Annotated in this window: 45 protein-coding genes and 1 pseudogene; 19 read left to right on the top strand and 27 right to left on the bottom strand. The window is 70.5% G+C overall.

Features of this window, described 5'->3' with window-relative positions; translation table 11 throughout:
• Nucleotides 1–183: 183 nt before the first annotated feature.
• Nucleotides 184–1,884: an acyl-CoA mutase large subunit family protein gene (locus ACWC2B_RS34210; RefSeq protein ID WP_450723575.1), complete on the top strand. Its 1,701-nt coding sequence runs from the start codon at nucleotides 184–186 to the stop codon at nucleotides 1,882–1,884.
• A 45-nt stretch (nucleotides 1,885–1,929) separates the two neighbouring features.
• Here ACWC2B_RS34210 and ACWC2B_RS34205 read toward each other — a convergent pair whose 3' ends face one another.
• Together ACWC2B_RS34205 and ACWC2B_RS34200 are read right to left on the bottom strand one after the other, a co-directional pair.
• Nucleotides 1,930–3,327, bottom strand: a complete 1,398-nt coding sequence (locus ACWC2B_RS34205) for a HAMP domain-containing sensor histidine kinase (RefSeq protein WP_450723573.1) — start codon at nucleotides 3,325–3,327, stop codon at nucleotides 1,930–1,932.
• Nucleotides 3,324–4,019, bottom strand: coding sequence for a response regulator transcription factor (locus ACWC2B_RS34200; RefSeq protein ID WP_450723571.1), 696 nt, complete (start codon nucleotides 4,017–4,019; stop codon nucleotides 3,324–3,326). Before ACWC2B_RS34200 ends, ACWC2B_RS34205 begins: the two co-directional genes overlap by 4 nt.
• A gap of 64 nt (nucleotides 4,020–4,083) precedes the next feature.
• Here ACWC2B_RS34200 and ACWC2B_RS34195 point away from each other — a divergent pair, with 64 nt between their 5' ends.
• Both ACWC2B_RS34195 and ACWC2B_RS34190 read left to right on the top strand, forming a co-directional pair.
• Nucleotides 4,084–5,229: a UDP-N-acetylglucosamine--N-acetylmuramyl-(pentapeptide) pyrophosphoryl-undecaprenol N-acetylglucosamine transferase gene (locus ACWC2B_RS34195; RefSeq protein ID WP_450723569.1), complete on the top strand. Its 1,146-nt coding sequence runs from the start codon at nucleotides 4,084–4,086 to the stop codon at nucleotides 5,227–5,229.
• Nucleotides 5,226–6,239, top strand: coding sequence for a GDP-mannose 4,6-dehydratase (locus ACWC2B_RS34190; protein WP_450723567.1), 1,014 nt, complete (start codon nucleotides 5,226–5,228; stop codon nucleotides 6,237–6,239). Before ACWC2B_RS34195 ends, ACWC2B_RS34190 begins: the two co-directional genes overlap by 4 nt.
• 40 nt (nucleotides 6,240–6,279) lie before the next feature.
• Here the strand turns inward: ACWC2B_RS34190 and ACWC2B_RS34185 are convergent, their stop codons facing one another.
• Entirely contained in the window at nucleotides 6,280–6,918 is a 639-nt protein-coding gene (locus ACWC2B_RS34185; protein WP_450723565.1) for a TetR/AcrR family transcriptional regulator, read from the bottom strand.
• 287 nt (nucleotides 6,919–7,205) lie between these two features.
• On the opposite strand from ACWC2B_RS34185, the gene ACWC2B_RS34180 reads away from it, so the two are divergent.
• The 4 genes from ACWC2B_RS34180 (at nucleotide 7,206) to ACWC2B_RS34165 (ending at nucleotide 11,426) form a co-directional block, all read left to right on the top strand.
• On the top strand, nucleotides 7,206–8,177 hold the full coding sequence (locus ACWC2B_RS34180) for a tetratricopeptide repeat protein (protein WP_450723563.1): 972 nt from the start codon (nucleotides 7,206–7,208) through the stop codon (nucleotides 8,175–8,177).
• Nucleotides 8,178–8,821: 644 nt separating this feature from the next.
• On the top strand, nucleotides 8,822–9,499 hold the full coding sequence (locus ACWC2B_RS34175; protein WP_450723561.1) for a DUF6230 family protein: 678 nt from the start codon (nucleotides 8,822–8,824) through the stop codon (nucleotides 9,497–9,499).
• Nucleotides 9,500–9,604: 105 nt separating this feature from the next.
• Nucleotides 9,605–10,132: a DUF6114 domain-containing protein gene (locus ACWC2B_RS34170; protein WP_450723559.1), complete on the top strand. Its 528-nt coding sequence runs from the start codon at nucleotides 9,605–9,607 to the stop codon at nucleotides 10,130–10,132.
• The gene (locus ACWC2B_RS34165; RefSeq protein WP_450723557.1) at nucleotides 10,122–11,426 is read left to right on the top strand and encodes a hypothetical protein; all 1,305 of its coding nucleotides are present in this window, start codon (nucleotides 10,122–10,124) and stop codon (nucleotides 11,424–11,426) included. Before ACWC2B_RS34170 ends, ACWC2B_RS34165 begins: the two co-directional genes overlap by 11 nt.
• A gap of 115 nt (nucleotides 11,427–11,541) precedes the next feature.
• Here the strand turns inward: ACWC2B_RS34165 and ACWC2B_RS34160 are convergent, their stop codons facing one another.
• The 7 genes from ACWC2B_RS34160 to pta form a co-directional block, all read right to left on the bottom strand.
• Complete coding sequence (locus ACWC2B_RS34160; RefSeq protein ID WP_450723555.1) at nucleotides 11,542–12,780, bottom strand: D-alanyl-D-alanine carboxypeptidase family protein; 1,239 nt, start codon at nucleotides 12,778–12,780, stop codon at nucleotides 11,542–11,544.
• Nucleotides 12,781–12,982: 202 nt separating this feature from the next.
• Nucleotides 12,983–13,336: a hypothetical protein gene (locus ACWC2B_RS34155; protein ID WP_450723553.1), complete on the bottom strand. Its 354-nt coding sequence runs from the start codon at nucleotides 13,334–13,336 to the stop codon at nucleotides 12,983–12,985.
• Nucleotides 13,337–13,350: 14 nt separating this feature from the next.
• Nucleotides 13,351–17,178, bottom strand: a complete 3,828-nt coding sequence (locus ACWC2B_RS34150) for a hypothetical protein (protein WP_450723551.1) — start codon at nucleotides 17,176–17,178, stop codon at nucleotides 13,351–13,353.
• Between the two features lie 56 nt (nucleotides 17,179–17,234).
• Nucleotides 17,235–18,149, bottom strand: coding sequence for an FG-GAP repeat domain-containing protein (locus ACWC2B_RS34145; RefSeq protein ID WP_450723549.1), 915 nt, complete (start codon nucleotides 18,147–18,149; stop codon nucleotides 17,235–17,237).
• Between the two features lie 332 nt (nucleotides 18,150–18,481).
• Nucleotides 18,482–19,912, bottom strand: coding sequence for a pyruvate kinase (pyk, locus tag ACWC2B_RS34140; RefSeq protein ID WP_450723547.1), 1,431 nt, complete (start codon nucleotides 19,910–19,912; stop codon nucleotides 18,482–18,484).
• A gap of 106 nt (nucleotides 19,913–20,018) precedes the next feature.
• The gene (locus tag ACWC2B_RS34135) at nucleotides 20,019–21,248 is read right to left on the bottom strand and encodes an acetate kinase (protein ID WP_450723545.1); all 1,230 of its coding nucleotides are present in this window, start codon (nucleotides 21,246–21,248) and stop codon (nucleotides 20,019–20,021) included.
• Nucleotides 21,245–23,332, bottom strand: coding sequence for a phosphate acetyltransferase (pta, locus tag ACWC2B_RS34130; protein ID WP_450723543.1), 2,088 nt, complete (start codon nucleotides 23,330–23,332; stop codon nucleotides 21,245–21,247). The genes ACWC2B_RS34135 and pta overlap by 4 nt, the downstream gene beginning before the upstream one ends.
• Before the next feature lie 256 nt (nucleotides 23,333–23,588).
• On the opposite strand from pta, the gene ACWC2B_RS34125 reads away from it, so the two are divergent.
• The gene (locus tag ACWC2B_RS34125; RefSeq protein WP_189963778.1) at nucleotides 23,589–24,614 is read left to right on the top strand and encodes an ATP-dependent 6-phosphofructokinase; all 1,026 of its coding nucleotides are present in this window, start codon (nucleotides 23,589–23,591) and stop codon (nucleotides 24,612–24,614) included.
• Nucleotides 24,615–24,677: 63 nt separating this feature from the next.
• Here ACWC2B_RS34125 and ACWC2B_RS34120 read toward each other — a convergent pair whose 3' ends face one another.
• From ACWC2B_RS34120 to ACWC2B_RS34095, 6 genes are all read right to left on the bottom strand, one after another.
• A complete protein-coding gene (locus tag ACWC2B_RS34120; protein WP_450723540.1) occupies nucleotides 24,678–25,346 on the bottom strand; it encodes a helix-turn-helix domain-containing protein in 669 nt (222 codons plus the stop codon).
• Between the two features lie 129 nt (nucleotides 25,347–25,475).
• Nucleotides 25,476–26,315 carry a carbohydrate ABC transporter permease gene (locus ACWC2B_RS34115; RefSeq protein WP_450723538.1) on the bottom strand — a complete coding sequence of 280 codons (840 nt, stop codon included), beginning with the start codon at nucleotides 26,313–26,315 and terminating at the stop codon, nucleotides 25,476–25,478.
• Nucleotides 26,312–27,199: a carbohydrate ABC transporter permease gene (locus ACWC2B_RS34110; RefSeq protein ID WP_450723536.1), complete on the bottom strand. Its 888-nt coding sequence runs from the start codon at nucleotides 27,197–27,199 to the stop codon at nucleotides 26,312–26,314. Before ACWC2B_RS34110 ends, ACWC2B_RS34115 begins: the two co-directional genes overlap by 4 nt.
• 5 nt (nucleotides 27,200–27,204) lie before the next feature.
• The gene (locus tag ACWC2B_RS34105) at nucleotides 27,205–28,590 is read right to left on the bottom strand and encodes an extracellular solute-binding protein (protein WP_450723534.1); all 1,386 of its coding nucleotides are present in this window, start codon (nucleotides 28,588–28,590) and stop codon (nucleotides 27,205–27,207) included.
• 118 nt (nucleotides 28,591–28,708) lie between these two features.
• Nucleotides 28,709–29,395: a response regulator gene (locus ACWC2B_RS34100; protein ID WP_450723532.1), complete on the bottom strand. Its 687-nt coding sequence runs from the start codon at nucleotides 29,393–29,395 to the stop codon at nucleotides 28,709–28,711.
• Nucleotides 29,392–30,990, bottom strand: coding sequence for a sensor histidine kinase (locus tag ACWC2B_RS34095; RefSeq protein ID WP_450723530.1), 1,599 nt, complete (start codon nucleotides 30,988–30,990; stop codon nucleotides 29,392–29,394). The genes ACWC2B_RS34100 and ACWC2B_RS34095 overlap by 4 nt, the downstream gene beginning before the upstream one ends.
• Before the next feature lie 153 nt (nucleotides 30,991–31,143).
• Here ACWC2B_RS34095 and ACWC2B_RS34090 point away from each other — a divergent pair, with 153 nt between their 5' ends.
• Nucleotides 31,144–32,496, top strand: a complete 1,353-nt coding sequence (locus ACWC2B_RS34090; protein WP_450723581.1) for a cation:dicarboxylate symporter family transporter — start codon at nucleotides 31,144–31,146, stop codon at nucleotides 32,494–32,496.
• A gap of 59 nt (nucleotides 32,497–32,555) precedes the next feature.
• On the opposite strand, the gene ACWC2B_RS34085 is transcribed toward ACWC2B_RS34090, so the two are convergent.
• Together ACWC2B_RS34085 and ACWC2B_RS34080 are read right to left on the bottom strand one after the other, a co-directional pair.
• Nucleotides 32,556–33,344 (bottom strand): GntR family transcriptional regulator, encoded by a 789-nt coding sequence (locus tag ACWC2B_RS34085; RefSeq protein WP_450723528.1) that lies wholly within the window; start codon nucleotides 33,342–33,344, stop codon nucleotides 32,556–32,558.
• Nucleotides 33,341–33,883 carry a UTRA domain-containing protein gene (locus ACWC2B_RS34080; protein WP_450723526.1) on the bottom strand — a complete coding sequence of 181 codons (543 nt, stop codon included), beginning with the start codon at nucleotides 33,881–33,883 and terminating at the stop codon, nucleotides 33,341–33,343. Before ACWC2B_RS34080 ends, ACWC2B_RS34085 begins: the two co-directional genes overlap by 4 nt.
• A gap of 297 nt (nucleotides 33,884–34,180) precedes the next feature.
• Here ACWC2B_RS34080 and ACWC2B_RS34075 point away from each other — a divergent pair, with 297 nt between their 5' ends.
• Together ACWC2B_RS34075 and ACWC2B_RS34070 are read left to right on the top strand one after the other, a co-directional pair.
• On the top strand, nucleotides 34,181–34,378 hold the full coding sequence (locus ACWC2B_RS34075; RefSeq protein ID WP_450723524.1) for a hypothetical protein: 198 nt from the start codon (nucleotides 34,181–34,183) through the stop codon (nucleotides 34,376–34,378).
• Between the two features lie 106 nt (nucleotides 34,379–34,484).
• Nucleotides 34,485–34,821: pseudogene (locus ACWC2B_RS34070) on the top strand (IS200/IS605 family accessory protein TnpB-related protein); the annotation flags it as partial.
• Nucleotides 34,822–34,830: 9 nt separating this feature from the next.
• Here ACWC2B_RS34070 and ACWC2B_RS34065 read toward each other — a convergent pair.
• Together ACWC2B_RS34065 and ACWC2B_RS34060 are read right to left on the bottom strand one after the other, a co-directional pair.
• Complete coding sequence (locus ACWC2B_RS34065; RefSeq protein WP_450723522.1) at nucleotides 34,831–35,283, bottom strand: phospholipase; 453 nt, start codon at nucleotides 35,281–35,283, stop codon at nucleotides 34,831–34,833.
• Between the two features lie 201 nt (nucleotides 35,284–35,484).
• A complete protein-coding gene (locus ACWC2B_RS34060; RefSeq protein WP_450723579.1) occupies nucleotides 35,485–36,048 on the bottom strand; it encodes a TetR/AcrR family transcriptional regulator in 564 nt (187 codons plus the stop codon).
• A 240-nt stretch (nucleotides 36,049–36,288) separates the two neighbouring features.
• Between ACWC2B_RS34060 and ACWC2B_RS34055 the strand changes: the two genes are divergently transcribed.
• Nucleotides 36,289–37,932 (top strand): MFS transporter, encoded by a 1,644-nt coding sequence (locus ACWC2B_RS34055; protein ID WP_450723577.1) that lies wholly within the window; start codon nucleotides 36,289–36,291, stop codon nucleotides 37,930–37,932.
• Between the two features lies 1 nt (nucleotide 37,933).
• On the opposite strand, the gene ACWC2B_RS34050 is transcribed toward ACWC2B_RS34055, so the two are convergent.
• A complete protein-coding gene (locus tag ACWC2B_RS34050; protein WP_450723520.1) occupies nucleotides 37,934–38,800 on the bottom strand; it encodes an aldo/keto reductase in 867 nt (288 codons plus the stop codon).
• 1 nt (nucleotide 38,801) lies between these two features.
• Nucleotides 38,802–39,707 (bottom strand): NAD-dependent epimerase/dehydratase family protein, encoded by a 906-nt coding sequence (locus ACWC2B_RS34045; protein ID WP_450723518.1) that lies wholly within the window; start codon nucleotides 39,705–39,707, stop codon nucleotides 38,802–38,804.
• Between the two features lie 78 nt (nucleotides 39,708–39,785).
• On the opposite strand from ACWC2B_RS34045, the gene ACWC2B_RS34040 reads away from it, so the two are divergent.
• Both ACWC2B_RS34040 and ACWC2B_RS34035 read left to right on the top strand, forming a co-directional pair.
• Nucleotides 39,786–40,316 carry an Lrp/AsnC family transcriptional regulator gene (locus ACWC2B_RS34040; protein ID WP_450723516.1) on the top strand — a complete coding sequence of 177 codons (531 nt, stop codon included), beginning with the start codon at nucleotides 39,786–39,788 and terminating at the stop codon, nucleotides 40,314–40,316.
• Between the two features lie 209 nt (nucleotides 40,317–40,525).
• On the top strand, nucleotides 40,526–42,757 hold the full coding sequence (locus ACWC2B_RS34035; protein ID WP_450723514.1) for a HelD family protein: 2,232 nt from the start codon (nucleotides 40,526–40,528) through the stop codon (nucleotides 42,755–42,757).
• A 175-nt stretch (nucleotides 42,758–42,932) separates the two neighbouring features.
• Here ACWC2B_RS34035 and ACWC2B_RS34030 read toward each other — a convergent pair whose 3' ends face one another.
• From ACWC2B_RS34030 to ACWC2B_RS34010, 5 genes are all read right to left on the bottom strand, one after another.
• The gene (locus ACWC2B_RS34030) at nucleotides 42,933–43,151 is read right to left on the bottom strand and encodes a hypothetical protein (RefSeq protein ID WP_450723512.1); all 219 of its coding nucleotides are present in this window, start codon (nucleotides 43,149–43,151) and stop codon (nucleotides 42,933–42,935) included.
• 81 nt (nucleotides 43,152–43,232) lie between these two features.
• On the bottom strand, nucleotides 43,233–44,099 hold the full coding sequence (locus ACWC2B_RS34025) for a helix-turn-helix domain-containing protein (RefSeq protein WP_450723510.1): 867 nt from the start codon (nucleotides 44,097–44,099) through the stop codon (nucleotides 43,233–43,235).
• 24 nt (nucleotides 44,100–44,123) lie between these two features.
• On the bottom strand, nucleotides 44,124–44,654 hold the full coding sequence (locus ACWC2B_RS34020; protein ID WP_450723508.1) for a DUF6879 family protein: 531 nt from the start codon (nucleotides 44,652–44,654) through the stop codon (nucleotides 44,124–44,126).
• A complete protein-coding gene (locus ACWC2B_RS34015; RefSeq protein WP_450723506.1) occupies nucleotides 44,617–44,868 on the bottom strand; it encodes a hypothetical protein in 252 nt (83 codons plus the stop codon). Before ACWC2B_RS34015 ends, ACWC2B_RS34020 begins: the two co-directional genes overlap by 38 nt.
• A gap of 130 nt (nucleotides 44,869–44,998) precedes the next feature.
• Nucleotides 44,999–46,078, bottom strand: a complete 1,080-nt coding sequence (locus tag ACWC2B_RS34010) for a LacI family DNA-binding transcriptional regulator (protein ID WP_450723504.1) — start codon at nucleotides 46,076–46,078, stop codon at nucleotides 44,999–45,001.
• A 221-nt stretch (nucleotides 46,079–46,299) separates the two neighbouring features.
• On the opposite strand from ACWC2B_RS34010, the gene ACWC2B_RS34005 reads away from it, so the two are divergent.
• From ACWC2B_RS34005 to ACWC2B_RS33985, 5 genes are all read left to right on the top strand, one after another.
• Nucleotides 46,300–47,595: an ABC transporter substrate-binding protein gene (locus ACWC2B_RS34005; protein ID WP_450723502.1), complete on the top strand. Its 1,296-nt coding sequence runs from the start codon at nucleotides 46,300–46,302 to the stop codon at nucleotides 47,593–47,595.
• A gap of 16 nt (nucleotides 47,596–47,611) precedes the next feature.
• Complete coding sequence (locus ACWC2B_RS34000) at nucleotides 47,612–48,571, top strand: carbohydrate ABC transporter permease (protein WP_450723500.1); 960 nt, start codon at nucleotides 47,612–47,614, stop codon at nucleotides 48,569–48,571.
• Nucleotides 48,571–49,437 (top strand): carbohydrate ABC transporter permease, encoded by an 867-nt coding sequence (locus ACWC2B_RS33995; protein ID WP_450723498.1) that lies wholly within the window; start codon nucleotides 48,571–48,573, stop codon nucleotides 49,435–49,437. Before ACWC2B_RS34000 ends, ACWC2B_RS33995 begins: the two co-directional genes overlap by 1 nt.
• A 58-nt stretch (nucleotides 49,438–49,495) precedes the next feature.
• Complete coding sequence (locus tag ACWC2B_RS33990; protein ID WP_450723496.1) at nucleotides 49,496–50,737, top strand: glycoside hydrolase 5 family protein; 1,242 nt, start codon at nucleotides 49,496–49,498, stop codon at nucleotides 50,735–50,737.
• A 95-nt stretch (nucleotides 50,738–50,832) separates the two neighbouring features.
• On the top strand, nucleotides 50,833–53,844 hold the full coding sequence (locus ACWC2B_RS33985) for a glycoside hydrolase family 38 N-terminal domain-containing protein (RefSeq protein ID WP_450723494.1): 3,012 nt from the start codon (nucleotides 50,833–50,835) through the stop codon (nucleotides 53,842–53,844).
• Nucleotides 53,845–54,014 lie beyond the last annotated feature (170 nt).

Below are 54,014 nucleotides of genomic sequence, written 5' to 3'. Positions count from 1 at the left end.
CCAGGGGGTACCCCCATCGAGGACCTTCCGGCGCCTTGCGATCGCACGCACCAGACGCCCCGGCCTGATCCGGACGGGGTTTAGACACAGGCTCTGAGGCTGAAAGCCCGGCCCACCGCCGCGTGAGCAATGCGCGGCGGTGGGCCATCGACATTTACTAGGACGTCCAAGTAAATTTGAGTCATGGACGCTGACGCGATCGAGGAAGGCCGCCGTCGCTGGCAGGCCCGTTACGACAAGGCCCGCAAGCGCGACGCGGACTTCACCACGCTTTCCGGGGATCCCGTCGACCCGGCGTACGGGCCCCGACCCGGCGATACGTACGACGGGTTCGAGCGGATCGGCTGGCCCGGGGAGTACCCCTTCACCCGTGGCCTGTACCCGACCGGCTACCGGGGGCGTACGTGGACGATCCGGCAGTTCGCCGGGTTCGGCAACGCCGAGCAGACCAATGAGCGCTACAAGATGATCCTGGCCGCCGGGGGCGGCGGCCTGAGCGTCGCCTTCGACATGCCCACCCTCATGGGCCGCGACTCCGACGACCCCCGCTCGCTCGGCGAGGTCGGCCACTGCGGCGTCGCCATCGACTCGGCCGCCGACATGGAGGTCCTGTTCAAGGACATTCCGCTCGGCGATGTCACCACGTCCATGACCATCAGCGGGCCCGCCGTGCCCGTCTTCTGCATGTACCTCGTCGCCGCCGAGCGACAGGGCGTCGACCCCGGCGTCCTCAACGGCACGCTCCAGACCGACATCTTCAAGGAGTACATCGCGCAGAAGGAGTGGCTCTTCCAGCCGGAACCCCATCTGCGCCTCATCGGCGACCTCATGGAGCACTGTGCGCAGGGCATCCCCGCGTACAAGCCCTTGTCGGTATCCGGCTACCACATCCGCGAGGCCGGCGCGACGGCCGCGCAGGAGCTGGCGTACACGCTTGCCGACGGATTCGGTTACGTGGAGCTGGGGCTGAGCCGGGGCCTGGACGTGGACGTCTTCGCCCCCGGGCTCTCCTTCTTCTTCGACGCGCACGTCGACTTCTTCGAGGAGATCGCCAAGTTCCGCGCGGCGCGCAGGATTTGGGCCCGCTGGATGAAGGAGGTGTACGGCGCCCAGTCGGACAAGGCGCAGTGGCTGCGGTTCCACACCCAGACCGCCGGGGTCTCGCTGACCGCGCAGCAGCCGTACAACAACGTCGTACGCACCGCCGTGGAGGCTCTCGCGGCCGTGCTCGGCGGCACCAACTCGCTGCACACCAACGCGCTGGACGAGACCCTCGCGCTGCCGAGCGAGCAGGCCGCCGAGATCGCGCTGCGCACCCAGCAGGTGCTGATGGAGGAGACCGGCGTCGCGAACGTCGCCGACCCGCTGGGTGGCTCCTGGTACATAGAGCAGCTCACCGACCGCATCGAGGCCGATGCCGAGAAGATCTTCGACCAGATCAAGGAGCGCGGCACGCGAGCGCACCCCGACGGGCAGCACCCGATCGGCCCGATCACCTCCGGCATCCTGCGCGGCATCGAGGACGGCTGGTTCACCGGTGAGATCGCCGAGTCCGCCTTCCGCTACCAGCAGTCCCTGGAGAAGGGTGACAAGCGGGTCGTGGGCGTCAACTGCCACCACGGGTCGGTCACCGGTGACCTGGAGATTCTGCGGGTCAGCCACGAGGTGGAGCGCGAACAGGTACGCGTCCTCGCGGACCGCAAGTCGCGCCGCGACGACGTGGCCGTGCGGGCGGCCCTGGACGCGATGCTTTCCGCCGCGCGCGACGGGTCGAACATGATCGTGCCGATGCTGGAGGCGGTGCGGGCGGAGGCGACGCTGGGGGAGATTTGCGGGGTGCTCCGCGAGGAGTGGGGCACATACACGGAGCCCCCGGGCTTCTGACCCCGGCCAACCCTGGGGGCGGGGTGGAGCCTCCGGGGTCTGGGGCTAGCGGGTCGCGGTGCCCCCGCTCGGCAGGGTCAGGCGGAACAGGGCGCCGCCGCCCGGGGCCTGATGCGCCGTCAGCTCCGCGCCGTGCGCCCGCGCGATCTGGCGGGCCATCGCCAGACCCAGGCCGGAGCCCGGCAGCGCGCGGGCCTGTTCGGCCCGGTAGAAGCGGTCGAAGACATGAGGGAGGTCGGCTTCCGCGATGCCGGGGCCGTGGTCCCGTACCGTCAACTCGCCTGCCAGCAACGCCACTTCGACCGGAACTCCCGGCGGGCTGAACTTCGCCGCGTTGTCCAGGAGGTTGGAGATCAGGCGTGACAGGCGCCCCGGCACGCCGGGCAGCGTCGCCGACGCGTCGGACAGGTCCAGTTCGAAGGGCGTCGCCGGCCAGTGCGCCCGGGCCGTGTCCACGGTGTGTGCGAGGAGCGGGGCGAGGTGGACCTCCTCCAGGAGCGGTGTCGGCTCCTCGTCCCTGGCCAGGTCGATCAGGTCGTTGACCAGCACGGACACCTCTCGGATCTGGCGGCCGAGGGCGGCCGACGCCCGGTCCCGCTGGGTCGGTGTCAGACGGTCCCCGCGTGCCAGCAACTCCGCGTTCGTGCGCAGCGCCGTCAGCGGGGTGCGCAGCTCGTGGGACGCGTCCGCGACCAGGCGGCGCTGGGCCGTCACCGACTGCTCCAGCTCGCCCAGCATCGTGTTGAAGGACGCCGCGAGCCGGGTCACCTCGTCCTCCTTGGCCGCCGGGCCGGGCGGCAGCTCGATGCGATGGCTCGGGTCGCGGGTGGCCGCGATGTGCTCGGCCGTCGCGGTGAGCCGGGCCACGGGGGCCAGGCCCGTGCGCGACACCCAGTAGCCCAGCGCCGCCGCGAGCAGCACGCCCGCCGCCCCCACCGCGCTCAGGAGTCCGGCCGCCTGGCCCACGCCCTTGAGCACCGCGTCCGAACGCAGTGCCACCTGCAGCGACTTGCCGCCGCCGAAGGTCGTGGTGAGCATCCGCGCGGGCTCGCCGTCGGCCAGCGTGATGTTGGTGAAGTACGCGTTGCGCTTTCCGGAGGCGACCTCGCGCACGGGCGGGCTCACCGGCAGGAGGTAGGGCTCGGAGGGGTCCTTCGCCGGGTCGGCCGGGACGACCTGCGCGCAGGCGGGTGCGGACAGGAAGCGGCACTGGCCGGCGAGCACGCCGGGGGCCGCGCCCCGGTTCTGCTGGATGGCCAGCGTCGCCGACTGGGTCAGGTTCAGGTTGAGCTGGTGGTAGAGCTCGTACCGGATCACGAAGAACGCGGCCGTGCACACGCCGAGCGCGACCAGTGCGACCGCGGCGGAGGCGGCCAACGCGAGCCGGGTGCGCAACGGGCGGTGGCGGCGCCAGCGGGCGCCCAGGCGGCGCCGGGAGCTCACGAGACGTCCAGGCGGTAGCCGACGCCGTGCACCGTGTGGACCAGGCGCGGCTCGCCCGCCGCCTCCAGCTTGCGGCGCAGATAACCCACGTACACCGCGAGGGAGTTGGAGTCCGGGCCGAAATCGCGGCCCCAGACCAGCTCGTGGATCAGCTCCCTCGGCAGCACCTGCCCGGGGTTGCGCATCAGGAGTTCCATCAGGGCGAACTCGGTACGGGTGAAGTCGATCGGGCGCTCGCCCCGGCGGGCGGTGTGCGCGACCGGGTCCACCACCAGATCCGCGTACCGCAGCTCCTGCGGTTCGGCGGAATCGGGCGCCGCCCGGCGCAGCAACGCCCTTACCCGGGCGATGAGTTCGTCCAGGGCGAAGGGCTTGACCAGATAGTCGTCGGCGCCCGCCTCCAGGCCGTCCACCCGCTCGCTCACCGAGTCGAGCGCGGTGAGGACCAGGACCGGGGTGCGGTCACCCATCGCCCGTAGCTGGCGGCACACCCCGAGGCCGTCGAGGACCGGCATCATCACGTCCAGGACGATCGCGTCCGGCCGCCAGGCGGCCACCTCGGACAGCGCCGCGAGCCCGTCCGGGGCGCCCTTCACCTCGTACCCCTCCACCGCGAGGCCGTCCTCGACGGCCGCCCGTACCTCCGGCTCGTCGTCGACGACGAGAATTCTGACCGCGCGCGTGGTGCTCATGGGCAAAGCCTGCCAAACAGTGCTCTTAGAACCCTCTTAGGGCAGCCCGTGAACCTCATGTCCCATGCGCACACCATTGTCAGTAGTGATCGGGGCGGGCGGTACCGGCGGGCACATCTACCCCGGGCTCGCGCTCGCCGAGGCACTGCGGCGGGCCGTCCCCGACGCGGTGATCTCCTTCGTCGGAACGACCCGGGGCCTGGAGGGCGAGCTCATACCCGGTGCCGGCCACCACCTGCACACCGTCGACATGATCCCCTTCGACCCCTCGCTCGGCGCCAAGCGGTATCTGCTGCCCGCCGCGCTGCTGAAGTCGGGCGCGCAGTGCCGGGCCATCCTCAAGGCGCAGCGCGCCCACGTCGCGGTCGGCATGGGCGGCTACCCGAGCGCGCCGGTCATCGTCGGCGCCAAGATGGCCGGGCTGCCCAGCCTCATCCACGAGTCCAACGCCGTACCGGGCCGGGCCAACCAGTTCGCGGCCCGGCTCACCTCCAACATCGCGGTCGCCTTCGACCGCAGCCGGGCCCATCTGTCGGGCGGCCAGGACGCCGTCACCACCGGCATGCCCATCGCGTCCTCGCTCGCCGAACTCGACCGGCCGACGATGCGCGCCGAGGCCCGCCGGGCGCTCGGCGTGCCGCACGGGGCGCGCCTCGTCCTCGTCAACGGCGGCAGCCTGGGCGCGGCCCGGCTCACCGCGGCGGCGATCGGCCTCGCCGAACGGTGGCGGGAGCGGGCCGACGTCCACCTCCTCATCAAGACGGGGCCTGCCCAACTGGCCGACACCCAGCGCCAGTTGGCTGCCCTTCCGGGTGCGCGGGCCGTGCCCTACCTCGACCGGATGGACCTGGCGTACGCCGCCGCCGACCTCGTCGTGTGCCGGGCCGGTTCGGCGACCGTCGCCGAACTCGCCGCGACCGGGGTGCCCGCCGTCCTCGTGCCCTATCCGCACGCGCCCGGCGACCACCAGACCCACAACGCGCGGGTCCTCTCCGACGCGGGCGCCGGCCTGCTCGTCCCGGACGCCGAGACCACCGCGTTCCGCCTGGCCGCCCTCATCGAACCGCTCCTGGCCGACCCGGCCCGGCTCGCCGCGATGAGCGGCGCCGCCGACCCCGGCAACCACGCCCGGGCCGCCGACCTGCTGGCCGCCAAGGTCCTCGAACTCGCCTCCTACCCCACCTCGTACACCAGGGAGTACGCAGCATGAGCACTGTCAACACGAGCACCGCCACCGCATGGCACAACCGCACCGTCCTCGTCACCGGCGCGGAGGGCTTCATCGGCTCGACGCTGGTCGACCTGCTCGTCGGACTCGGCGCGAACGTGCGCGCGTTCGTGCACTACAAGCCGTACGCCGAGAAGGGCTTCCTCGCCCACCTCATCGGCCACCCCCAGGTGGAGATGCTCTCCGGGGACGTCCGCGACGCGGGCCGGGTCTCCGACGCGGTGGCCGGCTGCGACACCGTCTTCCACCTCGCCGCCCTCATCGGCATCCCGTACAGCTACGACTCGCCGGGCGCCTACGTCCAGACGAACGTCGTCGGCACCGAGAACATCGCCGAGGCCTGCCGCCGCCATTCGGTCCGCCGCCTCGTCCACACCTCCACCAGCGAGGTGTACGGGACCGCCCTGACGGCGCCGATCAGCGAGGACCACCCGCTCCAGCCGCAGTCGCCGTACTCGGCCTCCAAGATCGGCGCCGACATGATGGCGCTCTCGCACTGGCACGCCTTCGAGCTCCCGGTGACCGTGGTGCGCCCGTTCAACACCTACGGCCCGCGCCAGTCCGCCCGCGCCGTCATCCCCACCATCCTGGCCCAACTCCACGCGGGCGTACGGGAGATCAAGCTCGGCTCGCTCACCCCGACCCGCGACTTCACGTACGTCACCGACACCGCGCGGGGCTTCCTCGCGGTCGCCGAGTGCGACCGGGCGCTGGGCGAGGTCGTGAACCTGGGCACGGGACGCGAGATAGCGATCGGCGACCTCGCCGAGGCGCTCATCGCCGCGTCGGGCCGCGATGCCTCGGTGGTGGTCGACCCGGCGCGCCTACGCCCCTCGGGCAGCGAGGTGGAACGACTGCTTTCCGACAACACACGGGCGCGCGAATGGGCGGGCTGGGAGCCGGAAGTGAGCCTGGAGGAAGGCCTGAAGAGGACGTCGAGCTGGGTCGAGGAGAACCTCGCCCTGTTCGCGCCGACCCGCTACCAGGTCTGAGCGCACCCCTGCTCGGGTCCGGGCGCGATCCGGTCCGGCTTCAGGCCGCCGTCGCGGCGAGACCCGAGCAGATCAGCAGGGTGAAGTCGCGGGCCCACTCCTCGTCCACGGGCTCGGCGCTGACCAGCGCCCGGTGCACCACCGCGCCCGCCACCACGTCGAAGATGAGGTCGGCGTGGCGGGCGGAGACGGTCGGGTCGGCCTCGTAGGGGAGTTCGCCGCGGGCCTGGGCGCGTTCGCGACCGACCAGAACCAGCCGCTTCTGGCGGTCCACGATGGCCGAGCGGATCCGCCCGCGCAGAGCGTCGTCCCGGGTGGATTCGGCCACCACCGCCATGAGCGCGGTCTTCGTCTCGGGGCGTTCAAGAAGCGCCGCGAACTGGAGGACGACGCCCTCCACATCGGCCACCAGGCTGCCCAGGTCCGGGAGTTCGAGCTCGTCGAAAAGGACCGCGACCGCGTCCACGACCAGCTCGTTCTTGCCCGCCCAGCGGCGGTAGAGCGTCGTCTTGGCGACCCCGGCGCGCGTCGCCACGTCCCCCATCGTGAGCTTCGACCAGCCGAGGTCCACCAGCGCCTCCCGGGTCGCCAGCAGGATCGCGGCATCGGCCTCGGCGCTGCGAGGCCGACCCGTACGACCCGTACAGGACGGTCTCGCGGCTCGGGATGAAGAAGGCATGACGGCGACCATACCGGCCGGTAGCAATCACGCCAGGGGGCGCGGGGTGTGCGCGAGATCACCCTGTGCGCCGGGGCCGCACCAGTTACGCTACGGCTCGTAGCGAAAGCCTTGAGCGGCCTTCCGCGACAACCACATGTCACAAGGCGCCGGGGTGGGGACCCAGGTGCCATCAGGAAAGATCCGCGGCCCGTCCGTTGTCTCGCAATCCGGCGGGAGGCAACGGGTGGGCCCGGATCCTGCCACCGGATCACCACGCACCGTCGCGGAAGGGGGAGGATGTACGCATGCAGCCTAGGAACATGTCCATGAGCGGCGTCGTCGACCTCGCCGCGGTGAAGGCGGCCGGAGAGGCCAAGAGCAAGGCGGAGCAGGCGCGAGCCGAGGCAGCCCGCCAGGGCGGGGTCCCGGCGGTCGCGCCGTCCGCCCTCGTCATCGATGTCGACGAGGCCTCCTTCGAACGCGATGTCCTGACGCGGTCCTCCGAGGTGCCGGTCGTCATCGACTTCTGGGCCGAGTGGTGCGAGCCCTGCAAGCAGCTCGGCCCGCTGTTGGAGCGTCTCGCCGTCGAGTACAACGGCCGCTTCCTCCTTGCCAAGATCGACGTCGACGCCAACCAGATGCTGATGCAGCAGTTCGGGATCCAGGGGATCCCGGCCGTCTTCGCGGTCGTCGCGGGCCAGGCGCTGCCCCTCTTCCAGGGCGCGGCCCCCGAGGCGCAGATCCGCGAGACCCTCGACCAGCTGGTGCAGGTCGCCGAGGAGCGCTTCGGCCTGACCGGCATCGAGGTCGACCCGAACGCGGCGGCGGCCCCCGCCGCCGAGGCGCAGGCCCCCGCGGGCCCGTACGACGCACTGCTCGAAGCCGCGGTGGTGGCCCTGGACTCGGGCGATCTGGCCGGCGCGGTCCAGGCGTACCGGAACGTGCTGAGCGACGACCCCGGCAACCCGGAGGCCAAGCTCGGCCTGGCGCAGGCCGAACTGCTCCGGCGGGTCCAGTCGCTCGACCCCCAGCAGGTCCGCAAGGACGCCGCCGAGAAGCCCGCCGATGTGGCGGCGCAGATCGCGGCGGCCGACCTCGATCTGGTCGGCGGTCATGTCGAGGACGCCTTCGGGCGGCTCGTCGAGACCGTGCGGCGGACGTTCGGTGACGACCGCGACGCGGCCCGGGTCCGGCTCCTCGAACTCTTCGAGGTGATCGGCGGCGACGACCCGCGCGTCACGGCGGCGCGAACCGCGCTGGCGAGGGTGCTCTTCTGATCGACCCATGGACGTCTTCGGGCGTTCACCCGCCTGTTACCGAATGAGTGCCCAGCGCGATACGCGACGGACGATTTGGCGACAGAGAGACAAGAGGCGGCCGCGCTTTACCAAAACTTGGTAAACGCGGCCGCTGTTACTTGCAGTAAGTTGAGCCGCTTCTTACGTCCGCTTTTCAGCGGCGATTTCCCCTTCTGTCCGGTGACTCGGCGGCACCCTGCGTGCCCGGCCGATGCCGACCGGTCGCGCTTCGGTTATCCGGCCGTTACTGGCTAGTAATGAACCCCCTTGTGCCCCGGCCCCGAATGCACCACGATCGGCCACGCTCGGTCCAATAACGCACCAGCCCGACAGCCACTCGGCGCTGCCGCCCATTTGGGTCCCCACCGGGCCGACCGGTGGCAGTGGCACCGGTCGTGGACAGGGGGGTCTCTGCTCTCCGGCAGGGCCTGTCCAGCAGGTTGCGCGAACGCGTGGCCAGTGGTTGTCGCTCGGGGGTGATCGCCGGTGTCGGACGAGGTGCGCGAGTCGTACGCGGTCGACCTCCCGTGCGCTCCCCTTCCCGAGGACGTAGCACTTCTCCCATCCCGTGACAGCCCTTGAGGGTCCGTCCCGGAGATGTACGTCCGAGAAGGAGGAAAGTCATGGAGTCCCAAGTACGTGGCGGGACCAGATGGAAGCGGTTCGCGCTGGTCATGGTGCCGAGCGTGGCCGCCACGGCCGCGATAGGCGTCGGCCTGGCGCAGGGTGCGCTCGCGGCGTCGTTCAGCGTGTCGGGTGTCGACTTCAAGGTGACGGCTCAGCAGCTCGTCGGCCACAACCTCCTGCAGTACGGGAGTGTGGCGAGCGGTAAGAGCGAGGACGGCAAGGAGGACCAGGCGCATCCCGTCGTCGTGTCCGGGTTCAGCGACGCGACCATCACCAAGATGTGCCAGTCGGTCGTCCAGCACGTGCCGGTCATCGGTGACATCACGATGACGCTGACCGCCGGTCAGGACGGCAGGCAGGTCGAGGCAACCAACCTCTACCTCGACGTGTCCCAGCTCGACACCGACGCGAAGTTCGACAACATCGACATCGGTGTCGCGGCCGGTGAGGGCAAGACCGGCAACAAGGAGCACCCCGGGCAGACGTCGATCCAGCCCGGTAAGGACGGGAAGCCCGGCGGCAACCCGTACGGCTTCGCGCAGCGTGCCGAAACTGCGACGCTCAGCCAGGTCCAGCAGCGAGCGTGGGCGACCACGGCCGGGCAGTTCAAGCTCCCGGGACTCAGCCTCAGGCTGAGCACCGGCAAGCACGAGTGTGAGCTGCCGAAGCAGTAGCCCTAACGCGTCGAACGGTGACCGGCGAGTGTCCCCAGAACTCGCCGGCCACCGGAACTTTCTTCTACATCTCACAGCAATTGCGGTACCAGGGAGCTGTTTTCCATGAGCGCCGAGACCACGGGTTCCCGCGACTTCCGATACTGGCGGCTTCGTTTCCGGGCGTGGAGGGGCCGTCGGCCGTTCTGGGCCGGGCTGCTCACCATCGCCGGTGGCGTGCCCATCATGTACTTCCCGTACGCCAACATGCACCTCGGCAACGTCACGCTGGCCATGTCGACCACGGCCGGTGCGGGCTCGCTCATCATCGGCGTACTGCTGGTCACGCTCGGCCTCACCATGTGGTTCCACAGCGTGGTGCGGACCTTCGCGGGCATCGCGGCGATCCTCTTGGCGCTGATCTCCATCCCGATCGCCAACATCGGCGGATTCGTCGTCGGCTTCCTGCTCTCCCTGTTCGGCGGCGCGCTCGCCTGTGCCTGGGTGCCGGCCAAGCCGCGACGAGGGGACAAGCAGACAGAGTCGACGGACAGCGCCCCCGCCGGGCCCGCCCCCGAGGGCGTACCGGCTCCCGGAACCGCCGCAACCGACACGACAGTTGACGCCAACGGCGGGAGGAACAGTGCGGGGTGACGAGACGCAGCTGGACTCGACCGGAGGCGGCGACCCGCGGGAAAGAAGAGGGCCGCGCCACGCGGCCCCGAGGAAGTCGCTGCTGACCAAGTGGCAGATGCCCGCGGGCAAGGCGATGGCTCTCGCCGCCATGCCCACGGCCGTCCTGGTCGGCATGAGCCTCACGCCCAAGCTCGCGATGGCCGACGACAAGACGGACATCCCGTTCGCCCCCGGCCCCTGTGTGACCCGCTCGGACAGCCCCTCGGGCTCGCCGAGCCCGTCGAGCAGCGCGTCGGGCAAGGCGTCGCCGAGCCCGTCGGCATCGAAGTCGGACGACAAGGCGCCGAAGTCCAAGACGCCCACGCCGACGGCCTCGGGTTCGGCAGCGGACACCGTCGACAAGCTCCTCAAGCCGGCCCAGCCCGCGACCCAGCCGTCCACGGCCCAGGCTCCGGCGTCGCAGTCCGCGACTCCGCCGCCCGCCAAGACGACCAACCCGCTGGACCCGCTGGGTCTGGGTGACGCGCTCAAGGGCCTGTTCGGCATCCACGACACGCCGAGCCCGACGCCCACGCCGAGCACGTCGACGGCCCCCGCGCCGAAGCCCTCGGCGAGCACGGCCGCGCCCAAGCCGTCGACGAAGGCGACCAAGCCCGCCGCCACCGAGGACAAGCCGGTCGACAAGACGGCGGACGCGATCAAGAAGGCCGCCGACGAGGCGGGCCAGAAGGTCGCCGAACTCCCGGACGCGGCAAAGGGGCTGGTCCCGACGGCCGACACCGCCATCCCCGACGGCGCCAAGCCCCGCTTCCCGTGCCCGACCGCCGACCCGAAGGCGCTCGCCGCGGCCAAGCAGGACACCGGCGTTCCCACGCTGCCCACCCAGCCGTGGATCCTCAAGACCTCGAAGCTCACCCTGAGCGGCTTGAACTACGAGGGCATCGTCGAGGTCAAGGCCGGCGACACCACCAAGAAGGTCCTCAAGTTCACGGCCTCGGCTGTGGACATCGACAACCTTGACCAGCAGGTGTACGGGCCCGAGGTGAACGGCTCGCCCACCACGGCCCACGTCGTGGCGCGCTCCGGCTCGCAGTCGACGATCCGCAACGGCACGGTGACGATGTACACGGAGGAGCTGAAGGGCAACCTCTTCGGCCTCATCCCGGTCACCTTCAGCCCGGCCACCCCGCCGCCGCTGAATGTCCCGTTCGCCATCTTCACCAATGCGACGGTCCGTCAGGCAGGGCAGTTCGGCGGCACCCTGACCGTCCCCGGCCTCCACAACTACGTCACGCCCGGCAACCCGACGTAGCCCTGGCCACCCCAAGTACCCATCCGGGAGCCGCAGTTGAGCCGTGGCCCGCACCTCTTCGGGGGTGCGGGCCACGGCTGTGCCGCGCCGGGGCCGTCGACCGGATGCCGGGCGCTCAGACCACCGCGTCGCCCCGAGGCTTCGCCTTCTTGCGGCGGGTCAGTACGAGGGCGCCCGCGCCGCCCGCCACGACCACCGCCGCGCCGATGCCGGTCCAGCCGAGCGCGCCCAGGCCCGAGTCGGACGAGCCGGCCGCGGCGCCGGTCGCCGAGCCGCTCTTGCCGCCGCCGTTAGCGGGCGCCGCCGCATCGAGGGTGCCGACCGGGGTGGTCTTGCCGACCGCGGTGAAGCCCCAGTCCAGGAGCTGGCGCATCTCGGTGTAGACCTTGTCGTGCTTGTTCTCCTGCGGGTTCATCACCGTCACCACCAGGGTGTGGCCGTCCCGCTGGGCCGCCTCGGCCAGGGTGTTGCCCGCGTGGCTGGTGTAGCCGTTCTTGCCGCCGATCAGGCCGGGGTACTTGGCCACCCCTTCGATGCCGGACAGCATGCGGTTGGTGTTGGAGATCCCGAACGGCTTGCCCTTGGTGTTGGGGCCGCCGGGGAAGTCGGCGGAGGCCGTACCGCAGTACTCCTTGAAGTCCTTGTTCTTCAGGCCCGAGCGCAGGAACAGGGCCAGGTCGTACGCGGAGGACACCTGGCCGGGGGCGTCGTAGCCGTCCGGGCTCAGTACATGGGTGTCCTTGGCGCCGAGGCCCTCGGCCTTCTTCTGCATGTCGGCGACGGTCTTGTCAACCCCGCCGTTCATCGCGGCGAGGACGTGCACCGCGTCGTTGCCCGAGCGCAGGAACACCCCGCGCCACAGGTCGGGCACCTTGTACGTCTGGCCGGGCACGATGCCGACCGCGCTGCTGCCGTCGCCCATGCCCTTGAGGTCCTCGTCGCTGACCTTGCGGCTCGCGTCGTGCGGCACCCCGGGCAGCACGGTGTCCGCGAAGAGCATCTTCAGGGTGCTGGCCGGGGGGAGCGGCCAGTGCGCGTTCCTCGCCGCGAGGACCTGGCCGGTGTCGGCGTCCGCCACCACCCAGGAGAGCGCGGACAGGCCGGGGGGCAAAGCCGGTGCGCCCGCGCCCACTTGATCGCCTGGCTGTCCCAACCGGGCGCCGCCCGCCTGCGACATCCCCGCCGGCGGCTCCTTCTTCGCCTCGCCGCCGGGTGCCCCCGGCGTCGCCGACTTGGGCGGCTTCGCGGGGTGACCGCTCGCCACGGCCGGACCGACGGCGGTGCCCGCGGTGACCGCGGTGGCGGTGAGCGCCACGAGTGCGCGCCGGACCTGCGGCGATATGGGAAGACGCATGAAGGTGAACGTACCCCAGGAGTTGTTACGGAATTGACCCGTCCGCCCGTGGAATTTGCCACGCCTTGTTCATGGAACGGGCAAGGGCACCAGCCCGTCCACCGGGGATTCCGTGGGGGCGGCGCCCGCGCGGCCGGACACGGGTGTGGCCCGTACCCCCCGGAGGGAGTACGAGCCACATCGTTCACTCGGGCCGCTCGCCCTATGCCCCCGGCTTCGGGCCTCCGTCGATGCGGTCGGCCCTCGCCTGGAGATCCGCCGCGATGTCGTCCCAGTCGGGGCCGAAGTTGTAGAGGTCCGCCGCGGCCTCCCGGAGCAGGTCCGCGTCGTCGGGACGCTGCAGACAGGCGAGCCGGTAGGACAGGTTGCGGGCCCACACGGGCAGGCCCGACCAGTCCTCCGCGATGACCACCCGCAGCATCTCGCGGATGGCGTCCGCGTCGGCGTAGCTCACCGCCTCCACGAACTCGTGCTCGGGCAGGGCGAATCCGGGCTCGGCGTCCGCGGGGCGTCCGCCGGCCATGACGGCACGCGCCAGGGAGATCAGATCGGGCACGGGGTCAGCTCCTCTCAGGGGCCGGGCCAGTAGGTACTGCTGTCGATGATGTCATCGGTGATCTGCATGATGCGGTACCCGACCTCCACCTTGCCGATCTTGAAGGTCCTGGTCAGTGCCTGGACACCGGGGCCCGCCTTCGGCAGCTTGCCGCCCTCGCCGAGGTAGGTCACGACGTCGTTGATGATCGCCTTCTCGACCTCGTCCGGTGTCAGGCTCGTCAGACGGAAGTCCTTGAGCGTGCCGGGGCCCGGGTGGGCGCGGTAGAAGGAGTGGCCGGTCTTGAACCGCCAGGTGTAGCCGCCGGCCTGGACCGCCCGCCGCATGTTGACGAGCGCCTCGCCCGCCTTGGAGATCTCCTTGAACTCGCCGATCTCCATGTGCGCACTGACCACGACCCGCGCCCGCGCCAGCGCCCGCAGCCGCTCCACCGTCTGCTCGGCGATCCGCAGCGAGCGGAAGAAGTCCGACAGGCCGGACGAGATGCTGACGATCGCCTTGCTGACCGCCGGGATCTTGCCGAGGATCGCGACGAGACTGGCGACGTTCACCAGCGTCCACAGGCAGCTCTCGACATCGCCCGACGAGAAGCAGCGCTTCGCGTCCGTGACGCCGACGACGTCCAGGAGGACCTGGCCGCCGTTCTCGATCACCCAGTCGATGACGCTCTTGTTGGAGTCGGCGAGCGCCTTGCGGAACTGGTCCACACAGGCCTGACCGCACTCCTTGCGCAGTGCCGCCTCCTCGTCCGCCGTCAGATCGGGCCCGGCGTTCCCACTGCCGCCGTCGCCCTTGCTGGCGGCGAGTTCCGCCGCGCGCTGCTGCGCCTGGAACGCGCGGAGCTCCTCCTCGGCGTGGTCGGCCGAGGCGTCCGCGTCCTTGGCGTAGCCGTCCGCGTTCGAGGCGGCTTCCTCGGCGGCCGTGGCGTCCGACTCGGCGGTGGTCGCCGTGGCGCGGGCGCTGGAGGCGTCGCCCTCGGCGGCCGAGGCCGCGGTCCTGGCGCCGCTCGCGCTCCGCTCCGCGTCGGTCGCCGAGGCGCGTGCCGCGGTGGCCGAGGTGCCGGCGGTGGTGGCCGCCTGCTGCGCGAACATCGCGTCCTCGTTGGCCTGCCGGTCGTACTCGACCGTGTGCGCCTCGGCGGTCTTCGCGGCCTTGGCCGCGGCGGCCGCCTCGGAAGCGGAGGCCCGGGCCTGCTTCACCGACACGGCGGCCGCGGCCGCGGAGTCGGCGGCGTTGGACGCGGCGGTCGCGGCCGCCTTGGCGTCGGCGTCGGCCTTGGCGGCGAGCGCCTTGGCCTCGACGGCGGCTTTCGCGGCCTGGTCGGCCTTGGCCTGGGCGACGGCCGCCTGCTGCTCGGCGGCCGACTTGGCGGCCTGACCGGTCAGCACGGCGAGGCCGGCCGAGGAGTCGGTCTCCTTGTAGGGGGAGCCGAGCTCGATGGCGTCGTTGGCCGGCTTGACGACCTGGAGCGCCGAGTCACGGGCGGCGGTGGCCGCCTGCGCGGTGGCGTAGGCGAAGCCGGCGGTCCGAACGGCCGTGGCAGCGGCGGCAGTTGCCTCCGCGCGGGCCGCCGTCGCGTTCTGCCGCGCGGTGACGGCCTGCTTGGCGGACTCCGCGGCGAGCGCCTCGGCGCTCTTCACGTTCTGCGCCGCCGCTTCCGATGCCTCGATGGCGTCAGCGGCGGCCGCGTGCGCCTTCATCACCGCGGCATGCGTGGTCGCGGCGTCGGCCGCCGCTCCGTCCGCGGCCGCCTGGGAACGCGCGGCCGCGCCCTCGGCACGGGTGGCCGCCGCGTCGGCGGCCTGCGAGGCGGCACCGGCGTCGTTGGCCGCCGAACGGGCCGAAGTGGCCGCGCTGGTGGCCGCGTTGGCGGCCGTACGCGCGTCCGTGGCGGCCGCACGGGTCTCGCCCGCCGCCGCGGTGCCCTCGGCGGCCGCGGCGGCCGCCTCCAGGGCCTTGGCCCGGGCGGTGGTGGCGTCCTTGTTGCGGTCGGCGGTCGCCGCGTCGTTGCGCGCGTTGAACGCCTTCAGCTCGGCGGCCTCGGCGTCGGCCCGCTTGCTGCTCGCGGTGGCGCCCGCCGCCTCCGCGTTCTGCCGCGCGGTGCTCGCCGCGGCCTGCTGGGTCTGCGCCCGCGCCTCCGCGTCGGCGGCCTTGGCCCGCTCGCTGTCGGCGGTGGCCCGCTCGGCCGCCGCCTTGTCGCGCTCGGCCTCGGCGGTGGCCCGCTTGGCCTTCGCGTCGGCGGCCGCGTCCTTCGCGGTGGACTCGGCGGCCTCGGCCCTGGCCTGCGCGGCCTTCGCCTTCGTCGCGTTGTCGGCCGCGAGCTTGGCCTGGAGTGCGGCGCCGTCCGCGGCGGCCTTGGCCTGCGCCGCGGCCTCCTCGGCGGCCTTGCGGCGGAACTCCGCCTTCGAGGCGTGCGCCTGCGTCATGGCGAGGGCGCTCAGCGTCTTGCTGTCGGCCGCCGAGGCACGGGTCGCGTTCGACGCGGTCTCGGTGGCCTTGGCCGCGGCAAGGGCAGCGGCTGCCGACGCCTTGGTGATCTGGGCGGCCTGCTGGCCGTACAGCAGACCGCGCCCGCGCGGCACGCCCGCCGTATCCGCGATCGCGTACGCCGCCTGCTGGGACTTGTCCACCGCGGCGGCCTGCGCCTTGGCGTCGAGGGAGGCGCGCGAGGCGACGTAGAGGCGTCCGGCGGCCCGCGCCTTGGCGTTGGCGATGTCCACCTTGACCTTGGCGAAGTCGGCCTTGGACGGGTAGGAGAGCCCGGCCTTCGCCGGGTCGGCCTTCAGCCAGTACGCCTCCCAGTCCGCGAGCCTGCTCGCGATCAGCGACTGGCCCAGCGATTCGCCCATCGCCTGGGTCGCGACCTGGAGGTCCTTGTTGGCCTGGGCCTCGGCGGTCAGGATGAGGTCGCGCTGGTCCTTCTGCGCGGCCAGTTCGGCCTGCCACTCCAGCGACGCGGTGACCAGCTCCTGGCCGAGCACGTGGTGCGGGTCCGGCGGGTTCTGGCTCGCGCACGAGGCGAAGCGCGCCTTGAGGTTCTCGACGTCGATCCGGAACTCCATGGAGTCCGGGTCGGGCGCGCTGGTCGGGAAGCCGCCGTTCTGCAGGAAGATGCGTGCGTCGTCCGCGTACATCCCGTGCATGAACGTCATGTCCTCGAAGGCACGGCGGTCGTCGTAGGTGGCGCTGGTCTCCGGGTAGTAAAGGGACTTGGCGAGTGCGGTGACCGCGTCCGCCGACGCCTTGTTGGCCAGCGGGGTGAGGTCGTTGTAGAAGTCGCTCTCGGCCGTCCAGAACTGGTCGGCTATCCAGCCCGAGTAGCCGGTCTGCACGAAGATCGACGGCGTGGAGTCGCCGGGCATGCCGGGCGGGTCCTGGAAGGCGGCGACCGTCGCGTAACCGGCCGGCGGGGTCTGGAGGAGGGACTTCTTCCAGACGTCGTTGCGCCCGTACAGCTCGTCCATCTTGGCCGAGCCCGCGGCGTGGTCCTTCTTGTACGCGGCGGCGAGCGGGGTGTCCGTCCAGTACTGCGGGTTGGCGGCGGCGGCCAGTTCGGCGTCGGTGCCGTTCAGGCCGTTACGGGCGACCGCCTTCATCTCGGCGCCGCCCTTGCGCAGGACGAAGTCGAGCCGACACTGGTCCTGGCGGACCTTGGCGGCGGCGTCCAGGTCGAAGGCGGCCGGCGGGTCGGTGACCGAGGCGGCGTTCTGGGCGCCGGCCAGCGGCTGGACGCCGCTGCCGGAGACGGTGGTGGCCACCGCGGTGGCGAGTGCCGTCGCGGCGAGGAGCTTCGACCAGCTGCCGAGGTGTCGGCGTCTGGCCCCGGGTGCGTGCGTACGCATCACGAAGTAGCCGTTCTTTCAAGGAAGTTGAGCGGGTCGGGACTGGGGCGCGCGGGTCAGAAGAGGGTGTCGAAGGCGGCCCAGCCGGAGGTGCCGATCTGCACCCGGGGCGCGAACGGCGCCTTGGGGTCGCCGGTGCCCTTGAGCAGCCAGAGCGCCCCGGCCGCGTCGTTGCCGATCAGGTCGGCCTTGCCGTCGCCGTCGTTGTCGCCGGTCGACACCAACTGCTTGTACGTGTCCCAGCCCTTGCCGACCGTGATCCGCGAGCCGATCGTGGCGTCGGCCACCGCGTTGCCCGTGCCCGGGTAGACGTAGAGCGTGCCGTCGGTGCCCCGGGCGACCAGGTCGGCCTTGCCGTCACCGGTGAAGTCGCCGCGCCCGACGAGTTCGTTCATGCCGTTCCAGCCGGAGCTGCCGATCCGGATCTTGGTCTGGAACGTGCCGTCCGGCTTGCCCTGGTAGAGCCACAGGGCGCCCGCCGTGTCGCGCGCGATCAGGTCGGGGTCGGCGCTGCCGCCCATGTTCCCGGCCGCCACGAGCAGGTTGTACGTGTCCCAGCCGGTGCCGATGACCTTGGTGTCGGCGCCTTCCTCGGCGGTGTAGTAGAGCGTGCCGCCCGTCCGGTAGTACAGGTCGTTGCCGGTGCCGTCGGCCGAGACGTTCGTCTGGACGAGGGCGGTCGCGTCGCCGAAGCCGCCGCCCAGGTCGACCTGGGCCTGGACGCCGCCGCCGGCCTTGGGCTCGTAGTCGTAGAGATGCCCGCTCTTGCGCGCGAACAGGGGGAACGTCTTGGCGGCGCCGGGAGCCGCGAGGGCCGTCTGCTGCCCGGCGGCCGCGGACTTGGCGGGCTGCCCGGTCTGGGCCGCGGCCACGCCGACCGCGCCGACGACGGCCAGCGCCACGGCCGCGACCAGCGCCCCGCGCACCGGGCGCCCGGCGGATCCGGCTGCGGAAAGGAATCCTCTTCGCACGTGTCTTCCTGCCTCTGGTTGATGGTTCGACCCAGGAGGAAGCGCGCGGTGCGGTGCCGGGTGACCCGGCCGTTCCGTAGAAGACGGAGAAATGGTGCCGATCGGGCAGGTGAGCCCGAACGCGGTGTCTGAAACCCTGTCGCCCCCCCAGGGCTGACACGATCCTTACACCTGACCCCCACAACTCAAAGTCACAGTTTGGGAGTTGGTGGGGAAAATGGCGGGCAAAGTTCCTCTTTTCGCCCAGAAAAATCAGCACCCAGGAGCGGGTACGCCGGAGGGCGGCACCCGTACGCGACGGGATGCCGCCCTCCGGGACGTACGGCCGACGGCTATGCCTTCTCGCCGCCGCCGAGGTGGTGCACCCGGACCATGTTGGTGGTGCCGGGGATGCCGGGGGGCGAACCGGCCGTGATGACCATGGTGTCGCCCTCGTTGTGGCGGTTGAGCTTGAGCAGCTCGGCGTCGACCAGGTCGACCATCGCGTCGGTGTTGTCCACGTGCGGCACGACGAAGGACTCGACGCCCCAGCTCAGCGCCAGCTGGTTGCGGGTGCTGGCGTCCGTGGTGAAGGCCAGGATCGGCTGGGCCGTGCGGTAGCGGGACAGGCGGCGGGCGGTGTCGCCGGACTTGGTGAACGCGACGAGCGCCTTGCCGTCCAGGAAGTCCGCGATCTCGCAGGCGGCGCGGGCCACCGAACCGCCCTGCGTGCGCGGCTTCTTGCCCGGGACCAGCGGCTGGAGGCCCTTGGAAAGGAGCTCCTCCTCGGCCGCCTCGACGATCTTCGACATCGTCTTGACCGTCTCGATCGGGTACGCGCCCACCGAGGACTCGGCGGACAGCATGACCGCGTCCGCGCCGTCCAGGATCGCGTTGGCGACGTCGGACGCCTCGGCGCGCGTCGGCCGCGAGTTGGTGATCATCGACTCCATCATCTGGGTCGCGACGATCACCGGCTTGGCGTTGCGGCGGCAGAGCTCCACGAGGCGCTTCTGCACCATCGGGACCTTCTCCAGGGGGTACTCGACGGCGAGGTCGCCACGGGCCACCATCACACCGTCGAAGGCGGCGACGACGCCCTCCATGTTGGCGACGGCCTGCGGCTTCTCGACCTTGGCGATGACCGGCACGCGGCGGCCGACCTCGTCCATGACCTTGTGGACGTCCTTGACGTCGTCGGCGTCGCGGACGAAGGAGAGCGCGACCAGGTCGCAGCCCATCCGCAGGGCGAACCGCAGGTCCTCGATGTCCTTCTCGGACAGCGCCGGGACGTTGACCGCCGCGCCGGGCAGGTTGATGCCCTTGTGGTCGGAGATGACACCGCCCTCGATGACGATGGTCTTCACCCGGGGGCCGTCGACCGAGACGACCTTGAGCTCGACGTTGCCGTCGTTGATCAGGATCGGGTCGCCCTTGACGACGTCGCCCGGCAGGCCCTTGTAGGTGGTGCCGCAGATCGACTTGTCGCCCGGGACGTCCTCGGCGGTGATGGTGAACTCGTCACCCCGGACCAGCTCGACCGGGCCCTCGGCGAACTTCGCGAGGCGGATCTTGGGGCCCTGGAGGTCGGCGAGCACGCCCACCGCGCGGCCCGTCTCCTCGGCGGCCTTGCGGACCCGGTCGTAACGGGCCTGGTGCTCGGCCTGGGAGCCGTGGCTGAAGTTGAAGCGGGCCACGCTCATGCCGGCCTCGATCAGAGCGACGAGCTGCTCGTGAGAGTCGACGGCGGGGCCCAGTGTGCAGACGATTTTGGAACGGCGCATAAGGCGGATCCTATCGGTTTGTTTCGCTGCGGAATATTCCGTCTGGTGGAATGTACAAATGGGCGGGATGACGCTCAGGTGTCGTCCAGACAAACCGGGAATCCGGTCAGGAATTCAGAGCCGGTGCCACCAGCGCATACGTCTGCTGGGCGATTTCCAGCTCCTCGTCCGTCGGCACCACGGCCACCGCGACCCTGGCGTACTCGGGGGAGATCAGCCTCGGCTGGTCGGAGCGTACGGCGTTGAGTTCGCCGTCCACCGCCAGGCCCAGCTCCTCCAGACCGGTCACCGCGGCCTCGCGGACCGGGGCGGCGTTCTCCCCGACACCCGCCGTGAACGCGATCGCGTCGACCTTGCCGAGCACGGCGTAATAGGCGCCTATGTACTTCTTCAGCCGGTGAATGTAGATGTCGAAGGCGAGTTGCGCCTTCTCGTCGCCCTCGTCGCAGCGGCGGCGGATCTCCCGCATGTCATTGTCGCCGCACAGGCCCACAAGACCGCTCTTCTTGTTCAGCAGCACGTCGATGTCGTCCACCGACATTCCGGCAACTCGCTTGAGGTGGAAGGTGACCGCCGGATCGATGTCACCGGAACGAGTGCCCATGACCAGGCCTTCGAGGGGGGTGAGCCCCATCGAGGTGTCGACGCACCGGCCGCCGCGGACCGCCGAGGCGGAGGCCCCGTTGCCCAGGTGCAGCACGATCACGTTCACGTCCTCGGGCGCCTTGCCGAGCAGCTTCGCCGTCTCGCGCGACACGTACGCGTGCGAAGTGCCGTGGAAGCCGTAGCGGCGGATGCGGTACTCGTCCGCCGTCGCCACGTCGATCGCGTACCGGGCCGCGGACTCCGGCATCGTCGTGTGGAAGGCGGTGTCGAAGACGGCGACCTGCGGCAGGTCCGGGCGCAGCGCCTGGGCGGTGCGGATGCCGGTGATGTTCGCCGGGTTGTGCAGCGGGGCGACCGGCACCAGACGCTCGATCTCCGCGAGCACCTCGTCGGTGATCACGGTCGGCGCGCTGAACTTCAGCCCGCCGTGCACCACACGGTGGCCGATGGCCGCCAACTCCGGGGAATCCAGGCCGAGTCCGTCGGCCGCCAGCTCCGCGGCGACCGCCTTCAGCGCGGCCGCGTGGTCGGCGATCGGGCCGTTCTGCTCGCGCGAGCCGCCGCCGGTCGCCAGCGGGGTGTGCTTCAGCCGCGAGGTCTGCTCGCCGATCCGCTCGACCAGGCCGACCGCGAGGCGCGAGGAGTCGGTCATGTCGAGGAGCTGGTACTTCACCGACGAGGACCCGGAGTTGAGGACGAGGACGCGGGTGCCCTGGTTGGCGGTGGTCATGCGGAGGCCTCCTGCCCCTGCGCCTGGGCCTGGATGGCCGTGATGGCGACGGTGTTGACGATGTCCTGGACGAGGGCGCCGCGCGACAGGTCGTTGACCGGCTTGCGCAGACCCTGGAGCACCGGGCCCACGGCCACGGCGCCGGCCGAGCGCTGCACGGCCTTGTAGGTGTTGTTGCCGGTGTTGAGGTCCGGGAAGATCAGCACGGTGGCCTGCCCGGCCACCTCCGACTCCGGTAGTTTGGTCGCGGCGACCGACGGCTCCACGGCCGCGTCGTACTGGATAGGCCCCTCGATCTTCAGCTCGGGCTGGGCCTCGCGCACCAGCTTGGTGGCCTCGCGCACCTTGTCCACGTCGGCGCCCGAGCCGGAGGTGCCCGTCGAGTACGACAGCATCGCGATCCGCGGGTCCACACCGAACCGCTGGGCGGTGGCGGCCGCCTGCACCGCGATGTCCGCGAGCTGCTCGGCGTTCGGGTCCGGGTTGACCGCGCAGTCGCCGTACACGAGCACCTTGTCGGCGAGGCACATGAAGAAGACGGACGAGACGATCGAGGCGTCCGGCTTCGTCTTGATGATCTCGAAGGCGGGGCGGATGGTCGCGGCGGTGGAGTGCACCGAGCCCGACACCATGCCGTCGGCCAGGCCCTCCTGGACCATCAGCGTGCCGAAGTAGTTCACGTCCGCGACCACGTCGTACGCCAGCTCAACGGTGACGCCCTTGTGGGCGCGCAGCTGGGCGTAGCGCTCGGCGAAGCGCTGGCGCAGCTCGGAGGTGTGCGGGTCGATGATCTGGCACTTGACGACGTCGATGCCGAGGTCGGCGGCCTTCTTGCGGATCGCCTCGACGTCGCCGAGCAGCGTCAGCTCGCACACGTCCCGGCGCAGGAGCACGTCGGCCGCGCGCAGCACCCGGTCCTCGGTGCCCTCGGGCAGCACGACCCGGCGGCGGTTGGAGCGGGCCTGCTCCAGGAGCTCGTGCTCGAACATCATCGGGGTGACGCGGCCGCTGCGGGCCACCGAGACCCGGCGAAGCAGGTCGGCGGTGTCCACGTGCCGCTCGAAGAGGCCGAGCGCGGTCTCCGCCTTGCGGGGGGTGGCCGCGTTCAACTTCCCTTCCAGGGCGAAGAGTTCCTGCGCGGTGGGGAAGGAGCCATGGCTGACCGCGACCACCGGGGTGCCCGGCGCGAGCCGGTCGGCGAGCGTCAGGATCGCCTCGCCGGGCCGCTCGTCGAGCGTGAGCAGCACGCCCGCGATCGGCGGGGTGCCCGCGCTGTGCGCGGCCAGCGAGCCGACGACCAGGTCCGCGCGGTCTCCCGGCGTCACGACCAGGCAGCCCGGGGTCAGGGCGTTGAGGAAGTTCGGCAGCATGGCGCCGCCGAAGACGAAGTCGAGCGCGTCGCGCGCGAGCCCGGCGTCGTCGCCGAGCAGCACCGTGCCGTCCAGGGCCGCGGTGATCTGGGCGACGGTGGGCGCCGAGAGCGCGGGATCGTCCGGCAGCACGTAGCAGGGCACGGGAAGCCGGGCCGCCAGGCGCTCCTCGATGTCGTGCCGGTCGGCCGGGGCGACCCGGTTCACCACCATCGCGAGCACGTCGCAGCCGAGCCCGTCGTAGGCCCGGTGCGCGTTGCGCGCCTCGGCCCGTACGGACTCGGCGTTCTGGCCCTTGCCGCCGACCACGGGTATCACCGAGGCGCCGAACTCGTTGGCGAGCCGGGCGTTGAGCGCCAGCTCGTCGGGGAGCTGGGTGTCGGCGAAGTCGGTGCCGAGGACCAGGACGACCTCGTAGTCGCGGGCCACCCGGTGGAAGCGGTCGACGAGCCGTGAGACGAGTTCGTCGGTACCCCGCTCCGCCTGGAGCGCGGACGCCTCGTGGTAGTCCATCCCGTACACCGTGGCCGCGTCCTGCGCCAGCCGGTAGCGGGCGCGGAGCAGGTCGAACAGGCGGTCCGGTCCGTCGTGTACCAGGGGGCGGAAGACGCCCACCCGGTCCACCTGGCGGGTCAGGAGCTCCATGACTCCCAGCTCGATGACCTGGCGGCCGTCTCCCCGGTCGATCCCGGTCACGTACACGCTGCGCGTCACGCGTGCTCTCCTGTTCTGCGTTGCAGGAAATTGTCCATATAGGGCGGTCTTGCCCCCTTGACAATACCTCTGCGGCTGGATAGGACGCCCGCCGGACGAAAGGCCTGGCGGGAGGGTCCGAAGGCTCTCGGTCCATCATGGTCGGAGTAGCCGGATGGGCGGGTGGCCCAGGGTGCGTGGGACAATCTGAATTGCTCACGTTATGGGGGATTCGGGCGTGACGTCCCTGGACCAGCGAAGCAGGAGATTGACCACGATGCGCATCGGAGTTCTCACCGCAGGCGGCGACTGCCCCGGCCTGAACGCAGTGATCCGGTCGGTCGTGCACCGAGCCGTGGTCGGCCACGGCGACGAAGTCATCGGATTCGAGGACGGGTTCAAGGGTCTGCTCGACGGCCACTTCCGGCCGCTCGACCTCAACGCGGTGAGCGGCATCCTGGCCCGCGGCGGCACCATCCTGGGCTCCGCCCGCCTGGAACGCGACCGGCTGCGCGAAGCGTCCGAGAACTGCGCCGAGTTGGCGAAGCGTTACGGCATCGACGCGCTCATCCCCATCGGCGGCGAGGGCACGCTGACCGCGGCCCGCATGCTGTCCGACGCGGGGATGCCCGTGGTCGGCGTGCCGAAGACCATCGACAACGACATCTCCGCCACGGACCGCACCTTCGGCTTCGACACCGCCGTGGGCGTGGCCACCGAGGCCATCGACCGTCTCAAGACCACCGCCGAATCGCACCAGCGCGTCATGGTCGTCGAGGTCATGGGCCGCCACGCGGGCTGGATCGCGCTTGAGTCCGGCATGGCCGGCGGCGCCCACGGCATCTGCCTGCCCGAGCGGCTCTTCGAGGTCGACGACCTGGTCAAGATGGTCGAGGAGCGCTTCGCGCGCGGCAAGAAGTTCGCGGTCATCTGCGTCGCCGAGGGCGCGCACCCCGCCGAGGGCTCGATGCCGTACGAGAAGGGCGCGATCGACCAGTACGGCCATGAGCGCTTCGCCGGCATCGGCAACCGGCTCGCCGTCGAACTGGAGCGGCGCCTGGGCAAGGAGGCCCGACCGGTCATCCTCGGCCACGTCCAGCGCGGCGGCGTGCCGACCGCGTACGACCGCGTGCTCGCGACCCGCTTCGGCTGGCACGCGGTGGAGGCCGTGCACCGCGGCGACTTCGGCAACATGACGGCGCTGCGCGGCACGGACATCGTGATGGCCCCGCTGGCGCATGCGGTGACCACGCTCAAGACGGTGCCGGACAACCGGATGTACGAGGCGGAGTCGGTCTTCTAGCCGGACCCGGCGGGACCTCGGCCCTCAATGCCGGGGGTCGAAGGTCCCCTTCCGCCCGCGCGCTCAACCGTGAGCCAGTTCCCAGAACCGGTCCACGATGCGGTCCAGGAAGGCTCGGCCCGCGTCGCCCGTGTCGTTGTCCGAGCCCCAGTTCAGCGTGCCGACCATCTTCTCCTGGTACTCCGTGTGCAACTGGTCGAGCACCTGCTCAAGATGCTGCTTGGAGAGCGGAAGCAGCTTCGCCGTGGGCTTCACATAGGCCTGCCAGCGCGTCGTCACCGCGCTGCGCAGGAGCTCCGAGAGGTCCGCGTTCTGGCCGGTGGCCGTCACGTAGTCGCGCAGCGGCAGCTGGAGCAGATCGGCGAGCGCCGCCGACTGGCGTTCGTTGCCGCGCCAGCGTCCCGCGTCCTCCATGCGCCGGTACGCCCCGGCGTCGAGACCGACCCGGCGGGCCATGTCATCGAGGGTCAGGCCGCGCGCGAGGCGGTGCTCGCGCAGGGTCGAGGCGGCCGCCATGAGATCGCCGGGGGAGCACCACAGGACGCCGGCGAGCGCGGTCAGCTCCCTTGCCTCGGGCGCCGCGAGCCCCCGCTCCCACGCCATCACGGTGTCGGGCGACACGAGGAGGCCGTACTGGGCGCGCATGCCGTAGGCGACGTGGCCGGGGGCCATGCCCAGAGCTTCCCGCAGTCGGCGGGCCGCGAGGGCGTTGAAGGGTGGGGTGGGGTGCACGCGCACACCGTAGGACGGTAAGTGACATCTGACTACGGTGTGTTCCACCAAAGAAGGTGAATTGGAGGAAAGTACGGTTTTAGTGGCGTCCGGGTTACTTAAGGGTTGGATAAGCGTGTGCTCGCCCCGCTAACCCTTCACCGCCCCGGCCAGCGCGAAACCTCCTCCGAGCCGCCGGGCGATCAGGACGTACAGCAGGAGCACCGGCGCCGAGTACAGGATCGAGAACGCGGCGAGCTGGCCGTAGACCACCGAGCCGTAGTTCCCGAAGAACGTGAAGATCGAGACCGAGGCCGGGAGCCGGTCGGGGGAGAGCAGCAGCATGAAGGGGACGAAGAAGTTCCCCCACAGCATGATGAAGGTGTAGATCGTCACGACCGTCACGCCGGGGCCCATCAGCGGCAGCACCACCCGCACCAGCGTCTGCGGCATCGAGGCGCCGTCCGTCCAGGCGGCCTCCTCCAGGGTGATCGGCACCCCGTCCATGAAGTTCTTCATCAGCCAGATGGCGAACGGGAGTTGGGAGGTGGCGAGGAACAGCGCAGTGCCGTACATCGTGTCGACGAGGTTCACCCGCACGAAGAGCCCGTACACCGGAACCATGATCGCCGTGATCGGCAGACACGTCGTGAACAGGATCGTCAGCAGGTACGGGCGGGCCAGGCGCGAGCGGTAGCGCGAGAGGGGGTACGCCGCGAGGGCCGCGCACGCCACCGTGAGCAGGGTCGAACTCCCGCACAGCAGAAGGCTGTTGAGCATCGGCGTGAACGTGATGTCGGGAGTCAGGACCGCCGAGAAGTTGTCAGGGGTGGCCGAGCCCGGGACCCGTACCCGCAGATCGGCCTGGGTGTCGACGGACGCGAGCAGCAGCCAGAGCAGCGGCACCGCGAAGGCCGCCGCCACCGCGAGCAGCGCCGCGTCCGCGGCGAGCCGCTGCCGGGTGCGGCGCCGCGATCGGCTCGCCCTCATACGTCCACCTTCATCAGCCTCAGATAGACCACCGAGAACAGCGAGCCGACCAGGAGCAGGAGCAGCGCGACCGCGGTGCCGTAGCCGATCAGGCTCTTCAGGAACGCCTGGTCGTACATGAACACGGGCAGCGTCTGGCTGCGGTCCCCCGGGCCGCCGCGGGTCATCGCCCAGATCAGACCGAACACGGACAGCGTCTGGAGGGTGTTGAGCATGAGGTTGGTGCCGATCGAGCGACGGATCATCGGCAGCGTGATGTGCCAGAACCGGCGCGCCCCGCTCGCCCCGTCGACCTCCGCGGCTTCCTCGACGTCCTGGGGGATCTCGGCGAGGGCGGCCGAGTAGATCAGCATCGAGAACGCGGTGCCGCGCCACACGTTCGCGAACGACACCGCGAGGATCGGCAGCGTGAACAGCCAGTTCTGGGTGGGCAGATGGAGCCATCCGAGGATCGCGTTCAGCGTGCCCTCGCGCCGGAAGAAGGCGTACAGGAGGAAGGCCGCCACGATCTCCGGCAGCACCCAGGCCGTGATCACCAGCGCCCCCGTCGCCGTCCGCACCGGGCGCGAGGCCCGCCGCATCAGCGCGGCGAGCGCCAGGCCCAGCGTGTTCTGGCCGACCAGCGAGGACAGGACGGTGAAGACGAGGGTGAGCCACACCGCGTTGCGGAACGCGGGGTCGGCGAACGCCCGCCGGAAGTTCGCGAAGCCGACGAAGTCGACCGCCGAAGAGCCGGTCAGCTGCATGTCCGTGAACGCGATGTACACGCAGTAGCCGATCGGCCCGGCCAGGAAAAGCAGCAGGAGCAGGGTCGCGGGTGCGATCGGCAGCCAGCGCACGGCACGGGCCCGCCGCCTGCCCGTCGCGGCCGTCGAGGCGCTCAACTGCCTCACCGCGCCATCGACTTGAGCTGGTCGTCGTACGCCTTCGCGGCCGAGGCCGCCGAGCCGCCGGTCGTCACCGACTCCATCGCCTCGCCGATCGCCGTCGACACCTGCGGATAGACGGGCAGCGCGGGCCGGTAGTGGGTGTAGGGGACCAGGCCCGTGAAGAAGGTGATGCCGGGCATGGAGTTCAGATACGTCGGGTCGGCCGCCACGTCCCGCCGGACCGCGATCTGGGCGTCCGCCACGTCCCATTTCACCGCGTTCTCCTTCGTCTGCATCGTCTTGACGAAGTCGAAGGCGAGGTCGGGGCTGCCCGCCTTCGCGGGGATCGCCCAGGTCCAGCCGCCCGACATGGAGACCTTGCCCGGCGCCTGGCCGTGCTGCGTCGGCATCGGCGCCTGGCCGAGCGCGGTCGACCAGGCCGGCCACTCCTTGGGGCCCTTGTTGATCCAGTTCTGGCCGAGCCAGGAGCCGTCGAGCGCGATCGCCAGCTTGCCGTTCGGCATCCAGTCCGTCGCCAGGTGTGTGCCCACATTGGGGTCGAGCGCGTCGGACGGATCCGGCCCGAGCTTCTCCGCGTACACCGTCCGTACGAAGTCGAGGGCGTCCTTGAAGCCCTGCGAGCCCGACACCCACTTCTTCGAGCCGGGGTCGTACAACGGGTTCTCGCCCGTCCCGTAGAGCAGCATCTCGAAGCCCTGCATGGCCGCCGCCTCGCCGGCCGCCTTGCCCGTGTAGACGTTGAGCGGGATGACGCCGGGGACCTTCCGCTTCACGGTGCGGGCGGCGTCCAGGAGCTCCGCCCAGTTCTTGGGCTGCCAGTTCGCGGGCAGGCCCGCCTTCGCGAAGATCTCCTTGTTGAACCACAGGCCCCGGGTGTCCGTGCCGTCCGGCACCCCGTACGTCTTGCCGTCCTCGGCCCGGGCGGCCGCCTTCGCGGTGTCGACGAACTGGCCCCACATGTCCCACTTGGCCAGATGGTCGTCCAGCGGGCGCAGATAGCCCGCCCCGATGTCGGAGTTGATGCGGAACGTGTCCTCGTACACCAGGTCCGGCGCCGTCTTCGGGGAGCGCATCATCTGCTGGACCTTGGCCGCGTAGTCGTTGTCGGCGGCCTGGATCGGCACCAGTTTGACCTTCTTGCCGGGGTGCTCCCGCTCGAACTGCTTCTTGACGTCCTCCAGGAACGCGTCCTTGAAGCGGATCTTGTTGTCGGTGGAGCGGTTGTACGCGATCTGCACGGTGTTCGCGTCACTGCCCGAGCCGCCGCCGCAACCGGTGAGGGCTCCGGCGGCGAGGGCGGCGGCGAGGGTCAGAGGGAGCCGGGAGCGACACCCGGCCGGGCGGGTTCGGGATACGGAGTCTGCGGCGGGGGCGGTGGGGCGCACGGGCACGACCTCCTCTGGCCAGGCGTGCGGCCATGGCCACGGCCGCACATGGCTGCCCGGTGAACGTAAGGGCGCCCGGTGGCAAGGTCAACCCCGCCCCCACCGCCTGACGACCTTGTCAACTGCCTTGGCCGCGCGAGGAGTTGAGCCATCGGTACTGCAACTCGGGCCGGCCGATCTGGCCGTACTGCGGGGTGCGCTCGGCGCGGCCGGTGGTGACCAGGTGCTCCAGATAGCGGCGCGCGGTGATCCGCGAGATACCGACGGCCAGGCCGGTCTCGGCGGCCGTCACCCCTTCCGGCGCCTCGCGCAGCGTCCGCGTGACGGCCTGGAGGGTGGGCGCGCTCAGGCCCTTGGGGAGCGCGGAGGGCTGCGGGGCACGCAGCGCGGCGAGCGCCCGGTCGACCTCCTCCTGCCCGCTCGCCTCCCCGACCGTCGCCCGGAACTCGGCGTACCGCACGAGCCGGTCGCGCAGCGTGGGGAAGGTGAACGGCTTCAGCACGTACTGGACGACCCCGAGCGAGACGCCCTCGCGCACCATCGTCAGATCCCGGGCCGAGGTCACCGCGACGACGTCGGCGCTGTGCCCGGCCGCCCGCAGCGACCGTACGAGCTGGAGGCCGTGGCCGTCCGGCAGGTACAGGTCGAGCAGCAGCAGGTCCACCTCGGTCCGCTCCAGGGCGCGCAGTGCCTCGGCCCGCGAGTGCGCCACCGCGACGGCGGTGAAGCCGGGCACCCGGTCCACATAGAGCCGGTGCGCCTCGGCGGCGACGGGATCGTCCTCGACGACCAGCACCCGGATCATGCGCGCACTCCCTGCTCAAGTGGCAGCCGTACGGTGAACTCGGCGCCCCCGTACGGACCTTGATCCAGTGCGATCGTGCCGCCGTGCCGGGCCGCGGCGAGCCGCACCAGGGCAAGGCCGAGGCCGCGCCCCGGGCTCTTCGTCGACCACCCCCGCTCGAACACGGCCTCGGCGGCGGCCGGATCGACGCCGGGCCCGCTGTCCGCGACCCGCACCAGGAGCTGCCCGTCCTCGGTGGTCAGCGTGACGGCGACCTCGGCGGCGGCGCTGCCCTGCGCCGCGTCCACCGCGTTGTCGATCAGGTTGCCGAGCACGGTGACCAGATCGCGGGCGGGCAGCGTGACGGGCAGCAGGCCGTCGCCGACCGCGCTGCCCTCGGTGAGGACCAGCTCCACGCCCTGCTCGTTGGCCTGCGCCGCCTTGCCGAGGAGCAGCGCCGCCAGGACCGGTTCGCCGACCGCCGTGACCACCTGGTCGGTGAGCGCCTGGGCCAGCTCCAGCTCGGCGGTCGCGAACTCCACGGCCTCCTCGACGCGGCCAAGCTCGATGAGCGAGACCACCGTGTGCAGCCGGTTCGCGGCCTCGTGCGCCTGCGCCCGCAGCGCCTGCGTGAACCCGCGCTCCGAGTCCAACTCGCCCGACAGTGCCTGGAGTTCGGTGTGATCGCGCAGGGTCACCACAGTGCCGCGCCGCCCTGCGGAGGAGACCGGCCGGGTGTTGAGGACCACGATCCGGTCGGCCGTCATATGGACCTCGTCCACCCTCGGCTCGGAGGCGAGCAGCGCGCCGGCGAGCGTGGCGGGCAGGCCGAGCTCGGCCACCGGGCGGCCCACCGCGTCCTCGCCGAGACCGAGCAGCTCGCGCCCGCCGTCGTTGATCAGCGCGATCCGCCGCTCCCCGTCGAGCATGAGCAACCCCTCGCGCACGGCGTGCAGGGTGGCCTGGTGGTAGTCGTGCATGCGGCTCAGCTCGGCGGCGTTCATGCCGTGCGTGTGGCGGCGCAGCCGCGCGTTGATCACGTATGTGCCGGCCCCGCCGAGCGCGAGCGCGCCGCCCGCCATGACGGCGAGTGCCATCAGCTGCTTGCGCACCTGCTCGCTGATCTTGTCGATGGTGATCCCCGCGCTGACGAGCGCCGTGATCCGGCCATGATCATTCAGGTCCCGGACCGGCGCCACGACCCGTACGGAAGGCCCGAGCACCCCCATGTGCGTCTCGGTGAACGTCTTCCCGCGCAGCGCCGGGGCGGTGTCGCCGAGGTACTTCCTGCCGATCTCGCCCGGCACGGGGTGCGTCCAGCGGGTCCCGTCCGGGGCCATGACCACGACGAAGTCGACGCCGGTCGTGGTGCGCAGCGTCTCCGCGTACGGCTGGAGGGCGGCCGAGGGGTTCTTGCCGCGAGCCGCCTCGACGACCGCGGGCGAGGCGGCGACGGAGGTCGCGGTCGCGACGGCCTGGCGCCGCGCCGTCTCCTCGGCCTGGTGCCGGTCGGTGACGTACGAGAAGAGCGCGCACCCCGCCACGACCGCGGCGACGAGCACCACCTGCATGGCGAAGAGCTGACCGGCGAGGGAGCGAGGTCCGGGGAGACGCATGGGCTCAGTGTGCTGGCTGGATCTGTATGAACGAAACGCACGTAAGGGTGACCGGCGTCACAGAGTGCTGGATAGTCGCGGGCATCGCTGAATCGGCCATCGGGACATGGCCGCCAGCCGCAGCCGCAATCTAGGAGGAACCCCGTGGACCCCGTGGCAGAGCCGCCCGCGCGCCGGGAACGCACCCACTATCTCTACCTGGCCGTGATCGGCGCCGTGGTACTCGGCATCATCGTGGGCTTCGCGGCGCCGGGGGTCGCCGTCGAGCTGAAGCCGATCGGCACCGGGTTCGTGAACCTGATCAAGATGATGATCTCGCCCATCATCTTCTGCACGATCGTGCTCGGCGTCGGATCGGTGCGCAAGGCGGCCAAGGTCGGCGCCGTGGGCGGGCTCGCGCTCGGCTACTTCCTGGTCATGTCGACGGTCGCGCTCGCCATCGGCCTCCTGGTCGGCAACATCCTGGAGCCCGGCTCCGGCCTGCACCTGACGGAGGCGGCGCGGCACGCGGGAGCCAAGCAGGCGGCAGGCGCCAGCGAGTCGACGGCGGACTTCCTGCTCGGCATCATCCCGAAAACCATGGTGTCGGCCTTCACCGAGGGCCAGGTCCTCCAGACCCTCCTGATCGCCCTGCTCGCGGGCTTCGCCCTCCAGGCGCTCGGCTCGGCCGGGCAGCCGGTGCTGCGCGGCGTCGAGCACATCCAGCGACTCGTCTTCCGCATCCTGGCGATGGTGATGTGGGTCGCGCCCATCGGCGCGTTCGGCGCGATCGCGGGGGTGGTCGGCGAGACCGGCCTGGACGCCCTCAAGGCCCTCGCGGTCATCATGATCGGCTTCTACATCACGTGCGCGCTGTTCGTGTTCCTGGTGTTGGGGGCGATCCTGAAGCTGATGACCGGCGTGAACATCTTCAGCCTCCTGAAGTACCTGGCCAGGGAGTTCCTGCTGATCCTGTCCACGTCCTCGTCGGAGTCGGCGCTGCCCCGGCTCATCGCGAAGATGGAGCACCTCGGGGTCAGCCGCTCGGTGGCCGGCATCACGGTGCCGACGGGCTACTCGTTCAACCTGGACGGCACCGCTATCTACCTGACGATGTCCTCGCTGTTCATCGCGAACGCGATGGGCAAGCCGCTGGGTGCGAGCGAGCAGATCTCGCTGCTCCTCTTCATGATCATCGCCTCGAAGGGCGCGGCGGGCGTCACGGGCGCGGGCCTCGCAACGCTGGCGGGCGGCCTCCAGTCGCACCGCCCCGAACTGGTCGACGGAGTCGGCCTGATCGTCGGCATCGACCGCTTCATGAGCGAGGCGCGGGCTCTGACCAACTTCGCGGGCAACGCGGTGGCGTGCGTGCTGGTCGGCACGTGGACGAAGGAGATCGACAAGGTTCGGGTCGGGGAGGTCCTGGCGGGCCGCCTCCCGTTCGACGAGCGGATGCTGACGGTGGGGGAGGCGGAGGCCACGGAGCAGTGGGACGATCCGAAGTCGGCCTCCCCCGTGTCTGCTTGAGAATATCGACCGCGCGAGTGACGGTTGCGAGTGCTGCCCCGGCGGGGCGGGGGCCCGGGTCAGCACTCGCAACCGGGCGCGTACTCGTACTGCACCTCGTAAAGGTGCCCCGCCTTGACCAGGACGCCGGCCTCGACGGGGCGCTGGTCGTCGCTGTACACGACGCGCAGGGTGCGGAGCACGGGGAGATTGCCGGGGAGACGAAGCGCCCGGCACTGCTCCCGGGTCGGCATACGTGCCGAAACCCGGTCCACGCTGAGCCGGGGCGGGTGGCCCAGCTCGGTGAGGAGGGTCGGCGTTCCGCCGGAGATACGCCGACGTTCGGCCATCGCCGTTCCTGCTGCGATCTCCAACGGGTAGTAGGAGGCGACCAGTTCGGCGGGCTCGTCGTCGATCGTGAGCAACTGGCGGCGGAGCACTGCTGTGCCGTCGTCGGGGAGGCCCAGGGCGGCGCGTACATCCGAGGGCGGCACCGCCTCCGCGACCTCCAGCAACTGGGAGGCGGCCCGTGTGCCGTGCTTGGCTGCCTGGGCGAGCCATGGGTGCGGTTCGCCGGAACGGGCGGCGGCCAGGGAAGACGCGGGCCGGATCGTCCGCTGGCGGTGTTCCCGTACGGTGACCGCCGCCCCAGCGCGTCCGACGACCAGGCGCTCGCCCTTGAGGAGTTGCAGAGCTTTCTGTACGGTCGCGCTCGACGCGCCGAACCGCTCCTTGAGGCGGACGGTTGAGGGCAACGGGCTCCCCGGCGCCATGTCACCGTTCATGATTTCGTCTCGGAGGTCGGCGGCGATCCGCTCGTGGAGGGAGCGCGAGTCGTGCGCGTCCGGTTCGGCAGCGGCCACAGTCATCCGACCTTGATCTCGTAGCGCAGGCGCTGAAGGCGGGCGGGCATCGTCATCATGTCGACCTGGACGGGCCGGTCGTCCGCGTCCATGGTGGTGCGGGTGAGCCGCAGGACGGGTTCGGTCGGTCCGAGCCGGAGGACCTCCTGGGTCTCGTCGTCGGGCAGCGCCGCGATCACGTCCTCGCGAACCCGGACGCCCGTGTGGCCGAGCTCGGCCAGGAGCCGCACCGCGCCACCGGCAATCTTGGCGGTGCGGGCGAGCGCAGTGCCCCGGGCGATCTCCAACGGGTAGTAGCTGTCAGTCAGTTCGCAGGGCAGGTCGTCGAGGTACATCACTCTGCGCCGTACCACGACCCGCATCCCCTCGGCTCCTCCGAAAGCATCCGCGACCTCGGCCGGAGCCGCCACTTCCCCGGCGTGGACGATGCGCTGACGCCCCGTGCCGCCTCGGGCGGCAGCCTCGGCACCCCAGGCATCGGTTGCGGACTGGCTGTGCGGAGCCAGATACGGCATCGAGCTACTGACCCACTCGTCGGCGCCCAAGGCGACCTCCCACGGATGACTTACCGGTGACGGTACCGCTTGCCTACGTTAAGCGACTCACAGGTGGTCACACCCTGGCTCAACCTTGCTGCTTTTTGTGAATAGCGCTACGTTTCTCGGCGATCGTACGGCATCGGATCAAGGCGGTGGTGCATCGTGTCCCAGGCCGGAGAAGAACGGTCGAAGGATGAATGCGAGGGGGGCCTCGCTTCCACGGCTGCGAGACTGCTTCCGTGGACAGGGCCTGACGGAAAGCCGTGTTACCTGAGCACTGACGGGCACGGATACGTCTCGCGCGTGGCTGACCGGATGGAGGCCGTGCAGCTCGGAATGGCGGCCGAAGTGGTCGAGTGTGCCCGCCCGTTGATCGCGGCCCCGTCCGCGACCGCCGCCGAACTCCGGTTCGCCGCTGTGCGGCTGTCGGAGTGCCTCGTTGACGCGCTTCGCGTCGCGGAGAGCCGGGGCGGTCGGCTGGAAGCGCGGTTCTGGCGATAGGAGGGGCGAGCCTTGTCGCCGTCCGGCGGCGCGGGCAGGATGCGACCCCCGGTGACCGGACGGTCGAGCCGGGGGACGCGGGCCGGGCAGGGTTCGGAAAGCAGGCCAGCACTGGCGCAAGCCAGTGCGGACGCCCCGCCGCATAATGTCCCGTCACTATGCCGCCGGCATCGCGATCGGGCGACGCGCCCTCGGCCACCCGATCCGGCGACGGACGACACCGCCCCCGCAGCACCAGAGTGATGCTGCGGGGCATCGGACCGTCCAGGCCGGACCGGGCACCCGGGGGCGTGAGGAAACCCGCCCACCCGTCACGGAACGTGCACCGATGCGCGCGCCCGAACGGAGAACACCGGAACGCGGCAACCAGTCGGACATCCAAAACCGGTCGGGATGTCCGCAGTGACCAGGTATGGGTACAAGACTCACTCCTGATCACTTAAATGGAACGGTCAGCTGCCGAGGTTCTTCACTGCCTCGTAGTACGTCCACGCCGTCGCGTCGCACGACGCCTTCTTCGCGCCGCTGTACGCGTTGCACACGCGCTTGAGGTCCTCGTACAGGGCGCTGTCTATGCGGGCCTTGTTGGCGGGGAACTGGCCCGCCGCCTTGTAGTTGCGGTACCCGAAGTCGTGGCGGGCGCACGACAGCTTGAAGGGGAAGCCGAAGGGGTTGTCGGGGGACTTGGAGCAGTAGTCCGTCGACCAGTTGAAGCCGTACGCGGACCAGCGGGACTGGTCGTTGCGGGCGGCCTGGAACGCGTTCGAGCTGGTCGCGCTGGTCTGTGTGAAGGAGGCGAGCACCTGCGCCTTGTCGGCCGGGGTGGCCTCGGCCGGGGCGGTGGCGAGGGCGGCGAGAGCGAGTGCCGCGGTCGCGGTCATGCTCAGGGCGGTACGACGGCGCATTCTGAACTCCGTGGGGGAGAGTGGCGGTTGACGTGGCGTCACTCTCGCCCCACGGGCTACGCGCTCGCTACAGATTCAGTGGAGCCTGAAAGACGGTGGAGCGGTGCGGCCGCTCGTCCTCGCCGTCATCGCCGCCGCAGCCGGAGAACCCCCTGTGGTGGGGCACTCGGTCGCCGCGAGCCCGGCCCGGGGCCCACGTGGCTACCGCGTGAGCGCCGCCGCCACCACTTCCGCCGTGCGGTCCGCCGGGACTCCCGCCGAGAGCAGCAGGGTCGTCGCCGCCGAGCGGCCCGCGTCCGAGGCGGGCAGAGCGCCCTCGTTGACCGCCTCCATCAGGCCGAACAGGGACTGCTCGTGCACGTAGGCAAGCGCTGCCGGGGGGAGTGGAGACGTGAACACCCCTTCGCGCAGGCCGAGTTGGAGGAGGTCCACGCACTCCTTGCGGACCGGGGCCAGGCGCTGCTTGATGCCCGCCATCGTGACGCTCCGCTGGGCCAGGGCCACCAGGAGCCGGTAGCGGTCGGCGATCGCCCACACCGCGAGGGTGGCCCGCGCGAGCGCCTCGGCCGGGTCGGTGACGCCTTCGCGCCCCTCGCGGTGCGCGTCCGCGACGGTCTCCGCCGCCTCGTCGACCAGTGCCGCGATCAGCGCGTCCCGGCTGGGGAAATGCCCGTACACCGTGCGCCGTACGACACCGGCCGCCCGGGCGATCTGGTCCATCGACGCGTCCGGGTCGTGGACCAGCTCGGCGAAGGCCACCTCCATGATGCGGCGGCGATTCGCGTCGGCGCGGCCCCCCGAGGGGGCGGCAGGGGTAGCAGTCACGCCCCCATTTTGCACAGCGGCGTGCAGGGGCGTAAATTGCACACCAGTGTGTAATTGCACAGTGATGTGCAAGTGGATCTGCCCCTGTGGGGCCCGGGGGCCGCCAGGCCTCCCCGGGAAAGCAAGACCGAGGAAGGGTGAGACGTCGTGGGTCTCGTCATCAACCAGCCCGTCGAGAAGATGGGGGCGCCCTACCGGCGGCGCTGGTGGGCGCTGCTCGTGCTCTGCCTCAGCCTGCTGATCATCGTGATGGCGAACACCGCCCTCACCGTCGCCGCGCCCGACATGACCAAGGACCTGGGCCTCAGCAGCTCCGACCTCCAGTGGGTCATCGACGGCTACACCGTCCCGTACGCCGCGCTGATGCTGCTGCTCGGCGCGATCGGCGACAAGTACAGCCGGCGCGGCGCGCTCGTGCTCGGTCTGCTCGTCTTCGCGGGCGCCTCGGTGGCCGGCTCGCTCGTCGACAGCTCGACGGGCGTCATCGCCTCCCGCGCCGTCATGGGCGTCGGCGCCGCGCTGATCATGCCGGCGACCCTGTCGCTGCTCGCCTCGACGTTCCCGCGCGCGGAGCGCGCCAAGGCGATTCTGCTGTGGACCGCCACCGCCGGAATCGCCATCGCCGCCGGTCCCTTGGTTGCCGGTGCGCTTCTGGAGAACCACGGCTGGGCCTCGACGTTCCTGATCAACGTGCCCATCGCGCTGCTCGCGGTCCTGGGCGCGTTCGTCCTCGTACCGCCGTCGAAGGCCGCCCACCACGACCGCATCGACTACGTCGGCGGGCTGCTCTCGGTCGTCTCCGTCGGCGCGCTCGTCTACATGATCATCCAGGGCCCGCACTTCGGCTGGGACGCCAAGGCGATCTCCGCCGCCGTCGTCGCCGGGCTCGGCTTCGTGGTCTTCGTGCTGTGGGAGCTGCGCCACCCGCGGCCCGTCCTGGACGTACGCCGCTTCGCGCACCGCATGTTCTCCGGCTCGCTGCTCGCCGTCGCGCTCTTCTTCCTCGCGGTCTTCGGCGCCTTCTACTACCTCACCCAGCACCTCCAGTTCGTGCTCGGCTACACCCCCCTTGAGACCGGCATCCGCATGCTGCCGCTGGCCGGTGCGGTCTTCGTGGGCTCCGCGCTCACCGGTCTCCTCACCCCCCGGCTCGGCATGAAGGTCACGGTCACCGCCGGCATGGTCGCCGGAACCGTCGCGCTCGCGCTGCTCACCCGCGTCGACGCCGGTTCCGGATACGGCGACTTCCTCGCCCCGCTGATCATCCTCGGGGTGGCCATCGGGCTCGCCCTGTCGCCCTGCACCGACGCGATCATGGGCGCCTTCCCGGAGGCCGAGCTCGGCGTCGGCGGCGCCGTCAACGACACCTCGCTCGAACTCGGCGGCTCCCTCGGCATCGCCATCCTCGGCTCGGTGCTCGCGAGCTCCTACTCCTCGCACCTCGCGGACGCGACCGCCGGTACGAAGCTGCCCGCTTCCGCGCTCGCCACCGCGCAGGACTCGGTGGGCGCCGGATACGCCGTCGCCCAGGGCATCGGGGAGCAGGCCAAGCAGCTCGGCGCCCAGGCGCTGCACGCCGGATCCCCGCAGCAGGCCGCCCAGCTCAAGGCCCAGGCCGAGCAACTCGGCGCGGGTGCCCAGCAGATGAGCCACGCGGTCGGCTCCGCCTTCTCCGACGCGGTCGCCCACACCAGCCTCATCGGCGCGGTCATCCTGGGCGTGGGAACCGTCCTGGTCGCCGTCCTGCTGCCGCGCCGCGGCAAGGGCGACGCGCAGCAGGAGCAGGCTCCGGACGGCTCGGAGCGCGAGCCCGTGTCGGTGTGACTCAGGGCAGCAGAGCCAGCTCCGCCCCCGTCAGTACGAGATCGGCCGCACCCGCCGAATCCCGTATCGACTCGGGGCGGCTGGCCCCCGGGATCGGGATCAGCGTCGGCGACAGCGTCAACAGCCAGGCCAGCGCCACCTGTTGAGGGCTGACGCCCCGGCCTTCGGCCACCGTATGGAACGCGGACCGGGCCTCCGGGCCGCCCGGACCATCGAGCGCGCTGCGCGAGATCCCGCCCAGCGGGCTCCACGGCAGATAGGCGAGCCCGAGCTCGGCGCAGAGCCGCAGCTCGGGCTCGCCGTCGCGTACGGCGGGCGAATAGCGGTTCTGTACGGAGACGAGCAGGTCGCCCAGGGCCGCCTTGGCCTCGCGGATCTGGCCCGTGTCGGCGTTGGAGATCCCGACCGTACGGATCTTGCCCTCCGCCGCCAACTCCCGCAGTGCGCCCAGGGATTCGGCGAACGGGACGTCCGGATCCGGCTTGTGCAACTGGTAGAGGCCGATCGCCTCGACGCCGAGCCGCTTCAGCGAGGCCTCGGCGGCCCGCCGCAGATGGGCGGGGTCGCCGTCCACCGTCCAGCCGCCGTCGGCGGTGCGCCCCCGGCCGCCCTTGGTCGCGACCAGCACATGATCGGTGGCGCCGCCGTACGAGGCGAGGGCGCGGGCGACGAGGAGCTCGTTGTGGCCCGGCTCGCCGCCCGGCGCGTAGTAGGAGTCGGCGGTGTCGATGAGCGTGACGCCCGTGTCCAGCGCGGCGTGCACCGTGGAGAGGGCCCGCGCCTCGTCCGGCCGCCCCTCGATCGACAGGGGCATCGCCCCGTAGCCGACCGCGCCGACCTCGTACGGCCCAAGTGTCCGTGTCCGCATGTCAGTTGACCCCCATGGTCTCGGTGACGGCGCGCGTCAGCCAGTCGTCGGTGTGGGAGAAGGTGAAGCCGAGCGATGCGGCGCGGGAGGTGTCCATCCCGTACGAGCGGGCGAAGGAGAACGGCGAGACCGTGCCGACCTCCACCGGCTGGTACCGCACGGGGCGATGGCCGCCTCCCAGCGCTCCCGCCACCGCGGCCACGATGTCCTCGGTGGTCAGCGGCCCGTGCGAAGCGGCGTTCACCGGCCCGGTGAAGTCCTGCCGGGTCACCCAGAACAGGAACTCCGCGATCTCCTCGACGTCGATGTACGTCGCCGGATGGTTGGGCACGGCCACCGCGACCGGCTCGCCGGCGCGGATCCGGTCCGCGTAATGCGTGAGCCGCCCGGTGAAGTCGTCGGCACCGCCCAGGACATGGGCCACCCGCACCGCGACGTACGGGAAGCCGGATCCCGCGGCGAACACCGCCTCGGCCTGGCGCTTGCCCTCGCCGTAGTGCTCGGCGACGAACTCCGGCTCCTGCCAGGGGAGTTGGGGCGTGACGACGACCGTGGTCGGGTCGACGACGTCCTCGCCGACCGGCTCGGCGGAGTCCTCGTACTCGTACACCTCGACCGTCGACGTCATCACATAGCGCGGGGTGCGACCGGCGAAGACGCGGCGGGCGATCGCCGCCTGGCGCGGGGTGTAGCAGACCTGGTCGACCACGACGTCGAAAGTGCGGTCGCCGAGTGCGGCCTCCAGGGACGCCTCGTCGTCGCGGTCGGCGATCAGCTGGACCGCGCCCGGTGGGGGTGGCGCCGAGCCCCGGTTCAGGACCGACACCCGGTCACCGGCCGCGAGCAGCCGGGCGATGAGCCGCTTCCCGAAGTAGCGGTTGCCCCCGATGACCAATACCTCGCGCATGTCCTCAATCCCCTTCCCACCTGCGGTCTTTCCGGGTACCAGTGTTACGTTGACGGCCCGGGGACTGAAGGGGGAAACATGGGAGATCTCGCCGCCGTACCGAAAGAACCACGGCATTCGCGCAGCGCCGCCAACGATTCGTCAGGGGGCTTCGATCAGGTCGACCGGCAGCTCCTCGAAGTCGTCCAGCGGGAGGGCCGGATCAAGCTCAGCGAGCTGGGCCGGCGGGTCCGGCTCAGCCCGGCCGCGGTCACCGAACGGCTGCGCAGACTGGAGACGAGCGGGGCGATCACCGGGTACGGGGCGCGGGTCGACCCGGCCCGGCTCGGCTACGGCATCCAGGCCTTCATCCGGGTCAGCCCGCACGGCGGCTACAACCTCAAGCACCCCAGGACCCTGGAGCTGATGGAGCGGCCGGAGATCATCGAGGTGCATCACGTGGTGGGCGAGGACTGCTGGATCATCAAGGTGGCCGTCGCCGACACCATCCACCTGGAGGAGATCCTGGAGCAGACCTCGGCGCTCGGCCGCACGACGACGTCGATCGTCCTTTCGTCGCCGGTGGGCGGCCGCGAGGGCAAACCGCTGCTGCCGCCGACCCGGGGCTGAGCCGCTGACCAGTTGGATGTGGACGCCAACCCGGAGACGACCACGAAGTACGGCGTCCTGCGATGCCCACGCTGTTCGGCCGCAAAGAAAATGCCCCGGATGAATTGACATCCGGGGCATTCCCTTGCGTATATTAGGTGTTTCGTGATTTCGCATGAAGAAGTCACGAAGAAGCCTTGTGAAAGCACTGTATCGCGTCAGGAGTGGAATTGTCAACCGAGGAATTTCGGAAGGAACAGCAATTCATCACCGACCTCTACGCCCGCCTCGACGATCTGCGGGATCAGGCCGAGGTCGCGGTGCAGTCGGCGTTGTCGCAGGTCGGCACCGGTCTTCAGGCACGTCTCGAACGGGATGTGATGGTCGCCGAGCAGTCCGGGCTGCTCGGCGCGCTCAACGCGGGCGAGAACGGGCTGTGCTTCGGGAGGCTCGATTTCCAGGACGGTACGACGCATCACGTCGGACGTATCGGAATCCGCAGGAATGACCGGGAACGCACTCCGCTGGTGATCGACTGGCGGGCCGAAGTGGCCCGGCCCTTCTATCTTGCCACTGGGCATTCACCGATGGGATTGCGGCGCAGGCGGCACATCACCACCGAGGGCCGCACCGTCACCGCGCTGCACGACGAACTCCTGGACCTGACGGACTCCGAGCGCACCGGGCACGAGGGCGCCAACGCCGACGAGGTGCTGCTCGCCGCGCTTGACGCCGCCCGCACCGGCCGGATGCACGACATCGTGCAGACCATCCAGGCCGAGCAGGACCGCATCATCCGGGCCCCGCACCGCGGAGTGCTCGTCGTCGAGGGCGGGCCCGGCACCGGCAAGACCGTCGTCGCGCTGCACCGGGCTGCGTATCTCCTGTACGAATACCGGGAGTTGCTCGCCCGGCGGGCCGTGCTCATCGTCGGCCCCAACCCGGCGTTCCTCGGCTACATCGGCGACGTACTGCCCTCGCTCGGCGAGACCGGGGTGCTCCTGTCGACCATGTCCGAGCTGTTCCCCGGCGTACACGCGACCGGCACCGACACCCCCGAGGCGGCCGAGGTCAAGGGCCGCGCCGCGATGGCCGACGTACTCGCGGCGGCCGTACGCGACCGCCAGACCGTGCCCGAGCGGGCCGTCGACATCCCGCACGACGGGTACGGCACGCTCCAGCTCGACCGCGCGATGGCCGAGGACGCGCGGTGGCGGGCGCGCGAGAGCGGCCTCCCGCACAACCTGGCCCGGCCGCACTTCGCCTTCCACATCATCGACGCGCTCACCGCACAGCTGGTGGAGCGCATCGGCGCCGACCCGTTCGGCGGCCCGAACCTGCTCGGCCCCGACGACGCGGCCCAGATGGGCAAGGAGATCGCGACGAGCGGTGAGGTGCACGCGGCGATAGAGGAGCTGTGGCCGAAGCTGACACCGGAGGAATTCGTAGCGGACTTCCTGGCCGATCCGTCCCATCTCCCGGACGCGGACGCCAAGTCGATCCGGCGGGATGGCGGCGACTGGACGCCGGGTGACGTGCCGCTGCTCGACGAGGCGGCCGAAATCCTCGGCGAGGACGACAGCGCGGCCCGGGCCGCCGCCGAGGCCGAACGCCAGGAGCGGATCGCCTACGCACAGGGCGTGCTCGACCTCTCGGCGGGCTCGGAGTCCTACGAGTTCGAGGACGAGGAGTCCGAGGTGCTCGCGGCGCACAACATCATCGACGCCGAGCGGATGGCCGAGCGGCACGAGGAGGCCGACCACCGCAGCGCGGCCGAACGGGCGGCGGCGGACCGCACCTGGGCGTTCGGGCACATCATCGTCGACGAGGCGCAGGAACTCTCGGCGATGGCCTGGCGACTGCTGATGCGGCGCTGCCCCACGCGTTCGATGACGCTGGTCGGCGACCCCGCGCAGACGGCGGACGCGGCGGGTGTCGGCTCGTGGGAACGGATCCTCGCGCCGTACGTCGCGGACGGGAACTGGGAGCACGTCCGGCTCGGCGTCAACTACCGCACGCCGGCGGAGATCATGGAGGTCGCGGCGGAGGTGTGCCGGTCCGCGGACCCGTCCTTCGTGCCGCCGAGCTCCGTGCGGTCCACGGGGGTACGCCCCTGGGCCCGGGCCGTGACCCCGGCGGCTCTCGCCTTGGCGGTGGCGGAATCGGTGGCGGCCTGGCGGGGTTCGGGCCGCCTCGCAGTGATCGCGCCGGGTTCTCTGCACGGCGCGCTCCTCGCGACGCTGCCCGACGCGGCGTCGGGGGCCGCCCCCGACCTCACCCGGGAGGTCGTGCTGCTCGACCCGCGCCAGGCGAAGGGTCTTGAGTTCGACGCGGTGCTGGTGGTCGAGCCGGGGGAGTACGGGGTGAGCGACCTGTATGTCGCGCTGACGCGGGCTACGCAGAGGTTGGGGGTGCTGCATTCGGGGGTGCTGCCGGGGGCGTTGGAGGGGTTGGCGGCCTGAACTTCCCCCACCCCGCCCCTCCCCCGAGACCCTCCGGGGGATCGGGGTCGCTGCGGCTCGGTGGGTGATGGCGGGGGGGCTGGGGCGCAGCCCCGGAAGCTGAACATTCAATCCCCGTCATGGACGGGTGGGCTACTCCCTCTGGGGGCCGGGGTGGAACCCGGGTGGCCCACCCTCAGTTCCCGTCGCGGGGACGCGGGTGCGGATGGTTCCGGATCTCCGCCGCGGCGTCGTACGCCTTGCTGTACACCCCGGCCGCGCGAGCCCCGGCCAGTTCCTTGGCGAGCGCGGCGCAGACCCCGCAGCCGGCCGCGGGTTCGCAGCCGTACAGGTAGTCCTCGACGAACCCGGCGAGCTCAACTGCCGGTTGTGGATAGGTGGGTGGGTTGGTCATCGCCGTATCGCCGTCCCCTCGCGTGGTTCCGATGGCAACCACGCTAGGAACATCGATAGCTCAACACCTAACCAGTTGCGCTCAGTTGCACGTGGATTTCAGCGCGGCCTCAATGGCTGCGGCGACCAGCGACCGGGCCTCGGAGCCGTAGACCGCCATCTCCCGCAGTTCCCCGAACGCCTTGACGTACATGTCGACTTCGCCCGGAGCGGTGAGAGTCACCTGAGCCGTCAGCAGCTCCACATGGACCCGCTGATCGTCGAAGATGTTGAACCCCTCCAGGGTCCACATGTCTCGCTTCCGCGCGGCGAATGGGATAACTCCCAGAGATACGGCGGGAAGGGACATGACCGACAGCAGGTGGCCCAGTTGGCCGGCCATCGCCTCGGCGTCGCCGATCTGATACCGCAACACCGACTCCTCCATTACCAGGGTGAAGCGGTGCCCGGCATCGTGCAGTACGTGGGCTCGTGCCATGCGGGCGGCTACGGCCCCAGCCGTGTCGTCCGGGGTGCCGTGGAACCGGCCGATAGCCGCCAGTAGTGCGGACGCGTACGCGGGCGTCTGGAAAAGCCCCGGTACGACGTGCGAGGCGTAGCCGCGGAGCAGCCTGGTCCGTTCGTACAGCGGGATACGGGACTCTTGGAGCTGTCGCAGGCCGGTGCGCTGGAGCCGCTTCCACTCCAGGTACATGGAGTCGGCGGTGCGGGACGCCGCGACAATGTCGGCTGCCTGGTCCGCCGCGCCGCACGCCTCGCACCACGCCCGGATGTCCGCGTCGGACGGGGGTGTGAGCGCGTTCTCGATGCGCGAGACCTTGGACTTGTTCCAGTGGCAGCGAGCGGCCACCTCATGCCCGAACAGTCCTGAGTCCCGGCGTACGTCTGCCAGCATCGAGGCCACCCGCTTACGGGCGGCCTCGACACTTGACGACTGATAGGTGGGCATGAGGTAGAGGGCCGCTCGCGCGGATCAGATCGTGAAGCTCTCGTGCGGGGTGCCCAGCTCCCAGACACTCTCGAACGCATCGGCGCAGAGCTTGATCACCGCTGGATCGTCGCAGAGTTCGTGACCGGCCAAAGCTCCCTCTCCGCTGAAGTGCCCGAACCGGACCAGCCGGTCGTCCAGGAGCCAGAAATCAGCGCCGGGGAGGGCAAGCTTCGCGGCATTCCGGCGAGGTAGCCACCGGACCAACTCGCCTGCCTCGACGTTGAGATGAGTGCCCGCGTGCTCGTAGCGGATGTACTCGCTCACCGGAACGGACACTACGCGAGCGCGGCGCATGACGACGCCACGGCCGACGACCGATCGAACCAACTCCAGCCAGGAGCGACGCCGTTCGACCGACTCGGAGCTGATCAGGCCCAACCGCCGCCACTCCGCGAAGTCGCGCTCCTCGGAAGTCACGCCGTAGGAGTCTCGCAGCTCCAAGTGGACAGCCGACCGGTGACAGGCCTGGACGAGCTCAGCGAACGGCGGAACGCTCGCGCTGTTCGGCTTCATCGCACGCCTTCCTGATCAGTGGCACCATGCGTGCCGGAATCCGGATTACGGCTTCGGTGTCCGGGATGTGCCCGGCTGTCAGGCATTCCGCTTCGGTTCCGCCGTCGGCCTTCCAGCCCTGAAACACGAGATCGGCCGAAGCGTCATCCACCCATACGGTCGGGCAGTCGTCGCCATTGGTGTTCGGGTCCTTGCCGAAGAACAGTAGAGCCATGACCTTGACCCCTGCCTACTCGGTTGCGCTTGGTTGCACGAGGGTGGCCCCTCCGGCCGACCCAGTGCAAGGGCGCATGGAATACGGCGGAAGGCATGCACCAGCGCCCCTCCGCGCCCCCACCCCCCCCTCATGCCGGAGGCGCCCCCGTGCTCTCCCTCGGCTGGAGCCGCGGCAGTGGATCCTGGACCTGCCGGGGTGCCCCGCCATCCAGCAGGGCCAACAGCTCCCGCGCGGCCCGGTGCCCGAACTCGTCCGCCTTCCGTACCAGCGCGGTGAGTTGGGGGTGCAGCGTGTGGCAGATCACCGAGTCCTCCCAGGACACCACCGACACGTCCCGCGGGATGTGCAGCCCCCGCTCGGCCGCGACGCTGACCGCCGCCACCGCCATCACCTCGTTGTCGCAGATGAGCGCGGTGGGCGGGGCTGGGGCCGAGAACAGCCGCCGCGCCGCCTTCGCCCCCTGGCGGTCCGTGAAGTCCGTCGTCACCGACACCGCCTGTTCCAGGCCCAGCCGCCGCCCCGCCGCCCGCAGCGACGCGATCCTGCGGGCCGTATGGGCGAAGCCCGGCGTGCCCGCGATGTGGCCGATGCGGCGGTGGCCCAGTGCGTACAGGTGCCGGACGATCAGGTCCATCGCGCCCGAGTCGTCGGCCCAGATGTTGGAAAGCCGTGCCTGGCGCGGGAGTTGGGTCGCACCCGGGTTCCCCGGCGCCTCCATCCCGCCGATGATCACAGCCGGCAGGCCGAGTACCGCGAGGGTCTCGGGGCGGGGGTCCGAGACCCGGGGGTCGACCACGATCACCCCGTCGACCCGACGCTGCGCCCACCAGCGACGGTACAGCTCGCACTCCGCCTGGACGTCGTCCACCATCTGGAACACCAGCGCCTGGTCGCGCGGCGCGAGGCTCGCCTGGATGCCCGAGACCAGCTGGAGGAAGAACGACTCCCCGCCCAGGCTGTCCGCCGGGCGGGCCAGGACGAGCCCGATCGCGCCCGCGTTCTCGCCGGAGAGCGCACGCGCTGCGGAGCTCGGCCGCCAGCCGAGCCGGTCCGCGACCCGTATGACCCGGCGGCGGGTCGAATCGGACACCCCGGGCCGGTTGTTGAGCGCGAAGGAGACCGCGCTGGTGGAGACTCCGGCCTCTCTGGCCACGTCTTTCATGGTCGGACGGCGGGGCGGCGGCGCATCGCTTTCGATCTCGCTCATGGGCCGATGGTAGCCGTAGCAACGCGCAAGTAACACGGTTTAGTTGATCGCTTCTAAACCGCGTTAGCAGTCGTCAAATATTCGGGACTTTAGTCCTTTTTAGTGCCGCTGACCTGTTGGTTTAGTGAATAGGCTTGCTTATTCGCCATTGACGTCCAATTAATGCGCGCTGCATGGTGTGCGGCAACGTCATCGGGACGAGGCGAAGGAGTCAGCCACTCATGTCCATTCATCGCAGTGTCGCGATCCGGACGGCCGTCGGGCTCGGCGCGGCCCTCTCGCTCACCCTGCTCACCGCGTGCGGGGGCGGCGGGGGCGGTAAGGGTTCGGCCACCGACGGGAAGGTCGAGGGTGAGATCAAGTTCCAGACCTGGAACCTCCGCGCCAACTTCAAGGACTACTTCGAAGGCGTCATCAAGGACTTCGAGAAGGCGAACCCCAACACCAAGGTCAAGTGGGTCGACCAGCCCGCCGACAACTACGCCGACAAACTGAGCGCCGACGCCACCGCCGGCACCCTCCCCGATGTCGTGAACCTCTCCCCGGACCTCGCCTATCCGCTCGCGAAGGCGGGCACCCTGCTCAACCTCGACAAGGACAAGGTCGCCGCCAAGTTCAAGCCCGAATACCTGGACGGCGCCTGGCACGGCTTCGACATGCCGGGGCTCGACGGCTCGTACGCCTTCCCCTGGTACCTCAACACCGGCCCGCTCTTCTACAACAAGTCCATGTTCAAGGACGCCGGCCTCGACCCCGACAAGGCGCCGAAGACCTTCGACGAACTCTTCACGGACGCGGCCCAGTTGGCGAAGAAGGGCAAAGCCACCCTCGCGCAGCCGCCGACCGTGGAGGACTTCGGGCGGTACGGCGTCGACATCATGAGCAAGGACGGGGCGAAGTTCACCTTCAACGACGCCAAGGGCGTCGAGTTCCTGACCAAGTATCAGGAGATGTTCAAGGAGGGCGGCCTGCACAAGCAGGCCCTGACGCTCACCGCCGAGACGGCCGGGCAGAAGTTTCTGCAGCAGGAGGTCGCCATGAACCCGGGCAGCGCCCACGACCTGGAGACCTTCAAGAAGAACGCCCCGACGCTCTACAGCAGCCTCGGCATCACCGACGTACCGACCAACACCGGCAAGCAGAACATGTACCTGCAGGGTCTCTCGGTCAACTCGCAGAGCAAGAACGCCGCGACCGCCCTCGCCTTCGCGCACTTCGTCACCGACCAGAAGAACCAGGAGGACTTCGGCCACAAGGTCGCCGTCTTCCCCAGCACCAAGGGCTCGCTCGACAAGGAGTACTGGACCAAGGCGGACAGTACGGAAGAGGGCAAGATCCGGGTCGCCTCGGCCAAGATGCTGCCGACCGCCGTCAACTACACGCCGGTGCTGTTCAGCGACGAGATGAAGACGATCCTGCGCAACGAGATCGCCAAGTGCCTCCAGGGCAAGGAGTCCCCCAAGGAGGCCCTGGACAGTGCGGCGAGCCAGATGACCAAGCTGATCCAGCAGAAGTGACCCGGCGGAACGAGCGATGAGCACCTCTACCCCGACTGTCGTCGCGAAGGGGGCCGCGGGCCCTCCGCGCACCGCCGCCCCCGGCCGGCGCGCGGGCCGCACCTCAGCCCGTACGCACAAGGCATTCAGCCCCTGGCTGCTCCTGGCGCCCGGCCTCCTGATCACCCTCGCCTTCAACCTCTATCCCTTCCTCGCCACGGTGTGGAAGTCGTTCACCGACGCCCGCACCCTGACCACTGGCGACTTCGTCGGCTTCGACAACTTCACGGCGCTCGTGCGCGACGACCAGTTCTGGGTCGCCCTGCGCAACAGCGCGCTGTACACGGTCCTGGTCGTGCCCTGCCTGGTCTTCCTGCCCCTGCTGCTCGCGCTCCTGGTGCAGCGGCACATCCCCGGCATCGCCTTCTTCCGGTCCGCGTACTACACGCCCGTCGTGGCGTCCGTCGTGGTCGTCGCCCTGATGTGGGTGTGGATGCTGGACGACCGCGGCTTCATCAACGGCGTCCTGCGCATGGCGGGCGTCGACCCGGTGCCGTTCCTGTCCGACCAGTGGCTGCTGCTGTTCAGTTCGATGGCGCTGACCGTGTGGAAGGGCCTCGGCTACTACATGATCATTTACTTGGCCGCGCTCGCGAACGTACCCAAGGAACTGCACGAGGCCGCCGAGGTCGACGGGGCAGGACCGATCCGCCGCTTCCTCTCCATCACCATGCCGTCCGTGCGCTCCACGATGGTGCTGGTCGGTGCACTGTCCTCGGTCTCGGCGTTCAAGGTCTTCACCGAGGTCTTCATGATCGCGGGGCCGACCGGCGGGCCCGGCGGCGCCGACACCACCCTCGTCATGCTCATCCAGCGGGCCGGCACCGGACTCCAGGGCCGCACCGGCTACGCCTCCGCCATGTCGATCGTGCTGTTCCTGCTGACCCTGGTCCTGATGCTCCTCGTGCTGCGGGCCGACCGGAAGGACAAGGACTGATGGCCTCCGTCGCCCACAACCCGGCCGGACCCGGCCGCACCCACGCCCCCCGCTGGCGCAAGGCCGTACGGTACGTGGCTCTCGTACTCGTGCTGCTGATCATGACCGGGCCGTTCCTCTGGCAGCTGTCCACCTCGCTCAAGGGCACCACCGAGGACATCTACACCTCGCCGCCCCGGCTGCTGCCCGAGCACCCCACCTTCGCCAACTACCGGGGCGTCGCGGACATCATCCCGGTCTGGGACTTCATCCTGAACTCCGTGAAGGTCGCGCTCAGCAACGTCCTGACGAACGTGGCCGGCGCCGCGATGGCCGGGTACGCGCTCTCCCGGCTCCGCTTCAAGGGCCGCGGCGCCGCCGGAATCGTCTTCGTGCTCGCGCTCCTCGTGCCGATGGAGGCGACCATGCTGGCCCAGTTCGCGACCATGCGCTCTCTTGAGCTCAACAACACCCTGGTCGCCGTGGTGCTGCCGGGCTGCATCGGCGCGATGAACGTCCTGCTCATGCGCAACGCCTTCGACAACATTCCGTACGAGATCGAAGAGGCGGCCATCGTCGACGGCGCCAACGTGTGGCAGCGCTTCACCCGTATCGCGCTGCCCGCCGTGAAGGGCACCCTCGCGGTGGTCGCGATCTTCTCCTTCATGGGCGCCTGGGACGACTTCCTGTGGCCGCTGATCGTGCTCTCCGACTCCGACCACTTCACGCTCACCGTCGGCCTGAACTTCCTGCAGGGCACGTTCTCCAACAACCAGCGCGTCGTCGCGGCGGGCACGATCATCGCGGTCGCCCCGCTGATCGTGATGTTCGCCTGCCTCCAGCGGTTCTTCTTCCGCGGGGTCGGCGAGGGCGCCGTCAAGGGCTGACCCGCGCCCGGCCGGTACATCAACTCCCTTTCCCCAGAACCGACTTGGAGCTCACCCCATGGCAGCCCCGCGCTTCGGCGTCAACTACACGCCCAGCCAAGGCTGGTTCCACCACTGGCTCGACTACGACCCGGACGCGGTGCGGGCCGACCTCGATTCGATCGCCGCACTCGGCCTCGACCACGTCCGGGTCTTCCCGCTCTGGCCCTACTTTCAGCCCAACCGCACCCTGATCAGGCCCCGCGCGGTCGAGCACCTCGTCGACCTCGCGGACGCCGCCGCCGAGCGCGGCCTGGACGTCAACGTCGACGGCCTGCAAGGGCACCTGTCGAGCTTCGACTTCCTGCCCGCGTGGACCCGGACCTGGCACCGCCGCAACCTGTTCACCGACCCCGAAGTCACCGACGGGCAGGCCGCCTACCTGCGCACCCTGGCCGCCGCCCTCGCCGACCGGCCCAACTTCATCGGCATGACCCTGGGCAACGAGGTCAACCAGTTCTCCGCCGGCCCCCACCCGGACCCCGACCGGGCCACCGAGGCCGAGGTCGACCGCTGGCTGGAGCGGATGCTGGCGGCCTGCGAGGAGGGCGCGCCCGGCAAGCTGCATCTGCACGCCGAGTACGACGCGTGCTGGTACCAGGACGACATGCCGTTCACCCCGGCCCAGGCGGCCCGGCGCGGCGCCATGACCGCCGTGCACTCCTGGGTCTTCAACGGCACCGCTCAACGGCACGGGCGCCTCTCGACGCCGACCGAGCACCACGCCGCCTACCTCATCGAACTCTCCAAGGCATGGGCGGACACCTCGCACCGCCCGGTCTGGCTCCAGGAGGTCGGCGCCCCCGCCCCGTTGGTGCCGCCCGTGCACGCCGCCGCCTTCACCGAGGCGACGGTCGAGAACGCCCTGGACTGCCCCGACCTGTGGGGCATCACCTGGTGGTGCTCCCACGACGTCTCGCGCGACCTGGCCGACTTCCCCGAACTCGAATACGGCCTCGGCCTGTTGACCAACGACCGGCGCCCCAAGGACACCGCCCAGGTCCTCGCCCGGACCGCCGCCGCATTCCGTGACGGCGTACGCGGCTACGCCCCCGCACCGCGCACGACCGCGCTCGTCGTCCCCGATGACCCGGCCGCCCGCTCCGTGTGCGCCCCCGGCGGCGCGGTCTTCGAGGCGTTCTTCCGGCTCACGGCCGACGGCGCCCGCCCCACCACCGTCCTCGCGACCCGCGCCGACGACAAGGCGCACCTCGCCGCGCGCGGCATCGCCGAAACCGTCACCCCCGACCAGGTCCGGTAACGCTCCCGGCCCCCGTCCACACCTGGTAGCGATCCGGCCCCGGCCACCCACACCTGGCAAGCAGCCCCACCCCACCCCGAAACGGAGCACCCCTCATGCATGACGACCGCGGCCTGGTCGAAGCCCGCCTCAAGCGCGTTCTGGACGAGCGCATCCGCCCCGTCGTGTACCCGGAGTCGGTGCCGCTTGAGGTCGCCGTCTGGAACGCGCCGGGTGAGCCGGTACCCGTGGCGGAAGGGCTGGCCGCCCCGGTGGCGCCGGTCGCGGTCGGCGACCTGTGGGGTCCGCCCTGGGGGACCAGCTGGTTCCGGGTGACCGGGACCGTACCGCAGGAGTGGGCGGGGAAGTCGGTGGAGGCGATCCTGGACCTGGGCTTCGACGAGAACATGCCGGGCTTCCAGTGCGAGGGCCTGGTCTACCGCCCCGACGGCACCCCGGTGAAGGGCCTCAACCCGCGCAACCAGTGGGTGCGTATCGGAGCCCCGGTGGACGGCGGCGAAGAGGTGCGCCTGCACATCGAGGCGGCCTCGAACCCGGTGCTGCTCGACTACCACCCCTTCCTGCCGACGCGGCTCGGCGACATCGAGACCTCGCACCGCGATCCGCTGTACAAGCTGACCCGGATGGACCTGGCGGTCTTCGACGAGACGGTGTGGCGCCTGGTCATCGACCTGGAGGTGCTCGGCGAACTCATGGAGGAGCTGCCCGTGGAGTCCGGCCGGCGCTGGGACATCCTGCGCGCGGTGGACCGAGCCCTTGACGCGCTGGACCTCCAGGACGTGAACGGCACGGCGGGCGCGGCCCGTTCGGAGCTGACCGGGGTCCTGTCCTCGCCCGCCGAACCGTCCGCGCACCGGATCAGCGCGGTGGGCCACGCGCACATCGACTCGGCGTGGCTGTGGCCGCTGCGCGAGACGGTACGCAAAGTGGCGCGTACGACGTCCAACATGACGGCCCTCCTGGACGACGAGCCCGAATTCATCTTCTCCATGTCGCAGGCCCAGCAGTGGGCGTGGATCAAGGAGCACCGGCCGGAGGTGTGGGCGAAGGTGGTCAAGGCGGTGGCGGACGGCCGGTTCGTGCCGGCGGGCGGCATGTGGGTGGAGGCCGACACGAACATGCCGGGCTCGGAGGCGATGGCCCGGCAGTTCGTGCACGGGAAGCGCTTCTTCATCGACGAGTTCGGCGTGGAGAACGACGAGGCGTGGCTGCCCGACACCTTCGGGTTCGCGGCAGGCCTGCCCCAGATCATCAAGGCGGCGGGCTCGAAGTGGCTCCTCACCCAGAAGATCTCCTGGTCCCAGACCAACAAGTTCCCGCACCACACCTTCCAGTGGGAGGGCATCGACGGCACCCGGATCTTCACGCACTTCCCGCCGGTCGACACGTACAACTGCGCCATGAAGGGCAGCGAGATCGCCCACGCGGCCAAGAACTTCAAGGACAAGGGCGTGGCCCGGCACTCGCTCGCGCCGACGGGCTGGGGCGACGGGGGTGGCGGCACGACCCGCGAGATGATCGCGAAGGCGGCCCGGCTGCGGAACCTGGAGGGCAGCGCACAGGTGGTCTGGGAGACCCCGGCGGAGTTCTTCACGAAGGCGGAGGCGGAGTACGCGAACCCGCCGGTGTGGGTGGGCGAGCTGTATCTGGAGCTGCACCGGGCGACGCTGACGAGCCAGGCGAAGACGAAGCAGGGCAATCGCCGGAGCGAACACCTGCTGCGGGAAGCGGAGCTGTGGTCGGCGACGGCGGCGGTGAGGTGCGAGGAATTCGCCTATCCCTACGAGGAATTGGACCGAATCTGGAAAACGGTATTGCTGCACCAGTTCCACGACATCCTGCCGGGGTCGTCGATCGCGTGGGTCCACCGGGAGGCGGAGAAGACGTACGCGGCGGTGGCGGCGGAGCTGACGTCGATCATCGAGCGGGCCCAGCGTGCGTTGGCGGGGGAGGGCACGGAGCCTCTGGTCTTCAACGCGACGCCGCATGCGCGGCACGGGGTGGCGGCGGGCGGGGCAGCGGTGCCGGCGGGTGCCGCGGAACCGGAACGATCCGCGCGCCCGGGCGGCGGCTTCGTACTGTCGAACGGACTGCTGCGGGTGGAGGTGGACGAGCGGGGCTTGGTGGTGTCGGCGTACGACATGCCGGCCGGCCGCGAGTCGATCGCGCCGAACAGCCCGGCGAACCTTCTCCAGATCCACCCCGACTTCCCGAACATGTGGGACGCGTGGGACGTGGACGCGTTCTACCGCAACACGGTGACGGACCTGGTGGAGGCGGAGGAGGTGGCGCCCGGCGGCGAGGGCGCGTCGGTGCGGGTGGTGAGGTCGTTCGGGTCGTCGAAGGTGACCCAGACCCTGACCCTTGCGCCCGGGGCGTCCCGCCTGGACATCCTCACCGAGGTGGACTGGCACGAGACGGAGAAGTTCCTGAAGCTGGCGTTCCCGCTGGATGTGCACGCGGAGCGGTACGCCTCGGAGACCCAGTTCGGCCACTTCTACCGGGCGACGCACACCAACACGAGCTGGGAGGCGGCCAAGTTCGAGGCGTGCAACCACCGCTTCGTACACCTGGAGGAGCCGGGCTGGGGCGTGGCCCTGGTGACGGACTCGACGTACGGCCACGACGTGACGCGGACGGTACGGAGTGAGGACTCGGGCACGACGACAACCCTGCGGGCCTCGCTGCTGAGGGCCCCCCGCTTCCCCGACCCGGAAACCGACCAGGGCCTCCACCGCTTCCGCCACGCGCTGGTGCCGGGCGCGACGATCGGCGACGCGGTGAGGGAGGGGTACGGGGTGAACCTGCCCGAGCGGACGGTGTCCGGGGCGGGCCCGGTCGAGCCGCTGGTGGCGGTCGACAACGACGCGGTGGTGGTGACGGCGGTGAAGCTGGCGGACGACGGGAGCGGGGATGTGGTGGTCCGCTTCCACGAGGCGTGCGGGGGCCGGGCGCGGGGGAGGCTGACGCTGGGCTTCTCGACGGAGCGGTTCGTGGCCACAGATCTCCTCGAACGCCCGCTGGACGAACCGGAGTTGGCGGAGGGCCTGGTGGAGGTGACCCTGCGGCCCTTCGAACTGCGGACGTTGCGTTTCACGCGGTTGTAGCTCTGTGCGCCACGCGGCCGCCGCCCCCGGCCCCCGTTGCAAGGGCCGGGCTCGGCCTCGCCTCCGAAACGCCTCAGAGCCTGTGTCTAAACCCCGTCCGGATCAGGCCGGGGCGTCTGGTGCGTGCGATCGCAAGGCGCCGGAAGGTCCTCGTAGCGGAGCTACTAGGG

The sequence above is a fragment of the Streptomyces sp. NPDC001415 genome (genome assembly GCF_053597395.1).
This window is presented reverse-complemented; position numbering and strand designations above follow the sequence as displayed.

What these genes read in the sequence shown, in the direction of transcription:
- ACWC2B_RS34210 (WP_450723575.1), top strand. Translation starts at nt 184, where the DNA reads ATGGACGCTGACGCGATCGAGGAAGGCCGCCGTCGCTGGCAGGCCCGT.
- ACWC2B_RS34200 (WP_450723571.1), bottom strand. Translation starts at nt 4,019, where the DNA reads ATGAGCACCACGCGCGCGGTCAGAATTCTCGTCGTCGACGACGAGCCG.
- ACWC2B_RS34195 (WP_450723569.1), top strand. Translation starts at nt 4,084, where the DNA reads ATGCGCACACCATTGTCAGTAGTGATCGGGGCGGGCGGTACCGGCGGG.
- ACWC2B_RS34190 (WP_450723567.1), top strand. Translation starts at nt 5,226, where the DNA reads ATGAGCACTGTCAACACGAGCACCGCCACCGCATGGCACAACCGCACC.
- ACWC2B_RS34185 (WP_450723565.1), bottom strand. Translation starts at nt 6,918, where the DNA reads ATGCCTTCTTCATCCCGAGCCGCGAGACCGTCCTGTACGGGTCGTACG.
- ACWC2B_RS34180 (WP_450723563.1), top strand. Translation starts at nt 7,206, where the DNA reads ATGCAGCCTAGGAACATGTCCATGAGCGGCGTCGTCGACCTCGCCGCG.
- ACWC2B_RS34175 (WP_450723561.1), top strand. Translation starts at nt 8,822, where the DNA reads ATGGAGTCCCAAGTACGTGGCGGGACCAGATGGAAGCGGTTCGCGCTG.
- ACWC2B_RS34170 (WP_450723559.1), top strand. Translation starts at nt 9,605, where the DNA reads ATGAGCGCCGAGACCACGGGTTCCCGCGACTTCCGATACTGGCGGCTT.
- ACWC2B_RS34160 (WP_450723555.1), bottom strand. Translation starts at nt 12,780, where the DNA reads ATGCGTCTTCCCATATCGCCGCAGGTCCGGCGCGCACTCGTGGCGCTC.
- ACWC2B_RS34150 (WP_450723551.1), bottom strand. Translation starts at nt 17,178, where the DNA reads ATGCGTACGCACGCACCCGGGGCCAGACGCCGACACCTCGGCAGCTGG.
- pyk (WP_450723547.1), bottom strand. Translation starts at nt 19,912, where the DNA reads ATGCGCCGTTCCAAAATCGTCTGCACACTGGGCCCCGCCGTCGACTCT.
- ACWC2B_RS34135 (WP_450723545.1), bottom strand. Translation starts at nt 21,248, where the DNA reads ATGACCACCGCCAACCAGGGCACCCGCGTCCTCGTCCTCAACTCCGGG.
- ACWC2B_RS34125 (WP_189963778.1), top strand. Translation starts at nt 23,589, where the DNA reads ATGCGCATCGGAGTTCTCACCGCAGGCGGCGACTGCCCCGGCCTGAAC.
- ACWC2B_RS34115 (WP_450723538.1), bottom strand. Translation starts at nt 26,315, where the DNA reads ATGAGGGCGAGCCGATCGCGGCGCCGCACCCGGCAGCGGCTCGCCGCG.
- ACWC2B_RS34100 (WP_450723532.1), bottom strand. Translation starts at nt 29,395, where the DNA reads ATGATCCGGGTGCTGGTCGTCGAGGACGATCCCGTCGCCGCCGAGGCG.
- ACWC2B_RS34095 (WP_450723530.1), bottom strand. Translation starts at nt 30,990, where the DNA reads ATGCGTCTCCCCGGACCTCGCTCCCTCGCCGGTCAGCTCTTCGCCATG.
- ACWC2B_RS34085 (WP_450723528.1), bottom strand. Translation starts at nt 33,344, where the DNA reads ATGACTGTGGCCGCTGCCGAACCGGACGCGCACGACTCGCGCTCCCTC.
- ACWC2B_RS34065 (WP_450723522.1), bottom strand. Translation starts at nt 35,283, where the DNA reads ATGCGCCGTCGTACCGCCCTGAGCATGACCGCGACCGCGGCACTCGCT.
- ACWC2B_RS34060 (WP_450723579.1), bottom strand. Translation starts at nt 36,048, where the DNA reads ATGGAGGTGGCCTTCGCCGAGCTGGTCCACGACCCGGACGCGTCGATG.
- ACWC2B_RS34055 (WP_450723577.1), top strand. Translation starts at nt 36,289, where the DNA reads ATGGGGGCGCCCTACCGGCGGCGCTGGTGGGCGCTGCTCGTGCTCTGC.
- ACWC2B_RS34050 (WP_450723520.1), bottom strand. Translation starts at nt 38,800, where the DNA reads ATGCGGACACGGACACTTGGGCCGTACGAGGTCGGCGCGGTCGGCTAC.
- ACWC2B_RS34045 (WP_450723518.1), bottom strand. Translation starts at nt 39,707, where the DNA reads ATGCGCGAGGTATTGGTCATCGGGGGCAACCGCTACTTCGGGAAGCGG.
- ACWC2B_RS34040 (WP_450723516.1), top strand. Translation starts at nt 39,786, where the DNA reads ATGGGAGATCTCGCCGCCGTACCGAAAGAACCACGGCATTCGCGCAGC.
- ACWC2B_RS34030 (WP_450723512.1), bottom strand. Translation starts at nt 43,151, where the DNA reads ATGACCAACCCACCCACCTATCCACAACCGGCAGTTGAGCTCGCCGGG.
- ACWC2B_RS34025 (WP_450723510.1), bottom strand. Translation starts at nt 44,099, where the DNA reads ATGCCCACCTATCAGTCGTCAAGTGTCGAGGCCGCCCGTAAGCGGGTG.
- ACWC2B_RS34020 (WP_450723508.1), bottom strand. Translation starts at nt 44,654, where the DNA reads ATGAAGCCGAACAGCGCGAGCGTTCCGCCGTTCGCTGAGCTCGTCCAG.
- ACWC2B_RS34015 (WP_450723506.1), bottom strand. Translation starts at nt 44,868, where the DNA reads ATGGCTCTACTGTTCTTCGGCAAGGACCCGAACACCAATGGCGACGAC.
- ACWC2B_RS34010 (WP_450723504.1), bottom strand. Translation starts at nt 46,078, where the DNA reads ATGAGCGAGATCGAAAGCGATGCGCCGCCGCCCCGCCGTCCGACCATG.
- ACWC2B_RS34005 (WP_450723502.1), top strand. Translation starts at nt 46,300, where the DNA reads ATGTCCATTCATCGCAGTGTCGCGATCCGGACGGCCGTCGGGCTCGGC.
- ACWC2B_RS34000 (WP_450723500.1), top strand. Translation starts at nt 47,612, where the DNA reads ATGAGCACCTCTACCCCGACTGTCGTCGCGAAGGGGGCCGCGGGCCCT.
- ACWC2B_RS33995 (WP_450723498.1), top strand. Translation starts at nt 48,571, where the DNA reads ATGGCCTCCGTCGCCCACAACCCGGCCGGACCCGGCCGCACCCACGCC.
- ACWC2B_RS33990 (WP_450723496.1), top strand. Translation starts at nt 49,496, where the DNA reads ATGGCAGCCCCGCGCTTCGGCGTCAACTACACGCCCAGCCAAGGCTGG.
- ACWC2B_RS33985 (WP_450723494.1), top strand. Translation starts at nt 50,833, where the DNA reads ATGCATGACGACCGCGGCCTGGTCGAAGCCCGCCTCAAGCGCGTTCTG.